The organism is Pseudodesulfovibrio profundus, from assembly GCF_900217235.1.
Taxonomy (GTDB): domain Bacteria; phylum Desulfobacterota; class Desulfovibrionia; order Desulfovibrionales; family Desulfovibrionaceae; genus Pseudodesulfovibrio; species Pseudodesulfovibrio profundus.
This window is the reverse complement of the sequence record NZ_LT907975.1, coordinates 1,022,672-1,080,342: the sequence shown is the minus strand read 5'-3', so window position 1 is coordinate 1,080,342 and position 57,671 is coordinate 1,022,672. Positions and strand designations below refer to the sequence as shown.

Annotated in this window: 48 protein-coding genes (1 of these 48 cut by a window edge); 23 read left to right on the top strand and 25 right to left on the bottom strand. The window is 50.1% G+C overall.

Annotation, left to right across the window (positions count from 1 at the left end; translation table 11 throughout):
* From DPRO_RS05255 to DPRO_RS05245, 3 genes are all read right to left on the bottom strand, one after another.
* On the bottom strand, positions 1 to 338 hold the beginning of the coding sequence (locus DPRO_RS05255; protein WP_097010253.1) for an IS5 family transposase. It extends 730 nt beyond the left edge of the window; 338 of the gene's 1,068 nt are visible here — the first part of the coding sequence; the start codon lies at positions 336 to 338; its stop codon lies beyond the left edge, outside the window.
* Entirely contained in the window at positions 271 to 957 is a 687-nt protein-coding gene (locus DPRO_RS05250; protein ID WP_097011115.1) for a hypothetical protein, read from the bottom strand. Before DPRO_RS05250 ends, DPRO_RS05255 begins: the two co-directional genes overlap by 68 nt.
* A 63-nt stretch (positions 958 to 1,020) precedes the next feature.
* The gene (locus DPRO_RS05245) at positions 1,021 to 1,860 is read right to left on the bottom strand and encodes a purine-nucleoside phosphorylase (RefSeq protein WP_097011114.1); all 840 of its coding nucleotides are present in this window, start codon (positions 1,858 to 1,860) and stop codon (positions 1,021 to 1,023) included.
* Between the two features lie 87 nt (positions 1,861 to 1,947).
* Between DPRO_RS05245 and DPRO_RS05240 the strand changes: the two genes are divergently transcribed.
* From DPRO_RS05240 to DPRO_RS05185, 12 genes are all read left to right on the top strand, one after another.
* Positions 1,948 to 2,700 carry a motility protein A gene (locus DPRO_RS05240; protein ID WP_097011113.1) on the top strand — a complete coding sequence of 251 codons (753 nt, stop codon included), beginning with the start codon at positions 1,948 to 1,950 and terminating at the stop codon, positions 2,698 to 2,700.
* Positions 2,701 to 3,447, top strand: coding sequence for an OmpA/MotB family protein (locus DPRO_RS05235; RefSeq protein WP_097011112.1), 747 nt, complete (start codon positions 2,701 to 2,703; stop codon positions 3,445 to 3,447).
* A gap of 38 nt (positions 3,448 to 3,485) precedes the next feature.
* Positions 3,486 to 3,869, top strand: coding sequence for a PilZ domain-containing protein (locus DPRO_RS05230; protein WP_097011111.1), 384 nt, complete (start codon positions 3,486 to 3,488; stop codon positions 3,867 to 3,869).
* Between the two features lie 11 nt (positions 3,870 to 3,880).
* Positions 3,881 to 5,296, top strand: a complete 1,416-nt coding sequence (locus tag DPRO_RS05225; protein ID WP_097011110.1) for an ATP-binding protein — start codon at positions 3,881 to 3,883, stop codon at positions 5,294 to 5,296.
* A gap of 2 nt (positions 5,297 to 5,298) precedes the next feature.
* Positions 5,299 to 7,566: an acetyl-CoA carboxylase carboxyl transferase subunit alpha/beta gene (locus DPRO_RS05220; protein WP_097011109.1), complete on the top strand. Its 2,268-nt coding sequence runs from the start codon at positions 5,299 to 5,301 to the stop codon at positions 7,564 to 7,566.
* Positions 7,567 to 7,718: 152 nt separating this feature from the next.
* Positions 7,719 to 8,369, top strand: coding sequence for a biotin/lipoyl-containing protein (locus tag DPRO_RS05215; RefSeq protein WP_097011108.1), 651 nt, complete (start codon positions 7,719 to 7,721; stop codon positions 8,367 to 8,369).
* Positions 8,370 to 8,376: 7 nt separating this feature from the next.
* Positions 8,377 to 8,718, top strand: a complete 342-nt coding sequence (locus DPRO_RS05210) for a hypothetical protein (RefSeq protein WP_097011107.1) — start codon at positions 8,377 to 8,379, stop codon at positions 8,716 to 8,718.
* Positions 8,719 to 8,763: 45 nt separating this feature from the next.
* Positions 8,764 to 9,327 carry a single-stranded DNA-binding protein gene (locus DPRO_RS05205; RefSeq protein WP_097011106.1) on the top strand — a complete coding sequence of 188 codons (564 nt, stop codon included), beginning with the start codon at positions 8,764 to 8,766 and terminating at the stop codon, positions 9,325 to 9,327.
* A 301-nt stretch (positions 9,328 to 9,628) separates the two neighbouring features.
* The gene (locus tag DPRO_RS05200) at positions 9,629 to 10,840 is read left to right on the top strand and encodes a tyrosine-type recombinase/integrase (RefSeq protein WP_097011105.1); all 1,212 of its coding nucleotides are present in this window, start codon (positions 9,629 to 9,631) and stop codon (positions 10,838 to 10,840) included.
* 8 nt (positions 10,841 to 10,848) lie between these two features.
* Complete coding sequence (locus DPRO_RS05195) at positions 10,849 to 12,366, top strand: tyrosine-type recombinase/integrase (protein WP_157917372.1); 1,518 nt, start codon at positions 10,849 to 10,851, stop codon at positions 12,364 to 12,366.
* A 4-nt stretch (positions 12,367 to 12,370) separates the two neighbouring features.
* A complete protein-coding gene (locus DPRO_RS05190; RefSeq protein WP_097011103.1) occupies positions 12,371 to 14,359 on the top strand; it encodes a hypothetical protein in 1,989 nt (662 codons plus the stop codon).
* Positions 14,349 to 14,768 carry a hypothetical protein gene (locus DPRO_RS05185; RefSeq protein ID WP_097011102.1) on the top strand — a complete coding sequence of 140 codons (420 nt, stop codon included), beginning with the start codon at positions 14,349 to 14,351 and terminating at the stop codon, positions 14,766 to 14,768. Before DPRO_RS05190 ends, DPRO_RS05185 begins: the two co-directional genes overlap by 11 nt.
* 226 nt (positions 14,769 to 14,994) lie before the next feature.
* Here DPRO_RS05185 and DPRO_RS05180 read toward each other — a convergent pair.
* Together DPRO_RS05180 and DPRO_RS05175 are read right to left on the bottom strand one after the other, a co-directional pair.
* Positions 14,995 to 15,748 (bottom strand): IS5 family transposase gene (locus DPRO_RS05180; protein WP_097011101.1). Its coding sequence is split into 2 segments (ribosomal slippage): positions 14,995 to 15,412 and positions 15,411 to 15,748, totalling 756 coding nucleotides; the frame shifts between segments, so codons are not numbered across the junction.
* Complete coding sequence (locus tag DPRO_RS05175) at positions 15,708 to 16,163, bottom strand: PDDEXK family nuclease (protein ID WP_097011100.1); 456 nt, start codon at positions 16,161 to 16,163, stop codon at positions 15,708 to 15,710. Before DPRO_RS05175 ends, DPRO_RS05180 begins: the two co-directional genes overlap by 41 nt.
* Before the next feature lie 121 nt (positions 16,164 to 16,284).
* Between DPRO_RS05175 and DPRO_RS05170 the strand changes: the two genes are divergently transcribed.
* Positions 16,285 to 16,530: a helix-turn-helix domain-containing protein gene (locus tag DPRO_RS05170; protein WP_232005710.1), complete on the top strand. Its 246-nt coding sequence runs from the start codon at positions 16,285 to 16,287 to the stop codon at positions 16,528 to 16,530.
* A 143-nt stretch (positions 16,531 to 16,673) separates the two neighbouring features.
* Here the strand turns inward: DPRO_RS05170 and DPRO_RS05165 are convergent, their stop codons facing one another.
* On the bottom strand, positions 16,674 to 17,858 hold the full coding sequence (locus DPRO_RS05165; protein WP_097011099.1) for a reverse transcriptase family protein: 1,185 nt from the start codon (positions 17,856 to 17,858) through the stop codon (positions 16,674 to 16,676).
* A gap of 128 nt (positions 17,859 to 17,986) precedes the next feature.
* Positions 17,987 to 18,802, bottom strand: a complete 816-nt coding sequence (locus DPRO_RS20800; protein ID WP_456154010.1) for a phosphoribosyltransferase-like protein — start codon at positions 18,800 to 18,802, stop codon at positions 17,987 to 17,989.
* A gap of 45 nt (positions 18,803 to 18,847) precedes the next feature.
* Here DPRO_RS20800 and DPRO_RS05155 point away from each other — a divergent pair.
* Positions 18,848 to 19,968 (top strand): IS3 family transposase gene (locus DPRO_RS05155; RefSeq protein ID WP_097010299.1). Its coding sequence is split into 2 segments (ribosomal slippage): positions 18,848 to 19,124 and positions 19,124 to 19,968, totalling 1,122 coding nucleotides; the frame shifts between segments, so codons are not numbered across the junction.
* 143 nt (positions 19,969 to 20,111) lie between these two features.
* Here DPRO_RS05155 and DPRO_RS05150 read toward each other — a convergent pair.
* Positions 20,112 to 20,588, bottom strand: coding sequence for a phosphoribosyltransferase-like protein (locus tag DPRO_RS05150; RefSeq protein ID WP_097011097.1), 477 nt, complete (start codon positions 20,586 to 20,588; stop codon positions 20,112 to 20,114).
* 211 nt (positions 20,589 to 20,799) lie between these two features.
* On the opposite strand from DPRO_RS05150, the gene hsdR reads away from it, so the two are divergent.
* The 7 genes from hsdR (at position 20,800) to DPRO_RS05115 (ending at position 30,209) form a co-directional block, all read left to right on the top strand.
* Positions 20,800 to 24,183 carry a type I restriction-modification system endonuclease gene (gene hsdR / locus DPRO_RS05145; RefSeq protein ID WP_097011096.1) on the top strand — a complete coding sequence of 1,128 codons (3,384 nt, stop codon included), beginning with the start codon at positions 20,800 to 20,802 and terminating at the stop codon, positions 24,181 to 24,183.
* A gap of 5 nt (positions 24,184 to 24,188) precedes the next feature.
* Complete coding sequence (locus DPRO_RS05140; protein WP_162291147.1) at positions 24,189 to 24,740, top strand: hypothetical protein; 552 nt, start codon at positions 24,189 to 24,191, stop codon at positions 24,738 to 24,740.
* Positions 24,737 to 26,164 (top strand): type I restriction-modification system subunit M, encoded by a 1,428-nt coding sequence (locus DPRO_RS05135; protein WP_097011094.1) that lies wholly within the window; start codon positions 24,737 to 24,739, stop codon positions 26,162 to 26,164. Before DPRO_RS05140 ends, DPRO_RS05135 begins: the two co-directional genes overlap by 4 nt.
* A complete protein-coding gene (locus DPRO_RS05130; RefSeq protein ID WP_097011093.1) occupies positions 26,164 to 27,639 on the top strand; it encodes a restriction endonuclease subunit S in 1,476 nt (491 codons plus the stop codon). Before DPRO_RS05135 ends, DPRO_RS05130 begins: the two co-directional genes overlap by 1 nt.
* Before the next feature lie 4 nt (positions 27,640 to 27,643).
* Positions 27,644 to 28,726 carry a HEPN domain-containing protein gene (locus DPRO_RS05125; protein WP_097011092.1) on the top strand — a complete coding sequence of 361 codons (1,083 nt, stop codon included), beginning with the start codon at positions 27,644 to 27,646 and terminating at the stop codon, positions 28,724 to 28,726.
* Between the two features lie 65 nt (positions 28,727 to 28,791).
* The gene (locus DPRO_RS05120) at positions 28,792 to 29,481 is read left to right on the top strand and encodes a hypothetical protein (protein WP_097011091.1); all 690 of its coding nucleotides are present in this window, start codon (positions 28,792 to 28,794) and stop codon (positions 29,479 to 29,481) included.
* Positions 29,482 to 29,498: 17 nt separating this feature from the next.
* The gene (locus tag DPRO_RS05115) at positions 29,499 to 30,209 is read left to right on the top strand and encodes a potassium channel family protein (protein WP_097011090.1); all 711 of its coding nucleotides are present in this window, start codon (positions 29,499 to 29,501) and stop codon (positions 30,207 to 30,209) included.
* A 1,121-nt stretch (positions 30,210 to 31,330) separates the two neighbouring features.
* On the opposite strand, the gene DPRO_RS05110 is transcribed toward DPRO_RS05115, so the two are convergent.
* From DPRO_RS05110 to DPRO_RS05040, 15 genes are all read right to left on the bottom strand, one after another.
* Positions 31,331 to 32,323 carry an XdhC family aldehyde oxidoreductase maturation factor gene (locus tag DPRO_RS05110; RefSeq protein ID WP_097011089.1) on the bottom strand — a complete coding sequence of 331 codons (993 nt, stop codon included), beginning with the start codon at positions 32,321 to 32,323 and terminating at the stop codon, positions 31,331 to 31,333.
* Between the two features lies 1 nt (position 32,324).
* Positions 32,325 to 33,350 (bottom strand): molybdopterin-binding protein, encoded by a 1,026-nt coding sequence (locus DPRO_RS05105; protein ID WP_097011088.1) that lies wholly within the window; start codon positions 33,348 to 33,350, stop codon positions 32,325 to 32,327.
* A 35-nt stretch (positions 33,351 to 33,385) separates the two neighbouring features.
* Entirely contained in the window at positions 33,386 to 34,969 is a 1,584-nt protein-coding gene (locus DPRO_RS05100) for a BCCT family transporter (RefSeq protein ID WP_157917371.1), read from the bottom strand.
* Between the two features lie 15 nt (positions 34,970 to 34,984).
* Entirely contained in the window at positions 34,985 to 35,818 is an 834-nt protein-coding gene (gene yqeC / locus DPRO_RS05095) for a selenium cofactor biosynthesis protein YqeC (RefSeq protein WP_097011086.1), read from the bottom strand.
* Positions 35,815 to 36,630, bottom strand: a complete 816-nt coding sequence (gene yqeB, locus DPRO_RS05090; RefSeq protein WP_097013649.1) for a selenium-dependent molybdenum cofactor biosynthesis protein YqeB — start codon at positions 36,628 to 36,630, stop codon at positions 35,815 to 35,817. The genes yqeC and yqeB overlap by 4 nt, the downstream gene beginning before the upstream one ends.
* Before the next feature lie 7 nt (positions 36,631 to 36,637).
* Positions 36,638 to 37,252 (bottom strand): nucleotidyltransferase family protein, encoded by a 615-nt coding sequence (locus tag DPRO_RS05085; protein ID WP_097011085.1) that lies wholly within the window; start codon positions 37,250 to 37,252, stop codon positions 36,638 to 36,640.
* Between the two features lie 24 nt (positions 37,253 to 37,276).
* Positions 37,277 to 38,260 (bottom strand): FAD binding domain-containing protein, encoded by a 984-nt coding sequence (locus tag DPRO_RS05080; RefSeq protein WP_097011084.1) that lies wholly within the window; start codon positions 38,258 to 38,260, stop codon positions 37,277 to 37,279.
* On the bottom strand, positions 38,260 to 40,629 hold the full coding sequence (locus DPRO_RS05075; protein ID WP_162291146.1) for a xanthine dehydrogenase family protein molybdopterin-binding subunit: 2,370 nt from the start codon (positions 40,627 to 40,629) through the stop codon (positions 38,260 to 38,262). Before DPRO_RS05075 ends, DPRO_RS05080 begins: the two co-directional genes overlap by 1 nt.
* A complete protein-coding gene (locus tag DPRO_RS05070) occupies positions 40,622 to 41,119 on the bottom strand; it encodes a (2Fe-2S)-binding protein (RefSeq protein WP_097011082.1) in 498 nt (165 codons plus the stop codon). The genes DPRO_RS05075 and DPRO_RS05070 overlap by 8 nt, the downstream gene beginning before the upstream one ends.
* Positions 41,120 to 41,286: 167 nt before the next feature.
* On the bottom strand, positions 41,287 to 42,219 hold the full coding sequence (locus DPRO_RS05065) for a DMT family transporter (protein ID WP_097011081.1): 933 nt from the start codon (positions 42,217 to 42,219) through the stop codon (positions 41,287 to 41,289).
* A gap of 233 nt (positions 42,220 to 42,452) precedes the next feature.
* Positions 42,453 to 43,573 (bottom strand): IS3 family transposase gene (locus DPRO_RS05060; RefSeq protein WP_407681385.1). Its coding sequence is split into 2 segments (ribosomal slippage): positions 42,453 to 43,295 and positions 43,298 to 43,573, totalling 1,119 coding nucleotides; the frame shifts between segments, so codons are not numbered across the junction.
* A 435-nt stretch (positions 43,574 to 44,008) separates the two neighbouring features.
* Positions 44,009 to 45,376 (bottom strand): sigma-54 interaction domain-containing protein, encoded by a 1,368-nt coding sequence (locus DPRO_RS05055; protein WP_097011080.1) that lies wholly within the window; start codon positions 45,374 to 45,376, stop codon positions 44,009 to 44,011.
* A gap of 116 nt (positions 45,377 to 45,492) precedes the next feature.
* Positions 45,493 to 46,641, bottom strand: coding sequence for an IS4 family transposase (locus DPRO_RS05050; RefSeq protein WP_097013648.1), 1,149 nt, complete (start codon positions 46,639 to 46,641; stop codon positions 45,493 to 45,495).
* Between the two features lie 197 nt (positions 46,642 to 46,838).
* Entirely contained in the window at positions 46,839 to 47,726 is an 888-nt protein-coding gene (locus DPRO_RS05045) for a hypothetical protein (protein WP_097011079.1), read from the bottom strand.
* Positions 47,727 to 47,830: 104 nt separating this feature from the next.
* Positions 47,831 to 51,040: a DEAD/DEAH box helicase gene (locus DPRO_RS05040; RefSeq protein ID WP_097011078.1), complete on the bottom strand. Its 3,210-nt coding sequence runs from the start codon at positions 51,038 to 51,040 to the stop codon at positions 47,831 to 47,833.
* A 192-nt stretch (positions 51,041 to 51,232) separates the two neighbouring features.
* Here DPRO_RS05040 and DPRO_RS05035 point away from each other — a divergent pair, with 192 nt between their 5' ends.
* Positions 51,233 to 52,861 (top strand): peptide-binding protein, encoded by a 1,629-nt coding sequence (locus DPRO_RS05035; RefSeq protein WP_097011077.1) that lies wholly within the window; start codon positions 51,233 to 51,235, stop codon positions 52,859 to 52,861.
* Positions 52,862 to 52,881: 20 nt separating this feature from the next.
* Positions 52,882 to 55,050: a RelA/SpoT family protein gene (locus DPRO_RS05030; protein ID WP_097011076.1), complete on the top strand. Its 2,169-nt coding sequence runs from the start codon at positions 52,882 to 52,884 to the stop codon at positions 55,048 to 55,050.
* A gap of 54 nt (positions 55,051 to 55,104) precedes the next feature.
* On the opposite strand, the gene DPRO_RS05025 is transcribed toward DPRO_RS05030, so the two are convergent.
* Positions 55,105 to 55,497 (bottom strand): cytochrome c3 family protein, encoded by a 393-nt coding sequence (locus DPRO_RS05025; RefSeq protein ID WP_097011075.1) that lies wholly within the window; start codon positions 55,495 to 55,497, stop codon positions 55,105 to 55,107.
* Positions 55,498 to 55,880: 383 nt separating this feature from the next.
* Positions 55,881 to 57,647 (bottom strand): amino acid ABC transporter permease, encoded by a 1,767-nt coding sequence (locus tag DPRO_RS05020; RefSeq protein ID WP_097011074.1) that lies wholly within the window; start codon positions 57,645 to 57,647, stop codon positions 55,881 to 55,883.
* Between the last annotated feature and the right edge of the window lie 24 nt (positions 57,648 to 57,671).

Sequence of the window (57,671 nt, the reverse complement as noted above, 5' to 3'; positions counted from 1 at the left end):
GGCACGTCGTCCTCGATGGAAAAACCGGTAAATCTGACAAAGGAGAGCCGGTCGAGCAGCGCCTGCTCCACGCCCGGATCACTCAGGTTGTACCAACGCTGCAAGAGCAGAATCTTGAACATCGCCAGAGGCGGATAGGCGGGATTGCCCACGGCGTTGGCCTTGCGCCTGATCTTCTTGCACAGAAAGGCGTTGATGGGCTGCCAGTCGATGAGTTCGTTGATCTCATCCAGAAATGTGGTCTTGGTTCTGCGGTGCCCCAGGAAGTAATCACCCAACCGAGGTCCTTTCTGCCGAATAGCCATGCCTTCCTCCTTTGGATGGAGAAATAATAGCATAATAAATCAAATAGTTAAAGAGTAAAAGTGTGGGATTTGCCGTGCAGAGGTCTCTAATAGGGATGAGCCAGTTGTGTGCCGATACGATAACCTTGTCGTCGAGGCGGATGATGGAAGCGCTCATGTAAATGAAGTCCTTTCCAATCACATATGTTCCTTCAAGCACGCCAGCGCGGGGAGGGAGTGTTGGTTTCTCCTGTTCATCCGTAGCGTTTTTCGGCTGTGTGGAAGGAGACTGGGGCTTGAAGTATTCCGTTGGCTTCGGTGCCCCAACAGTGACGTTAACGCCTCGCTGTACCAGTCTGTCTCGGACTTGCTGACTCATGATGTGTCCGAATATGGACTGGTCCCCGGCGTTGCCCCCGTTGATGAATGGCTTCACGTAAACAGGTGAGTTGGGTGATAACTCTTCTTCAGTCACGTACCTGAACAATGTGTCAGCGGCCTGGTTGTTCAATTCAATGACAGGCGTTTCATCCAGATCGTGATAGTTCTTGGAGGTAGGCACGGTGTCCAAAACGTAGTCAAAAGGAATGGTCTCGGTTCGTTGGGAACCGCTGCATCCTGCAACCAGCAGTGCCGTAGAGATCAAGGCTAATGTCATTCGAAATGTGGACATGTCTTCCGTCCTGTATCCTTTGGTTCGTGACTACATATACATAAGAAAGAATCGCTCTGGTGTTTAATCGGTTATTTGAGCGATTTCCTTTAGGATGCTTCGAATGAGTTTTGTCATTGCCGCCGAAGACTGCTGGGCTTGGGCAATGACCTGTTCCAGAGGGGCTTCCTTCATGCAGTCGGGAAGGTTCTTGTTGGTCAGGCAGGATATGCCCATAATTCGTATACCCATGTGATGTGCGGCAATGGCTTCCATGCATGTGGACATGCCGATGGCGTCGGCACCCATGGTCTTGTACATGCGCGTTTCCGCCGGGGTTTCCATGTTCGGTCCCATTACCTGCATGTACACGCCGCGTTCCAGTCGGATCCCTAGTTCAAGGGCTTCTTCAATGGCAAGCTTTCGCAGCTTTTCATCGTACACCATGCACATGTCAGGAAACCGTTCGCCCCACGAATCATTGTTGTCTCCGCGTAAAGGAGTGGTGCCTGTGAGGTTGATGTGGTCCTCGATGAGCATGGGCGCGCCGGTTGCAAAGGATGGGTTGAGAGCTCCGGCGGCGTTGGTCAGAATCAGTGTTTTGATGCCCAACTCGCCGAGCACACGGATGGAGTGGGTCGCTTCCTGGGCAGTAAATCCTTCATACAAGTGGAATCGGCCGTTCAATGCCAAAACCGGCGTTCCTTCGATGGTTCCGTGGATTAGCTCTCCTGCGTGGCTTTTTACCGTGGAGACAGGAAAGTGGGGGATGGTTGCATAGGGGATGGAGCAGGGCGATTGAATGGCTTCGGTCAGGCCTCCCAGCCCTGTGCCGGTAATCAAAGCAACTGTTCCGGCTTGAATTTTGTCTAGCTTTTCTTGTATATATGCGGCAGAGTATTGTATCTTCTCTCGGTATTGCATGCTGACTCCTTTTGGTGGTGCAGTGTGGAGGTATAGTTGACCACATGGAAATGTGGGCCGAATTGAACCGAAGGATAGGCTCGATTTATGGATATTGTGACTCTATTAGGCCTTGCCGTAGGCTTTTCCCTGATCATAGGGGCCATCATTATCGGTGGCGCCATGGATGTATTTATCAACATCCCCGGTATGATGATTGTTGTCGGTGGTACGCTGGCATCCATCATGGTGGCGTTCCCCTTTGAAGAGGTCATACAAGCCTTTACAGCTGCATTCAAGATTTTAGTCCAGCGGAAGACAAAAGTCCGTGACGTTGTCAATATCATGGTGAAAGTTGCTGAAATCAGCCGCCGTGAAGGACTGGTTGCGCTGGAAAATGTACAGACCGAGAACATGGTTCTCAAAAAATCCTGCCAGCTCATTGCCGATAACGCTGATCCGGAAATCATCCGCACCACACTGGCGATCGAGATCAACTCCATGCGACGACGACACCAGGTCGGTCAGGATGTTTTCAAGCGTCTGGCTGCTTTGGCCCCGTCGTTTGGTATGATGGGTACTCTCATCGGTCTTGTGCAGATGCTGTCTCAGCTCAGCGATCCCAAAGCCATCGGACCGGCAATGGCGGTTGCATTGTTGACGACGTTTTATGGCAGCGCCATGTCCACACTCTTTTTTATTCCCATTGCCGCAAAGCTCAGGGCGAGAACGCTCCAGGAACAATTGCATTTGGAGATCATCTTCGAAGGCGCCAAGTCGATTCTGGAAAATAATAACCCGAGATTGGTGTACGAGAAGCTTTCATCGTTTCTGGCACCCAAGGAACGCGAGAATAGGTAGATGGCCAACAAACACGAAGAGCACAGTTTTTTCGTTTCTGATGAAGAGGAACCGGATGGGCAGGAGTGGTTGACCACGTTTGCCGATCTTTCCATGCTGCTTCTTGTTTTTTTTGTTCTGCTGTATTCCATGTCCACTTTGGATACCGAGAAGTTTTCCGAGACTTTTACCTCAGTGACCAAAGCGCTCCAAGGCCAGTTGCAGGAAATTTCCACAAGTAAAATTACCCGTGACGAAGCAGGAGTACTCCTTGATCAGGCGTTGATGCGCAGACAGATTATCGAGTCCCAGCGAAAAGTCTTTGCAGAAGTCAAAACGCTACAGACGAAAAAAGGCGTTGAGGGGCTGGTCTCTGCCAATTTTGAAGATGGCGTCATCACACTACGCGTTCCCGGGGATGTCCTGTTCAAGTCCGGCCAGATCGAGCTGTCTCCGCAGGGTAAAGTGCTTGTGTCACAGCTGAAGGATTTCTTTATACAACACCGTGACCAGACCATTAAGATTGTTGGTTATACTGATAATGTTCGGCCTTCTTCCCGGTCCCGCTTCAAGGACAACTGGGAAGTGTCTGCCTTGCGGGCCGTATCGGTATTGCGACATCTTCTTAAGATGGGTATTGAATCGACCCGTCTGACGGCCACGGGACTTGCTTATCTCGATCCGCTCTATCCCAACACGTCCGCAGAATACCGTGCCAAGAACCGCAGGGTGGAATTCGTGCTTGAAAAGCGCGTTATGGGTAAGTAATACTCTTAGATGATGTTTTAGGCCTTTACGAGGGAATCATGGGATTTGATATTAAACTACCAGCCGGGAAAGAAGAACAGCTCAGGAAGGCTTTTCGAACAAAAGTACCTGGATTGACTGTTCGATTTGAAGATCAGGATAGAGTTCTTGATGTCAAAGATCTGAGTGCAACCGGCTTCGCAGTCCTTGATCCTGAAAAGCGTTTTGAGGAGGGGGCGCACATAGAGTGCGACCTGTTAATCAACAACAAGCTGTTTTTGAGCGGCGCTACGGCCAAGGTCATACGCGTTTTGGACAATGGTATTGTGGGAATCAACTTCGTTGAGTTGAATCTCAAGCAGCAGGCCAAGTTGGATAAACTTGTTTTGGAGGTCCAGAAGCGGCTCATCGCCTTGCGTAAAAAGCAGCGCGAACAGGAATAAACGGTATCTCAATGACAATTGACCGACACAAGGTCCTTATTGCCAACCGCGGTGAAATTGCCATGCGCGTCATGCGGGCATGTCAACGGATCGGAGTGGACTTCGTTTGTGTTTATACTGCCGAAGACGAGGAATGTGGTCATGTTCGCCTTGCTCGTGAATTGGCCGGGGATGAAGCGGTTTACAAGATCGTGTCATACCTCGATGCTAATGAGCTCTTTGCCGTAGCCGATGCTGCTGGTGCCACCGCGGTCCATCCAGGTTACGGCTTTTTTGCGGAAGATTTTCGTTTTGCCAGAAGAGTTATTCGCAGAGACAGGCCAATGGAGTTCATCGGTCCGTCCTGGTGGGTCATTCGTGATCTCGGTGATAAAATCAATACCAAACGCATAGCCCGCAGTCTCGGAGTTCCCACAGTACCCGGGTCAGACCGACCTGTTTACAGTGAAGTCGAAGCCGAGGAAATTGCGGAAAGTCTTTTCAAGTTCCAGTCCTCTCAGGGGATTATCGATGGCGTGGTCATGGTCAAGGCGTCAGCCGGCGGTGGCGGCATGGGCATCGAAGAAGTATACAACTTCGATGAATTCCGCTCCGTTTTCCGGCGTATTCGCAACTATGCAAAGCGTAATTTCGGCGACGAAGGTGTCCTGATCGAACAGCGAATCTTCGACTTCAACCATCTCGAAGTCCAGGTGGTATGCGACCGTACCGGCACATCACAGGTACACTTCGGCACACGCAATTGTTCCATACAATCCACCGGCAAGCAGAAGCGGGTAGAGGTCGCCCCCGGATTTGTGCCAGGCGTGCTTCCCTATACCTTTGATGCTGAAAAGGTCCTCAGTGACATCACGGAATATTCGCTCTCAATGGCCCGTGAATCCGGGTACGACAATGTCGGCACCTGGGAATGGATCGTCACGCCACGAGGAGAGCCGTTCCTCATGGAAGTGAACACTCGAATTCAGGTCGAGAATGGGGTTTCATCCATCATTTCGAGAGTAAAGGGTGAGCCTGTCGATATTATTACCGAGCAGTTGCGTTTGGCACTGGGCGAGCCCATGGGCTACACTCAGGATGATGTCGAGTTCGTCGGTGTCGGGATCGAGTATCGCATAGTCGCGGAAAACACGGTCAACCGTTTCACGCCCTGCTCAGGAAAAATTGTGAACTTCAAGTGGCAGGAACACGACTGGCTGCAAATCTTTACCCAGGTTCCCGTTGACAGGGAATATGAAATTCCCATGGAGTACGATCCCAACCTTGCCCTGGCAATTGTCTGGGGAAAAGACCTGGATGAGGTCAAGGAGCGCGGCTTGCGCTTTCTGGAAGAGGTCGAACTCTCAGGCGTGGGCGGTGGAACCAGTGAATTCTTTACCAATATTGAATACTTGAAAGAAAAGACGAATAATATCCTGGAGTTCTGATCATGGATAGCGAAAGAAAAATTCAGGCTCTCAAGGACCGGCTGACGTACATAAAGGACATCTTTGGAGCCAAGGAAGATGACAATATCAGACTCCTGAGTGCCAAGCTCAACGAGTTGCTTGAAAAAGAACACAAGCTTCCTGGGCGAGTGCTGACTGACGAGCTGGCTCGTATTGAAGAGCTTTTCGATTTCACAGAGCGCAAGCTGGATCTTTCCCTTTCGCCCATGGATCGTGTGCGTATCGTTCGTCATCCCCAACGCATTTGTCTCAAGGACATTCTTGAAAACGTATATGACAATTACACGGAGCTTGGCGGTAAGGGCGAATTCAACATCGATCCTTCCATGCTCATTGCCCGGGCCTATTTTACCCGTAGGGTAGGCGACAAGGTCATCAACCAGATGGTGATGGTTATTGGGCAGGAGAAGGGACACGGCGAAGAGTACCGTAACGGCGGTTCTGTCAAGCCATGGGGAAATGCCAAGGCCCTGCACTACATGAAGGTTGCGGAAACCGAGAATATTCCGGTTCACACCTTTGTCTTTACTCCCGGGGCGTATCCCGTTGAAGATTGGCCTGGAGCGGCACAACAGATTGCTCGCAACCTCTATGAAATGGCTGCGCTACGTGCGCCGGTGGTTTCCGTTTTTTCCGAAGGTGGTTCCGGTGGAGCAGAGGCCGTTGGCATGGGAGATCGTCGAATCATGCTCTCCCATGGCTATTATTCCGTCATCTCACCCGAAGGGGCTGCCGCCATTGAAGGGGGGCTTCGAGGCGGGGACAGGGCGACTCCTGAACTGATCGAGAAATGCGCCCGCCAACTCGGCATTACTGCCGAAGATAATCTGCAAAACGGGTATATTGATAAGGTCTTGTATGAGCCGCCCCTTGGAGCTCGACCGAATCACTATGAATTTTTCAGAGAGCTTCGCCGTGAGCTGATTCAGGCGACAAATGAAGCCGTCAGTGAAGTCAAGTCCATGAAGCTGTACCGAGCCATGGTTGTTCGGGCCAGCAAGACGGATGATGCAGAGTCCATCTTCATGCTTTGGTCGCTTTCCAAGTCAGCCTTGAACAGGCTGGTTGAAAAACGCCAACGGAAGTTCCTCGCCATGAGTCGTCATGCTCGACTGGACAACACCGGACTTTTCAAGCAGGCCATGGCCGCGACCAAGTCTGCCATCGACTCCACCCACGCCTATTTCAAGTATGACCTGATCGGACGGCAGCGGAAGCGCTTCAATTCCATGGTCGAAGAACTGGGTGCCGAGGCCCATCTGGTCCGTCATAAACTATTGCTTCCCATTAAACGTACACTCGACAGACAATTCCCCATTGGGGACGGTGCAGAGGCCAAAAAAGATGAAAACGTTCGTGAAAAGCTGACCTCTCTGTCTTGCCCGGAAGAAGGGGCTTGCCTCATCGGGAGCGAATGGTCCTGGTCGAGCCCTCGGAGTCAGGAGGACCGGACTATATCTTGTCCTAACGTCAGGACCCACCACTGCCCGGATCTTTGGGTGCCAGACCTTTTCGGGGATTTCGCCGGAGTCTGTCCTTCCTGTGGACACCATTTCCCCATGGAGTACCGCTGGTATCTGGAAAATGTTTTCGACTATAGTGTTTCAAAGGAATTCAACCGGGAAATCGAGTCCATCAATCCGCTTTCTTACGAACAGTTTGAATTGAAATTGGATAAGGCCAAAGAGAAGACCGGATTGAAATCCGCCTGCATCACTTTTGATACGGTTATCGAAGAAGTGGAAACAGTGGTGGCCGTGCTGTGTGCTCCGTTCAGGGGCGGCAGTGTCGGCGCTGCTGAAGGTGAAAAATTTGTTCGGGCAGCGGAAAGAGCCGGGCGCAAACGCCAGCCTTTCATTGCCTATGTGCATGGAACAGCGGGAATCCGCATTCAGGAAGGCGTTAACGGTGTCATTCAGATGCCTCGCTGCACGATTGCCGTTCGGCGGTATATCGATGCCGGTGGCCTGTATCTTGTATTGTACGATACAAACTCCTATGCCGGACCGGTAGCCAGTTTCCTGGGGTGTTCGCCGTATCAGTTTGCCGTGCATTCATCGAATATTGGTTTCGCCGGACCGGGGGTCATCACGGAAACAACCGGAATGACTATCGCCCCGGATTACCATCGTTGCTACCATGCTCTTTCGAGGGGGCATATTCATGGAATTTGGGATAGGCGAGAGGTGAAAAAAAACCTCCATCAGTCCCTCTTGACCATGGGTGGGCGCAACCTATACTATCGCTGACCTTGATTGTTTGAAACAGCGCAAATGCGCACCAGTAAAGGGTTTTCCGTAAACACCCGTTTGAAAATTATCAAAGCTCGATCCATATGATAATGAGGTTTGAGCCGACCGCTTCGATTGCATGAGTGGTCGATAAAGCAAGGAAAAAAATAGTGCTGAATATCAAAGAATTACTCGATAAAGTAAAAGCATCTCCCTACCGCGAAATCGTCGTCCACGCTCCCCATACGGGAGTTGTTGAGTTTGCCGGACTCAAAAAGGGTGACAAAGTGTATGGCCGGGAAGGTGATTACAAGGAAAAGCCGGGCACGCTTCTGGCCAACCTGACAAGAGAGAAGAACAAAAAGCCCATCAGCGCACCGGAAAAAGGTGTTGTCGAGTCTGTACGGACCGAACTTGAAGGGAAATTTGTCGAGGCTGGAGAGCCGCTCGTCACCATCAAGCACTATTTGACTCGTCAGGAAGTGATTGAACTCATCCTTCAGGAAGCACTGTACCTTTTCCGCGCCCCTGAGCGTGCAAAGTATTACTTTGTTCCCGAGGTTGATCAAAAGTTGAAAGTGTCTGGCAAGCGTTCCGTCAAAGTGACCGAAGGTATGGACCTGATGATCGTTTCCCGCATGAAACGTGAAACTCCGCTTGCTTATTCCGGCCCGGAAGGCATTATCTATTCCGTGTACTTCAGCCGTGGTGAGAACGTCGACGAAGGCGCTCCGCTGATTGGCATATGTCCCGAGGATCAACTGACTGTGATTCAGGATGTCGTCGCCCGCATTCAGAGTGAGTGGGAAGAAGAATCCTAGGAGCACCATGGGTAAACTGCTGCAAATTCGAGTGTCTGCATGGACATTCAGTGAAGATGAAGTCGAAAAGACGTGGCCCCGACTTTGGAAGCTCATATGGGAGGATGGTGACGCCATCCCCAAAAAAGGTGTGATGGAGCTGGCTCAGGCCGCATTTGACGCGGTCAGGGCTGGTTTGCTACCCGAGGAGCAGGCAAAGAAGATGCGGGAAAAGGCTGATCAGGCTGAGGATTTGCGGTTAAAGCTGGAAACGGCTTTGGCAGATCGCAACCCGAAAGAGGCGGATACTCTCTCGTACCGGCTTGAAGATTGCCTTGATGAGTTGGAAGACATTGCCTCAAATTTTTGATACTCGTCTTTCTTCATTAGTTAATAATTCCCTTAAGGAGTAGATATGGCTGGCAGTTTAAATAAAGTCATTTTGATCGGCAGACTGGGACGTGATCCCGAGTTGTCATATACGCCCAACGGACAGGCCCGTGCGAAATTTTCCGTTGCCACAGACGAAGGTTACCGCGACAGGCAGACTGGCCAGCGTGTAGAAAAGACCGAGTGGCACAACGTTGTCGCATGGCGTCAGACTGCGGAATTCTGCGGCAACTATCTTGGCAAGGGCCGTCTTGTCATGGTTGAAGGAAAACTGCAGACACGCAAGTGGCAGGATCAGAGCACCGGACAGGATCGCTATATGACTGAGATCGTCGCTGACAATGTTCAGGGTCTTGATCGTGCTCCTGATGGTCAGTTCAATCAGGCTGGTCAGCAGCCCCAGGGCGGATACCAGCAGAATAACCAGCAGCAGGGCCAGCAAAACGGTGGCTACCAGCAGAATTATCAGCAGCCCCAGGGCCAGCAAGGTCAGCCGCAGCAGGGGCAGCAGCCTCAGCAGGGCCAGCAGGAAGATCTTGGTCCCGCATTCCCCTCAGAAGCCAGCGGAATGGACGACGTGCCGTTCTGACATAGACAATTTAATGGGTGTCCAGTTATGGTGGGTAGAGAATACTGTTAACCAAGAGCTGGCAAGAGACATGAGAGATTTTGAGGGTGGTGTAACCACCCTCTTTTTTTTGGTCTAGTCACCGACAACTGTACCGTGTAATTTGTCGTCTAGTTGTTCCCTTTTGGGTTGGAGTTATAGAGGGAGTTGGGAGCGAGAGCCATGGTGTGGGCCTTTCCCGGTGGAAGGAGCCCGTAGGGCGACTGGAGCCGGGAAAGGCCCACACCATGGCTCTACGAAGGTCGGAATGGGAAGGTGAGTTATGATTATTCCAAAAGGCAGAAAATTCTTTGTCTACAAGGCTGTGTTTTCAACGGGTGAAAGGTTCCCTGTTGTTTTGCACACAGACTCTCTGCAGCCTGCTGTATTAGCTACTCGCTACATCATCGATGAAAGGCGTGAGACAAGACAGGCTTCGACATTAGAGCGAGAAGTGCGGGTGCTGTGTTGGCTGTATGAATGGTGTTCATTTGTTGGGGTTCATCTAGAAACACGCCTACGCTCTGGTGAATCACTTTCGTCAAAGCAGATACAAGGATTCTCAAGGTGGGTCCGATCTGGGCGGCAGGATAAACTGGTTGGGACTATCGGTAAGGTAAATGCTGCTTCTGGCAGTATGGCTGTGGTGCTGCAACCTAGGACCTTTAACTCCTATCTTTCGACGATCGAGTCATTCCTTGTTTGGGCAGCTGATGAATTCATTCCAAAGACGGATTCTTCAGATGACATCAGAAGAAGCTTGCGAGGTGTTAAGAGGAAAATTCGACGTTCTTTCAAAGCTTTCAAGGCGGTTGAGTCCGTAGAAAGAGCTAGACGTTACGGATTAACAGATGGGGAGTTAGATGAACTCCGCAAGTTGACCATGCCCAGAGGGAAACTGAATCCATTTCGAAAGCAAATTCAAAACAGAAATCACTTGATATTTGAAACAATGCTCGCAACCGGTGTGCGGGCAGGGGAGTTGCTGAAAATTCGACTGCAAGACCTTCCCAGAGGTCCCAAGCAGACAGTGTCCATAGTACGTCAGCCAGACGATGCTAAAGACCCCCGTAAGGACGAACCTCGGGTCAAAACACGCTCTCGTGAAATTCCTATTCCTAGAAAGCTTGCTACGGAGCTAGTGAAATATGTGCAACAAGATAGAGGACAATGCGATCATCCGTACTTGTTTGTTTCATCTAGAGGTAAAGTTCCTCTTTCTAGAGCTGGTTTAAGCAAGTTTTTTTTAGCTCTTCAAAGGCATTTTCAAGTCAGTGAGAGGCGAATTCACCCTCATCTTTTAAGACATACTTTTAATGATTTACTGATGGATCGGGCAAAACAAGTTGGTATGTCCGATGATGTCAGAGTTAAAGTCCAGAATTTCCTATGCGGTTGGGTAGAGGGTAGCTCGCAGAGCGAGGTTTACACTCGTCGTTTTGTTGAGGCTGAAGCTTGGCAACTGATTGGAAAGTACCAGGAAGCATTATGGTAGGGGGGGGAATGAGTAATCTATACTTGTCGTTGTTTGATGCAGAGTCCTCTCTTGAATACCACTGGGATAATCCTGGAGTTGTATATGATCGATTTGGACATTCTGTGGATACAAGTGGTGAGGTATGGGAACTGACCGATCCAACTCGAACAAATTATTGCAATTGGAAGAGGGCATACTGTGCCAAAGATAATCTTGAGACGGTCAAGGCTTATGTGGCTCATTGTATAGAAACAAAAGCTCCTCACACGGTCGGTAATATCTTTTACTATTTGATTGAGGATGAGAAGAATGACATCTTAGACAATTATCCGTTGTCTATGTGCAATTTGTTATCTCTTTTGGATTGTTACCGAGAAAGTGGTGAAGAGTGGAAGTTTCATTGGGTTCGCAAATGGTATGTTTGGTGTACGGATGTCGCGTTTCCTGGATTTTCTAGAAGCATATGTGAAGAGTTGTTAAATTATTCAATAGAGGGGAACGAGAAAGGGGTGGCTGTCCTTACTGAAGATCCGGACGATGGCCCGTTAGATAACGTTGAGTATGATCTACTACGTTCAGTTGTGAAGAGCGGAGTGGGTAGTGAATTTGAGCGCATTTGTATAATGCTTTGCATGGAGCTTGGGGCGAATCCGAAAAATATTGTTCTTTTGGAGGAGCGTGATTTTATTAAAAATAAAACTAGTTCTGGTAGCTGGCTATATTCTTTGAATGTCCCGAGAATAAAAAAGAGATCATCTAGTCGATCCGTACGAGCGCGAAAAATATCACCACATCTAGGCCAGTTTATTGATCGTCTCATTGAGATTAATAATGACAATTTCGGCCGTCCTTATGCTGAAAAGACTCCAATCCTTAGAAGTAATAGAAAACGCTATTTTCTTTCAAGGTCTTTGAAGAGATTTGAGTTTCATATGACGACTCGTGATTTTTGTAAGGCAGTTCAAAAGTATCCAATAGTCGCTAAGCTTGTTTCTCGTAGGAGTGGTGATATTCTTCATCTGACTCCGAGAAGGCTCCGATACACATTTGCTACGCGCCTCGTTGAGCAAGGCGCTTCTCCTGCCGTTGTGGCCGATGCATTAGATCATACAGATCTTCAGCACGTTGCAGTGTATTTCAAGGCAAGAGGCAAAACTGTCGAGGCTTTGGATAAAGCTTTGGAGTGCAATCCCCATTATTTGGATGTCATCAGCCGTTTTAGCGGCATTGTGGTGGAGCGGGAGGAAACTAATGGTATTCCAACCGTGCCGGGCGAGACTCCGACATATAGGAATTTGGGTGGAATCGGCGGGTGCGGTGCGAAGTCTCTCTGCAAGCTTTATCCTCCTCTTTCCTGCTATCTCTGTCCGAGTTTTCAGGCTTGGAAAGATGGTCCTCATCAGGACATGCTCGATGAGTTAAAGACGTACGCTCGAGAAATGGCAGCGACTTCTGGTTACCCTGTTGCTCGAATAACTAATCAAGTCGATGATGTTATTTTGGCGATATCTCAATTGCTACAGAGAATCAAAGAGATGGAGTAACTCTATGACTCATGACTCTGAACGCGAGCGTCTGTTGGGTTTGATTGATCGAGCCAAGGAATTGCCTGTTTATCCGAGGGTGAATTGGGATGACTCAGTTTGGGATATTACCGAGTACCAAAAACGAAAAGGGCATAAGGGGCGAGCATGGCGTCTCAAGTTTTTACAAAAGGCTCAAAAACGAGTCGCTCTTGATCGCAGGGTTTCATTTGCTTCTGACTTTTCAAATTTTTGTAAGTGTTTAGTCAAGATTAAGCAGCAACAAAAGAACATCTCATTTGATCCGCACCAGAGGATGTTGGATTCTTTGGCAGTACTTTATGAAATACTTCGTGCGTCTAATACTGATTGTGATCCGACCTATTTGAATAAAAAGCACTTCAAGCTTGCTGAAGATGTGTTGCTCAGAGAGTACAAGCAAACTACGGCATACAGGATGGCTAATTCCCTTCAGGAGGTTGCAAAGTTTATTGATGAGCACCGCCTCACCCCTCTGAGGATCGGTTATCACTCTACAATAAAAAAAGAGAGAGTTGGGGATCTGCGAGATCAGATTGGGCAAGCAAAAGGGATGGAAAAGATGCCCTCTGAAGAGGTTTTTGAGGCCCTTGCTGAGATATCAAATACTCCACTTGATGATGAGGAACTTATTAGGATCAGGATAATTGATCTTTTGGTAGTCGGAGGTTTTCGAATAGGCGAAGTGTTGTCTCTTCCAGTTAACTGTTGGATAAGTAAACCTCAGTTTTCAAAAGATGGAAATCCGTTGATCAATCAAGAGACAGGTGAACAGGAAGTTAGCTATGGAATTCGCTATTGGCCCGAAAAAGGTGGTGAACCTTCAATCAAATGGATTCCTTCCCATGCGGTTAGTCTTGCCAAAAGAGCGATTGATGGACTTACTGAGCACTGCGCGAAAGCTCGTGCTAGAGCTTATGTTTTGGAGCAGACTCCTGAAAGAGTACCCTTGTCGTCGGATTGCAACTCAGAAGATATCGTTTCAGCAAAAAAGATTGGTGAATTGGTCGAAGCCAATAGAGGCGGGGATTTTGTCCGACAACTAGGGGTGTCCCCGGTGATCACCTCAAAGCGGCGCAAAGATCCCGTTGCATGTTTTCGGATTGGGGATGTCGAGAAGGCCCTTCTTAACCGCAGAAAACCTCTGATTATTTTGGAAAGACCTGGAGGCAAATCTCAGAAACTCTCTGAGAGTCTGTGTGTCTGTTTTTATTATCAGTTCAAGACATCCGCCAAGACCTTTAAGCTGCTTGCTGAACCAATTAATGAGCAGCATATATCAGATTTACTTGGAGGCAGAAAAACAAAGAAATCTGCATTTAGCCGACGTAATATGAAAGCGGCAGATGGCTCTCCTCTCAGAATCAACACGCACGCATTCCGACATTGGCTAACTACGTTAGCTGACCATGGCGGGCTTAATGAATTGCAGATTGCGCGTTGGATGGGACGTAAAGATATTAGGCACAATGAGGCCTACAAGCATGGGACTGTGGCTCAACGAGTTGCTTATGCGAAAGAGCTGATAAAGGGGGGAGGCTTGGCCGGTCCTATTACTGAAGTGTACGAAGGGTTAGATCCTATTGATCGCGAGCATTTTTTGGAAGCTCATGTGAGTACGGTTCATTTTACCCCTTTAGGGCTATGTCTTCATGATTACTCTATCGAACCTTGTGAGTATCATCTTAAGTGTCTTGAAGGCTGCCTTGAGTATCTGCGGACCAAGGGAAATGAAAGAGAGCGGCTCAATCTACAGAAGCTCGAAGATGTGCTTGTCTTACAAATTGATCGTTATAAAGATTCTTCAGGTAGCTTTGAGAACCCAGACGATCCCTTTTTGCGGCATTCCTTGCGTCAACTCGATGGCGTGAAAGCCGCATTGGCGGTTGATGATATCCTTAGTGGAGAATGTGTGGACGAGGGCGAACAGATAAGAGTGTTTTCTGGTGATGAAGGAGGCGGAAGTGAGGCGTAAAACGAAACAACTAAGAGGGGAGAAGCTTGTTTTAGTTATTAAGGCAGAGCTAGGCAGGATGGTTGGACTATCTCCAAAGGAATGTCCCATAACGATTTCATCTGTGGCCAAACGTCTTAAGGTATCGAGGCAAACGCTTTATTCGCATGATTTGAAAAAGGTTGTAGAGGAGTTCGCAAGTATTCAGCGAGAGAATTTTGATGAGGTCGATGAAGCGTCTATAAGACGTCGCCCACTTGAAGAGAGGCTAAAAGATTTGGAGCATGAAAATCATGTTTTAAGTGAGAAGTTGGATAGCTATATCGAGCGATGGGTCGCTATAGAGTATAATTCGAGAATGCTTGGCATTGACCCAGATGAACTTTTTGCTTCAGCTCCCAAGCCCATGAGGAGTGTCGGGCGTAAGTAGCTATATTGGGAAATATGGATTCCGTTCGTTTATACCACTTGGTTCTTTAGCTGTCTTGTTGAACGCATCAAGTATCGTTTGGGGAGAAAGCCAATTGTGGTTAAATGGTTCATTTGGAATTCCACGGACCCAACCAGGCCATCTACGCATGTTGAAGCCTTTCTCTAGAGAAATATTGTATTTATAAATATGCACATTTTGCATTTGGGCTAGGGTGTGTCGACAATCACTTCAGCCACAGCCACATTGCTCCTACGTACACGAAAGCAAGATAGGACGTCGCCAGCTTGTCGTATCGTGTTGCAATCCTTCGAAACTGTTTTAAATTTCCAAACATACACTCTATAGCACTTCGCTCCTTATAGAGATGTTTGTCATATGTTCGCCTTGTCTTTCTGTGAGAGCGAGGAGGGACAACCGGATTGGCATTCATGGCTTCAATTGCCATTACAATTTCATCTGAATCATAGCCCTTATCAGCAAGGACATGCTCGGCAGCCTGTCCTTCAATAAGCGGAATCGCCATACTGCAATCCGCTGTATTTCCAGGTGTTAATATGAATTTAGTTGGACATCCGAGAGCATCTGTGGCAGCATGGACTTTCGTTGAAAACCCTCCTCTAGATTTCCCCACCGACTGCTGGAGGTGCCCCCTTTCCGCCAGCCGAATGCTGATGAGCTCGCACTATTGTGCTGTCAATCATGAGCCATTCAGTATCAGCGTCTACCGCAAGCGTGTTGAAGATCATTTGCCATACACCTTTCTTGGCCCAGCGGATAAATCTCTTATGGACCGAAGACCACTTGCCATAGCTTTCTGGCAAATCTCGCCAAGGCGCCCCTGTCTTGCCAATCCACATGACTGCATCAATGAATAGCCTGTTATCTTTTGCAGTTACACCGCAGTCACTTTGTTTTCCTGGAAGATCTTCTTTGATTTTATCCCACTGATCGTCGCGTAGAGCGTGTCTTTTTTGCACTGCCAACCTCCTGCCAAGAAGTATAGCAAATCTCAGAATGATTGTCGACACGCCCTAGTAAAAAACCAGTATTTTTGATGTCAGTGATTCTTTCACACACTAGCAGCCCAAAGACTTCTGTCCATCTGATCGTATTTGAGATCATCCTTTGAGTAGATGTCAGATTGATTTCAAGCCCTTTCATGTATCTACACAATTGGGCTAATGCTTTAAAGTCTGCATTTGCGGCTTTCGTCTCTATGACATAAGCCAGCAGCGATTGGTGATTTTCAGTTTTGTTTATCGTCCAGGTAACGATGTCTGCAATACCATACTTCCCCATCCTTACTTGTTGGGTCGTCGTGAAGCCTGGAATTGCTCTGAGTTGGTTTGCTAAATGGTCTTCAAGTTCTTTTTCTGAATCAATCTTTACCATATTACCACCCCATCTGCTGGCTATTGGGAATAGTCGTAGATCTATGAGTGTACAGTATACTCTGTAGAAATATACTCATCACGTCAAGCACTGTGTGAGGCACGAAGAAAAGGAGTTTTTCGTGCCTACAAAAAGCTTGGAAAAGTACTCTGAATCAGAGCGTAAGATTATGTCGGATTTTGGGCAGAGGATCCGGAGGTTACGAGAGGAAGCCGGCTTATCACAGGAGAAGCTTGCTGAAGAGACTGACGTACATAGGACATATATAAGTGGTGTTGAGCGCGGACGTCAGAATATTTCGCTTTTAACCATGAACAAATTGGCTCAGGCTTTGGATGTTGATTTGCAGGCTTTGGTTGCAGATTAAGGTTAGTGAGTCGGCAAGCTGGTAGAAGCGGGGAGAAGTGGGTCCACTTTGTTGGCCCCACTTCAGGTTTCACCTTTATAGTATGAAGCGAGCAGTAAATCTTTTGCTCGTTGGGGCTTTGACGAGGGGGCAATCATTAGTCTTTATGTGCTTGAGAGCATAAATTGTGCAGTGTTGCTTACATCGAATTCGGATTCAAACTGTTCCTTGATCGGTTGGAATTGCTTAGAAAATTCTTCCCAACGACTGTAGTCTACATCTTTGACATAATTAATTAATCCATGAAGATGATTATATAGTCCAAATGATGAATCAAACCCATCGTGTTCTGCGACACCTGCAAGTTTGTATTGCGAGATAGAGTACAGTAGTCTGTCAATTCGCTTGTATGTGTGGCGAGAAATGCGAGGGGAAGATTGATCAACCAAAAGGCCAAGCACAGTCTTGCGAGAACCAGGACCTGCAACTCTAATCTTTTTAGGATTTTCGATAAAACCTGCCCTGCGTATTATCTTGATCACCGCTCTCTTTATTCCCCCTACGGACACCTTGCTAGGCAGGGCCAGGGTGGACAAAGTGATGTCATCGGCATAACGTGTGTAAGTCAGACCATTTTCATCAGCATAAGCCGATAATGTCTCATCTAAACGTAACGCGACAAGATTGCTTAGCATCGGGCTTGATGGAGCTCCTTGCGGCAATACTCCATGGTGGTACGTCTCTCGATACGGTTTGTTGTTGTAATACGAGGGAAGGGATTTTGAGAATCTAGCCGTGTACCGTATTTTATTTGCTGGGAGATGACGGGTTGTACAGATTCTAGCTAGTTCAAATGCTAGTAATTTTTTATAACCAAGATTTTTTAACGCAGTAAAAACCATCGCTTCGGATATTGAATAAAAAAAATCTTTCAAATCGAACTGGAATATCCATCTTGATTCACAGTGTTGTTTAGCGCACTTAAAAATACCACCAGATCTATGGAAAGCATATGATGAGGGGTGTGGAGAACAGCTTTGAAGGATATCATTGTTTATATAGTCATGTACTTTGTATAGTTTTCCGGCAACAGCATGGATATGCCTAATTCCGCCGCTTCTCTTTTTGATTGGGAAAAGCCTGTAGTTTTGTGAATCTACTTTTCGATTCACTATGTTGTGCAAAAACTTGTAGTTGGAACGAGTGATTTTACAGAGGTGCCCAAGGGAGAATATCACAGGTAGCCCATTGTTTTTTAATAACCGAGCATACCTCACTAGATCATCGACACAGGGTGCTGATGCCGCAATCGCGCCTTGCTGAAATTGGTGTACTGACCACTCTTCCATCTACGTGCTCCTTCAGGGCTTGTCCCATACAGGTGAGCATCCTTGCTGCTAGCCTTCGGTAGCTTCTATGGATGGTTACCTGCATGGCGACTTAGTCGCCATTTCGTCAGTTCTTTCCAGAGACTTCCTCAGAAATCCCCATCTTCAGATAGTTCTGAAGATTCGTCACATGGACGGCTAGGTGGATTGTGGCCAGTACACCAAGACTTTGGAATATACATTGAATAGTTCGGCGTAAAGTCTTTATAAAGGTGTGATTTTTGGTTTTTTAAAAATATGGCACCTTCATGCGTAAGCCTCATTTGTTTCGTGATCAGACCATGGCTTATGCAAGCTGAAACTGTCTGATTAATAATCTTGATGTCTAACTCCAGACGTCGGGCTATGGCTGATCGTGTTTTAAGCCCTTTTTTTAACAACGACAGTACGTCGTATGCCTCCTGCGGCAAGTTAATCTTCTTAAGGTGAGTTGAGGGAGGAGGCGATTTCAATAGATCATTTAGCCATGTAGGCATCAGTCTGTCGGGGAATAAGGGCTTCCATCCTTTGTTCTTAGAGTATAACATGCCAGGTACGTTGTTGGGGACGCTATGGTAAAATATCAGGTTGCCCATCACATTGCCGTACCCCATTCGTCTGTCTTGAGCGATGACTTTAGTTTGCCTACATAGGTTGATGATTAGCTCATGCCTAGGCCCCCAGCGCCTTTGTGTTGCCCCAGCCTCATACACATTGTCACAGTCGAAGGTTATTTTAGAATATGCTGGAAATTTCTTGGTACTGTGATTTGAGCCAGGTAGGTTTTTTAAAATGGTTTGTTTGGCCTGTTCTGTTCGAGCGAAGCTAACCACTACAATCCGAATCCATCCAAAGCTCCACCAACTTCTTAAGCTCGGGTGTGACAAAAAGAGACGAATTGCGCTTTCCCCCGAAATTCGGACCACCGGTTAAAGTGGAATCTGCGTCCTTAAACCGATAAGGAAGGACGTATGACAAAGAGCAACAAAAGACGGAAGCATTCGGATAAGTTCAAGGCCAAGGTCGCGCTGGAAGCTATCCGTGGCGTGAAAACGTTGGCGCAGTTGGCTGCGGAGTACAAAGTGCATCCCAACCAGATATCCACCTGGAAAAGGCAGCTCCTTGAAAATGCCGAAGGAATCTTTTCCGGTGGCAAGAAAGCCAAGAGCCAGGAGGAGGTCACCGCACCTTTGTTCGAGGAGATCGGTCGGCTCAAGATGGATATCAAGTGGCTTGAAAAAAAGTTGTAAGCCTGCCGCTTGAGGTACGCCGCCAGTGGATCAAACCGGATCGGGAGTATTCCATCCGGCGGCAATGCAAGTTGGCAGGCATTTCCCGCTCGGGGTTTTACTACAAACCTGCAGCCGAGTCCGATGAGAACTTGGCCTTGATGCGTCTCATCGACGAGCAGTATCTGCGTCAGCCGGATTACGGCTCGCCGCGCATGACGGATTGGCTGAAGACACAAGGCCATCAGATCAACCACAAGCGAGTTGAGCGACTGATGCAGCTGATGGGCTTGCAAGCGATTACTCCAGGGCCGCATACGAGTGTCCCCAACCCGGAGCATCCCGTGTTTCCTTATCTGCTGAAAGGAGTTGCCATTGAGCGAAAGAATCAAGTCTGGAGTGCTGACATCACCTACATCCCCATGCAGCGCGGCTTTCTGTATCTGGTGGCAGTGATTGACTGGTGGAGCCGATTCGTATTGGCTTGGGAACTGTCAAATTCCATGGACAGTTCGTTTTGCGTGGACGCACTGAGCAAGGCATTGCGCATCTCCACGCCAGAGATGTTCAATACGGACCAGGGAGCGCAATTCACGAGCCGTGAATTTACCGGCGTTTTGCAGAGCAAGGGCATTGCAATCAGCATGGACGGCAAAGGCCGTGCAATCGACAACGTATTTATCGAGCGGTTGTGGTGGACGGTGAAATACGAGGATGTTTACCCCAAGGCGTATTCTGATGGAATCGAGCTATACCATGGGCTTACGCGCTATTTTCGGTATTACAACGAAGAGCGCGGACATTCGTCGTTGGACAAAAGAACTCCCGCTGCCGTATACAGAGGCAACCTGAATGTTCATTGACTTGGCTCGCAGCCGTTGCTCCGCTCCGCCCTCGGCCCTTCGGGCCGCCCCTGCGGGGACGGGCTACGCTCCACAACGGCTGCGGCGAACCGCCTCCACGGAGGCACAAACTCGGACGCAGGACTCCACCTTAAAATGGCCGATCAGTGGTCCAAAGGATGGGGGGAGGCGCAAATATATGTTGCGACGCGGTCTCCACTCCCAATGGAGTCATCGATCAGTATGATGTTTTTAATTTTATTTTTTTTAAGAGCGTAAATTGAAGGATGGTCAAAGAGCGCACCTTCGTGTTTCCGGACACAGTGCCCAATGATCGAGCGAACAAGGTCTTCACTCCCAAGCGTAGTTGCTGTTGTTTTATTTATGGTGCCACCTTTGCTCCATGCGCTTTTAACGGTGCTGCGAAATTTCCTGACAGCATAAAGCGCACACTCGTTTTCTGCATAATAATCAAGCTTGCGTTGAAGCCACTTTGCATATGTATCGCGAGAGACAAAATTGAGCTGTAGAAGAAGTTCCCTGGCGGTGTCATGGTATTTACTTGGGAATTGGTCGATCCACGACTGTATTTCTGAGCAGCTACCTATAGTGTGCGGTGCTATTTTGTCAGTGTTTTTCATTGTGCTGCCTTTTGAAATTGCTAACCATTGGTGACTATGTACAAAAAACTCAGGCTGAGTTCAAACGAGAATACGAACTTGGGCTTTATCTCAGCTTCGATGTTAACGACCAGAGTGATTTGGTTATCTGTATCGATTTAATTACTTCTTTTTTTGTTTGCCGGATTGATGTAGCTTGCGTGAGCAAAGAAGTTATCAATGCGGGGAGCTTATGCCTGACGAATCGACAGCCTTCCAATCTCCTAATTTCTGGTTCTTAGCTGATCACGACCAGCTTCTGTTGAAGTGTGCCGCGCAAGCCGAGCGCCTTGTCTTTTTTGACCCGAATGCGGCCCTTTCCAAAATTCGTCTTTTTAGTGAATTGCTGGCTAAGCAGGTGGCAGTCCGTTCTGCCATTCCTTTGTATGAAGGCGACACGGCTATCCGAGTCTTGCAGCGTCTTGACGACGAGGGAGTCTTCACCGCCAAGGTAAATCAGATTTTTCACATGCTCCGCAAGGCGGGCAATATCGCCGTACATGATCTGGGTGGGGAGTCCAAGCATGCTCTAGATGCGCTCCGGTTCGCCAGAATACTTGCCATTTGGTTTCATCAGGCGTTCGGCAAAGATACGGCCTTTGACCCTGGTGCATTCCTACCACCACCAAAACCCAAAGTGGTGGACGACTCCCTTTCCGACGAATTGGATGAGCTTCGAAAGAAGCTCGCCAAAACAGAGAAGGCTCAGCTTGAAGCGCAACGCAAGGCCGATGCCGCATATGATAAACTGGCGAAGACCAAAGAGCTGCTCAAAGACACCGAGGAGCAACAGAGGCAGGAACAGGCTCTATTTGTTGAACGGCTTGCTGACTTGCAGGCCAGTGTTGCCACCCAGAGCAGCGAAGAGATTAACACAACCAAAGCCACCCTCAAGAAGGTAGCAGAGTCTTCTGTCGATCTTGACGAAAAAGATACCCGTAAACTCATTGACGATCAGCTCAGGGATGCCGGCTGGGAGGCTGACAGCGAACGCCTTTCATATAAGGCTGGCGTCCGCCCTCAAAAAGGAAAGAATCTCGCCATTGCCGAGTGGCCCACAAAGCACCCTGAAACCGGTAAACGCAATTGGGCTGATTATGTCCTATTCATAGGCTTAACTCCTGTGGCTACCGTCGAGGCAAAGCGCAGGCGCAAGAATGTTTCCGCAGCTTTGAAGCAGGCGCAACGCTACAGCAAGGGGTACATCATCCAGTGTGATGAGAAGCTTCCTGAAGAGTCGCCTTGGGGTGAGCATGTCATCCCGTTCTTGCTCTCTTCAAATGGTCGCCCGTTCCTCAAGCAACTTCGCACCAAAAGCGGCGTCTGGTTCCGTGATGTCCGTGTGCCAACTGAAATCGCTCGTCCGTTGACCACTTGGCCTACGCCTGAAGGGCTTGTCGGCCTGTTGAGACAGGATATTCCCGAGGCAAACGACGCACTGAAAAAAGCCCCTTCTGACTATTTGGACCTGCGCTACTATCAGTATGATGCAATCCATGCGATTGAGAATGAGATTGCCAAAGGTAAGCGTGAAATCATGACGGCCATGGCTACCGGAACCGGCAAGACGCGTACCTGCATTGGGTTGGCCTACCGCCTATGTAAGGCCAAGCGGTTCCGTCGCATCCTTTTCCTGGTCGACAGAACGTCTTTAGGGGAGCAGACATCTGGTGCCTTCAAAGATGTTCGAGTTGAGGGTCACGACACCTTTGCCAGCGTGTACGACATCAAAGAGCTTGGAGACATCAAGCCAGAGAAAGATACTCGACTCCAGATTGCTACCATCCAGGGCATGATTAAGCGGCTCCTCTTCCCGTCTGAAGGCGAATTGCCTATGCCCGTTGATCAATACGATTGCGTCATCGTCGACGAGTGCCACCGTGGTTACAATCTCGATAAAGAGATGAGCGATACTGAGCTGAAATTCAGGAATCAGAATGATTATGTATCGAAATACGCTCGCGTGCTGGATCACTTCGACGCTGTAAAAATCGGGCTTACGGCCACTCCTGCCCTTCACACAACAGAGCTGTTCGGTGAGCCGGTTTACAATTATTCCTATAGGCAGGCAGTCATTGATGGATTCCTCGTCGACCATGAGCCTCCTGTGCGGATACGGACCAAACTGAGCGAGGAAGGTATCAAGTGGAACAAGGGCGAAGAGGCTGAAACAATCGACTCCATTACCGGAGAAGTCGGGAAATGGCACTTCAAGGATGAAGTTGAATTCGATGTCGAAGAGTTCAATAAACAGGTCCTGACAGAATCTTTCAACAGAGTAGTCTGCGAACAGGTGGCTCAACATATAGACCCATCTTTCGAGGGGAAAACCCTTGTCTATTGCGTGACCGACAATCATGCCGACATGGTCGTAGATCTCCTCAAGCAAGCCTTCGTCAATCAGTACGGCTCAATTGAAGACGATGCTGTTGTAAAGATCACCGGACAAGCGGACAAGCCTTTGGAGCTTATTCGGCATTTCAAGAATGAACAGCTTCCTAATGTCGTTGTCACCGTTGACCTACTGACCACCGGCATTGACGTTCCCAAGATAACAAACCTCGTTTTCATCCGACGCGTAAAGAGCCGTATTCTCTATGAGCAGATGCTTGGTCGAGCCACCCGGTTGTGTGAGGAGATCGGCAAGGATTGGTTCCGTATCTTTGACGCTGTTGACCTGTACTCCGCATTGCAAAAATATTCGGACATGAAGCCGGTTGTTACCACTGTGACTGTTTCATTTGGTGAACTCTTGCGTGAGTTGGAAAAGGCGCAGGATGACGAGGTGCGGCAGGTCATAGTTAATCAATACAGAGCCAAGTTTCAGCGAAAGAAGCGGCTCTTAAAAGATGACGCGCTCGATAAATTTGTCACCATGACCGGCAAAGAGCCTCAGGCTTTTGCCGATGACTTAGGCGAGCGCCCGCTTGGTGATGTTGTAAACGATCTGTTGGCACTCCAAAAGCTTGCTCCTTTCCTGGACAATTTGAAGCCTCCGAACAAGGTACATCTTATCTCTGACCATGAGGACGAATTACGGGGCGTCGAGCGGGGTTATGGCGATGCCGAGAAGCCGGAAGATTATCTGGAGTCCTTCAAACAGTTCATCCAGGCCAATAAGAATCAAGTGGCAGCGTTGAAAATTGTCCTCCAGCGCCCACGCGAGTTGACCCGACAGCAGCTCAAGGAATTACGCTTATTCCTTGACGAGCATGAGTATACTGAGGTCAACCTACGGACGGCGTGGCGGGAGGCTACCAACCACGATATTGCGGCCTCTATTATCGGCTTTATCCGACGCCTTGCACTGGGTTCCCCGCTGGTGCCTTATGAGCAGCGTGTCGAGCAGGCCATGAAGCGTATTCTTGCCAGCCGCCAGTGGACTGATCCACAGCGGAAATGGTTGGAACGGATCGGTAAACAGATGCGGGCTGAAACCATCGTAGACCGTGAGTCTCTGGATGGTGGCGAGTTCCAGGCACATGGCGGCTTTAATCGCTTGAACCGTGTTTTTGGCGGCAAATTGGAAGATGTTTTAGGAGAAATCAACGAAAGCCTTTGGGACGAGGCTGGTTAAGAGATATGAGCAGTATGACTATCGGAGATTGGGTGACCGCAGTTGCCGCAATGGTAGCTGCCATTGCAAGTGTTTATTCAGCAGCCTCACACTGGAGATTAAGAAATAGAGAGTTGTATGTATCTAGACTATCAGAGCACCTTGAATCATTGTCAGCCGCTACGCATGAAGTGATGTGCATCGCATATACGACAAGTCGCAAAATTCAATCTGGTCGATTTAAAGAAGCAAAAGAGTTAGTACGGGAGAATGAAAAGGCTCAGGGAGCAATACGATCCTTAGAAGAATTGAAGGCAAGGACCAGATATATATTACCGGAGTTCGACATAGCTTTTCAGCAGCTCATTAGAATCAATAGTTACCTAACACACTGTGCGAAAGATGGTGATAGAGCTAAGCAACTTGTTGAATATGGGAACGATCTTCGAGCAAGCTTGGACGCTGTCGTCATTGCCTCAATGAAATCAGGCGAACCCCCTCGTCAGGAGCTTGTGCGAAATTTAACCGCTAATGCACAAAAGTTAAAAGACTACTTTGAAAATTCAGGAAACAAATGACCACTACACACGATATCGTTCAGAAACTGTGGAAGCTCTGTAAAATCCTTTGGGGTGACGGGGTTTCCTACCATCAATATGTCAACGAACTCACTTACCTCCTCTTTCTCAAGATGGCAGAGGAGACCGGCAAAGAGTCTCAGCTTCCGGAAGAGTACCGATGGAACAAGCTGGTTGCCTTGGATGGCACAGAGCAGCTGACTTTTTACAAGAAGATGTTGATCGACCTTGGCGCGAGTGGCTCGAAGTTGGTGCAGGACATTTTTGCCAATGCCTCCAGCTTCATCAAAGAACCTCGGAATCTGCAAAAGCTGGTCAGCGACATTGATGATCTGGACTGGTACAGCGCACGGGAAGAAGGGCTTGGCGACCTCTATGAAGGGTTACTTGAGAAGAATGCCACGGAGTCGAAGAAAGGGGCGGGGCAGTACTTCACGCCTCGTCGACTTATCGAGTGTATGGTGGACTTGATCCAGCCCCAGGCCGGGGAGATTATTCAGGACCCTGCCACTGGAACTGGTGGTTTCTTGATTCGGGCCGATGCCTACATCAAGGAGCGCACCGATGAATTGTTTTCTCTTTCCACCCGGGAGCAGGAATTCCAGCGCCGCACAGCGTTTCAGGGACTTGAACTGGTGCAGGATGTCCACCGTCTGTGTCTCATGAATATGATGCTTCACGGCATTGAGGGCCCAGTGGAGACAAATGACACCCTTGGTCCTGCCGGGGCTTCGCTAGCAAAAGCTGATGTCATCATCACCAACCCGCCGTTTGGCAGCTCAGCCGGGAGTGGAGCTTCACGACGTGACGACTTCACGTATCCCACCAACAACAAACAGTTTGGCTTTTTACAGCACATCTATCGAGGCCTGAAACCGGGGGGGCGAGCTGCTGTGGTCGTGCCTGACGACATCCTGTTCGCAGACAATACGGGGAGGAAGATTCGGGTAGACCTCATGAACAAGTGCAACCTTCATACGGTTTTGCGTCTGCCCACTGGTATCTTTTACGCCCAAGGCGTCAAGACCAATGTCCTGTTTTTCCAGCGTGGCGAAACCGATAAGGGCAACACCAAGGAAGTCTGGTTCTATGATCTGCGAACAAACATGCCGAGCTTTGGTAAACGTACGCCGTTGACCCGCGCCCACTTCGCTGAGTTTGAAAAATGCTTTGGTGACGACCCAAATGGCGGCTCCAAACGCAAGGACCAAGGCGAAGAAGGCCGCTTTCGCTGTTTCTCCCACAAAGAGATAATCAAGCGCGAAGATAATCTCAATATCACTTGGCTTCGAGCTGAAGACGCCGATCACGCCGAGGACTTGCCGGAACCTGATGTTCTGTCCGCTCAGATTATTGAAAATCTGGGGATTGCGATGCAGGAAATGGAAGAATTGTCGATTCTGCTGGACATGGAGCAGAAATAATGTCGAGCGAAAATATTCCAGTCGGATGGCTTACGACTTATGTCGGTGAGTTAGTTGCTCCAAAAGTTGAAAAAGGTGCTCCCAATGGGGACGATGACTTTTGTTATATAGATATTTCAAGCGTTGATAACCAAACAAAAAAAATCACTGCGCCCAAGCTGATTGAGGTGAAAAAAGCTCCCAGTAGAGCAAGGCAGCATATTCAAAGAAATGATGTTCTTGTATCGATGACTCGACCAAATTTGAATGCCGTAGCGCTTGTTGCGAATAAGTATGATGGGGCTATTGCGTCCACTGGTTTTGATGTACTTAGGCCCATAGAAATCGATCCACGCTGGCTTTTCTCACATGTAAGGTCAAGGCGATTCGTTGAAGAAATGTCTTTGTTGGTGCAGGGAGCGTTGTATCCTGCTGTAAAATCAAAAGAAGTCCGTTCGAACTCTATCCCTCTTCCTCCTCTTGGTGAACAACGCCGCATCGCTGACAAGATTGACGTTTTGCAAACCAAGAGCCGCATTGCTCGTGAAGCTCTGGAGGCCACCAAGCCGTTGCTGGATAAGTTCCGGCAGTCCGTCCTCGCCGCCGCTTTCCGTGGCGACTTGACTGCAGAGTGGCGCAAACAGAATCCCGATGTCACGCCTGCAGATAAGGTTGTTTCTGTCCAAGAGGAAAAGCGAACTGGCAAGTTTAAAATAAGAGGTAAGAATAAATGGGAGTCAGTGCTGGAGCTTCCTCAGTTACCTAACGGGTGGGCATGGATTCATAATTTTCGTCTTGCTCAAGACAAATTAAATGCCATTTGTGCAGGCCCATTCGGTACAATATTCAAGGCAAAAGATTTTCGTGATGAAGGAGTGCCGATCATTTTTCTTCGGCATGTTAAGATGGAGGGCTTCAATCAAAACAAGCCTAACTTTATGGACCCAGATGTTTGGGAGGAGTTTCACCAGCCATACAGCATTAATGGCGGCGAGTTGCTTGTAACGAAGCTTGGAGACCCTCCAGGTGAAAGCTGTATTTATCCTAACGATTGTGGTGTTTCCATGGTCACGCCGGATGTTATTAAGATGGATGTTGATGAGGGCTGCTGCTTCACCGAATATTTGATGCACTTTTTCAATTCCCCTACAAGCAAGGGACTGATTAAGGAGCTCGCTTTTGGTGCAACAAGATTACGCATCAATATTCCGATGTTCAGATACTTCCCGATTCCTTTAGCTCCGGTAGAGGAGCAGGCCGAGATCGTGCGCTTGCTTCGACAGCAATTCAAGCTTTTGGATTCAATTGAGAATAAAATTCTAGAAGGGAGTAGCTCGCTCGATTCTCTCGACCAATCCATCCTCGCCAAAGCCTTCCGAGGCGAACTCGTCCCCCAAGATCCAAACGACGAACCCGCATCGGTGCTGCTGGAGCGGATCAAGACTGAGCGGGAAGCGGCCAAGGGTAAGAAGAAAAGAAGACGAAAGAAAGGATAGGAAGTTGGCAGGGGAATTAGTAGAGCTAAAACCGGATGAGACTGTTCACAAGGTCCTGATTTCGTCACCAGCTAGATTTGTTGGTGAATTTAGAGACGAGGACTGCTTATTGACGCATTCATTTCCAAGAAGAGATAATCAAAATCCTCGTCATTTTTTTGTCTTCACGTTCTCTACCGAACCAATCGAGAAAGCTCCAGGCATAGTCATTCCTGACTATAGCTATATTGGTGATATAATTTGCTCTTATTTGTCCGTCCTGTTTGGCAAGCGGTTCGACAACCATGGCTTGCTGGAGGGAAGCGGCTTCCATTGGCTTCCGAACATAGATACTCATGACCGCATTTACCAAAAGAGTCTTCCGCACAACTCTGATGACATTCGTCCTGACTTTGAAATCCCCTTAAATCTGACAGAACTGTCCCGTATTAAAGATCTCATACATGGGCAAACTGAAGACAAGTTTGGCACCACATTCATTGCATGCTCTCGGTTCTACTCACTGGCTTTGATCAATAGCGAAAGAAATCCTGAAGTGGCTTATCTTAATCTAATAACAGCATGTGAAAGGCTATCTAACCACTTTGATTATGAGGCTGAAGCGCTGTTAGATCCCCAAATATTAGGGCTATTCACATGTATCGAACAGAATTGTGGTGGCGGAAACGGCATATTAAAGCAACTTAAAGCCCAACTTAGATCAATAAAAAAGAAGTATATAAAAACACTGCTGGATTTAGTGGATGCTTCTTTTTTTGAAAAGTCCGAAGCTGCACATCAATATGCACGATTGAAAGAAGATTCTTTTGAGAAGGCCATTAAGTCTGCCTATGACCTAAGAAGCCGTTACGTTCATACAGGCAGCGCATTTGGAAACTGGGTGGCCCTCAATCATGGCGGAGGCAACAATGAAGTACAATTCGGATCACCAGTCCTTCAGGATAAAGAGCTGGCCAAAATTATAAAGAAAGCTCCAACCCTTGTCGGGCTCGAGCGAATAGTGCGATATGCCTTGCTTCAATTTGCATCAAGGAATGATGCATTCTCCCCACCTTGGACTTTCTACAATATGTTTTCGCATCAATAGCTTGGGCAACTCTACGAGAACGAAGTTAGGTCATCCATTAAGGGAAAGAACGCAGGAGGAATTAAATGGCTGACGCACTCAGGAATAATGATGACCTTGCTGTTGCTGTCAAAGGCATTCTCGGGGCTATCCCAGTGGTCGGTCCGCTTGCCGCAGAAATCATCGGCGCGACCATTCCGAACCAGCGCATTCATCGCGTGGAAGACACTCTGAGGCGGCTCGAATCACAGCTAGGCGAGCAGGCAGAGCAAACCCTGCGCAGCGCCATGGCTTCCCCCGAAGGCCTCGACCTGATCGAAGAGGCGATGATCCAGGCCGGACGGGCGATAACAGAAGACCGACGGCAGTACATAGCATCTCTTCTCAAGAATGGTTTTTCAGACACAGAAAGAAAGCATGAGATCAAAAAACGTCTGATCGAAACGTTTGATAAGATCAACGATGTAGAAGTGTTGTTGCTGTATGCTAGAGCATTAGGTCCTGGGGAGAGTCGTCGATTCTGGGAAGAGAACCGTGAGACTCTATCAAGGCCCCAAACGAGCCTTGGGTCTTCATCGGAAGATTTTGAAGATGCTGCGGTTTACGATTCTTACTATCTCAATCTGTCAACCTTGGGGCTGATTGCGCGCAATAAAAACGATAAGAGTCGAATTGGTGGAAATGAACTAGCCGCACAGAATTTTAAAATAACGCCATTCGGCCGCATGATGCTGGCATATCTGGATATGTCTGTTGATGTTGGCAGGATATATTAACGGCAGGGTGAGGCTTTATGAGGGATCATCTTAAAAGAATCATACCTGGTTGGATCGAACTTTCCAGGGTAGTCGCTTCACCAACTCTTCTTTTGGCTAAGTTGGGAAAGTACTATTTTAACAAAGAAAAATTTCTTAAGGCCTGGTCTCTGGGGTTTTGGTTACTGGCTTTTGTGCTCCTATCTAAGCAGGTCTTTGCTCCTACTCGCCTTCCTTTTGATGATGAAGCTCTGCTTTATTGGTGCTGGCAACACCTTATCAATGGTCTTCCTATGCCAGCTTTGATGCTTTTTCTTCCTCTTTGCCGATGCAACGAAATCGTCTCGGCATTCATTAGAGATGCATTTGAAAAACTGCCTGACCGTGAAGGTAATTACAGCAAAGCCAACAGAGACGAGATTGGTATGAAGCAGAGGCTTGACCAAGCTCTTCTCAGTTTTCTTGAACTGATTATGAACTTTGCGATTCTCTATACGCTACTCCCAAAAGAATCGTGGCATAGCAGTCATATCGAGAGGCCCCTTAGCGTCGTCGATGGAGTCTACTACAGCGTGGTTACTATCACGACATTAGGCTATGGGGACTTGGCTCCGAAAAGTACTTTTGCAAAATTTTTATCTGTCTACGAGGTTTTGTCTGGGATTGTTTTACTTGTCGTATGCCTTGGCGTGTATCTCGCTTACGCTGGGCAGGTGAAGAAAGAAATCGCCACAGATATCAAAAAGTAGGAGCGAAGACGCAGCGGCGGTTCACGCCCTATTCAGGGGTAGACCGGTAGTGCTCGCGCACCACCTGCTTCTTCCCGTCCTTACCCTTGCGGGTATGCTTGGGAACGTGGACCTTCTTCTTTCCAGATTTGGTCTTGGCCATGCCTATCACCTCCTTACCGAAATGAGCGCACTTTCGGCCTCTACTCGTGCATTTCGGTACGGCTTTGGAAAGGAGCCGCCGCGCCTTCGGTACAAACAATATTCATTCACTTGTAATTGTCAATGAGATCATCCTAACATTTCCCTCGGTAGTTTGACGCCACTGGAATTTACCAGCCATATTGATAAACTGTCCTGTATATCAGCTTCGAAAAGCGCCTAGGACTGACATAATATTGGACTTAAAAGTGACTATTCCCAACTGATCAAAAGTATCTATTTGTGGCTGGTCCTAAGATAGGTACTTTACGGGGTGACATTATTTTGAAGTTGATATAATGAAAAATTAAATTAACTCAGCTTCGGCTGTTTTAGTCTATAGCATAGCCTTCAAGGTCCGCGGCTATTGCCCGCTAAGTATGCAAGTAGTGTAAGGTCTTGTCTCGCCAGCCTCTGTATAGCATGCAAAGAAGACACGTTCATACACGATGAGCCACCTGACTCGTATGATTGAAATTTGATCAGGTCATGACGTGTGCCCTCTGAAGACTGTTCTTCTGAGGGTTTTCTTATGTCCGTATTTGGACAACTCTTCCAAGTTAGGAAGGGGAAAATATCCGATCCGATTTTGTCTATGGAGGTTAAGCCAAGGTCTGATTCATATGATTAGCCTGCTTATTTTGTGTATAAGTGGACAGATTCTAACTGGACGTTTGAGAGTCTGTCATTGAACAGTTAGCACTTGATTATAGGAGGTTAAGATGTAACAGACATATTAACACGCCACAGAACCGTTCTAGGTTCTGAAATAGAGTGTCCAGCTGTGGTGATATGGAAATATATCAGTCAGCTAGCGGCAATCGCTACGAAAGTTTTTGAGGGTGGTTTTTACCACCCTCTTTTTTTGTCCTTGGTGAGTGATATTGAGCTGCCTGCCTTGAAGTATGACATGATTTTGGGGAGTATCAGATATCTTTTATCTACTGGAGGTTGTGCCGGTCTTTCTTTCTCATCATAATGAGTTCCGCCATAATGCTGATAGCTATTTCTTCCGGTGTATCTGCACCAATGGACAGGCCGATGGGGCAGTGCACCTGATTGAGTGCTGCCTGTGTGAACCCGTCTTTGAGCAGCGATTCATAGGTTGCGCTTCTCTTCTTTTTGCTACCGATCATCCCCACGTAACCGGCATTGGTGTTTAATGCCTGGGCCAGAACATCCCTATCGTGGAGATGGCCGCGTGTCATGATCACCACGTAATCCTTGGGTCCAAGTTGTGTTGGAAGGCAATCTTTGAGACTCGCTGCAACCCGAATTTCCGTTGCATCCGGGAAGCGTTCGGAGTTGGCAAACTCTTCGCGGTCATCCACGACAATGACCCGAAAGCCGGTGAACGCTGCCAGTTTGGCCGTAGCCTGGGTCACATGGCCTCCACCAATGAAGTGAACTGTTTCCGGGGCGAGCAGTGGCTCGAAATACGTAGTCTTTTGCTCGTTACAACGAACAAAAGGCTCTGTTATGGCATTATTTGTGTCGTCATTGACGGGGAGCACCTCTCGTTGGGTGACTGTCCCGTTTGTGGCGAGGGTTGTGACCAGCAATCGTGTTTCTGGCGATGAAAACTGGTCAACGATCTTTTGAACGAACTGTACGTTTTCTTCGGTGGGAAGCAGTGAGTCGAGCAGAACAGTCATGGAACCGCCGCAGACCATGCCGATGGATGCAGCATCATTGGGAGTGAGGTCGAACTCGCGGATTGTCGTTTGCCCGGGAGCCAGCTTCTTCGCTGCCATGTAACTGGCGTGCTCCACAGAGCCGCCGCCGATGGTGCCGGTGATGGAACCGTCTTCAAAGACAGCCATGGACGCCCCGGCAGCACGTGGTGTGGAGCCGGAACTTTTAACAACAGCAATGCGGGTGACTGCTTGCCCTCGCTCAAGAGCAGTAAGAATCTCTTCAAACACGGTACGCATGTTATGCTCCCTTTCCGAAGCTACACACCGGATAGCGGCATTCGTCACACCCCTCACAGAATCCGCCGTGACCGAGGTTGATGATATCCTCGCGGGTCACTTCCTTGCCCGCCAGAATGCGCGGAATGATCAGATCGAAAATGCTGGCGCGATAGTACATGACACATCCCGGCAGGCCGACAACGGGGATGTCGCCGATCTTGGCGAGCATGAACATGGCGCCGGGAAAAGTCGGTGCTCCGTAGGTAATTACATCTGCCCCAGCCATGCGGATGGAGGCGGGCGTCTGGTCGTCGGGGTCCACGGACATGCCGCCGGTCACCACGATGAAATCTGCGCCCTCGGCGATGAAGTCCTGAATAGCCTTAACCGTCATGTTCGGATCATCCGACACCAGGCGTTGGCCTACGGTGGAGGAACCGTATGCGCTGAACTTTTTGCGGACCACAGGGCCGAACTTGTCTTTGATCCTGCCGCTGTACACTTCACTGCCAGTTGTGACTATTCCTACCTTGCATGGCTTGAGTGGGCGAATCTGAATGAGGGGAGGAGAATTGCGCAGCACAGCCTCTGCTTCGGCTACAATTTCTTCGGGGACCACGAGCGGGATGACACGGGTTCCGGCCATGGGGCGGCCTTTCTCAACCAGTTGGTTTGTATGAATCGTACCGAAAATGACGTCTTTGACCGAGTTGAGTTTGAACAACGTGTCGGTGTCGATATCCAGAAGGCCGTCATGGGTGGCTCGAAGGGTGATTTTCCCTTCCACCGGCGTGGAGAGTTCAATGCCTGGTCCGGCTGCTGCCGTGGCGATACGGTAGGCGGCGTCATCTTCATGGACGTACCCGTCTTCCGGATCGTAAACGTAGAGATGCTCCTTGCCGATATCCAGCAACATGGGGATGTCTTCCGGTGTGACAACGTGGCCTCTGCGGAAGGCCGGTCCCTTTGCCTGACCGGGGACGATGCGGGTTATATCCTGGCACAAGACAGTACCGATGGCATTTTCAACATGCATGGTTTTCATAATAACCTCTCTGTGTTTCCTATGAGGTGGCTTGGTTACAGATCTCGAGGAGTACAGGCTGCGGAGTCGTATTCGACCCAACCAGTTTGCCGGTATTCCTTGAGAAATGAGGTGACACCGATGACGATGACACCAAGTACTGGCAGGCCGACCACAATGGATGCGGTTTGCAGTACCGAAAGTGGTCCATCGATGAGCATGATGCCGGTGGGCAGCATGCCGAGTGATATTGCCCAGAACAAACGGTTCCAGCGGGCAGGTTCTTCATCGGGTGTCAATTTGAGGGTGGTGGTGGCTGCCAATGCGAAAGAGACTGCATCAAAGGTAGTGGCCATGGATATGGCGGTCACCGCACCGAAAATAACTTTGTAAAGTGAGGCCATGGGCATGAAATCGGCAATAGCCATGATGGCGGTAGCGCCTTTTACGGATTTGACCATTGATATGACATCAAGTTGACCTGTTAACTGGAGGTGCAAGCCGAAGTTGCCGAAAACAAGATAGAAGCAGCCGCAGCCAAGGGATGCGATAATGACGGGGCCGAGGACCACCTCGCGCACGGTGCGCCCACGAGAAATTTTTGCGATGAACAGGGACATGAACGGGGCATAGGCCACAAACCATGCATAGTAGAATATCGTCCAGTCCTTGGTGAATCCGGACGTTTCCATGGGGTCCATCCATGTGGCCAGGGTGACAAGCTCGGAAATCATCAGACCGAGCGATGAAATAGCCATGTCTGTCAGGAACAGGGTAGGGCCGAAAATGAACACAAATAGCATCAGTGCCAAGGCGGCCAGTACGTTGAAGTCCGAGAGCTTGCTCAGGCCCTTTTTCAGTCCCAGGCTGGAGGAGACACAGAAGATGGTAGTTACAAATAAGAGTGTGCCAAACTCCATCCAGAAAGAGTGTTCCATGCCGGTAACGGATGAAATGGCTGCGGCAACAATGGGGATACCAAGCCCCAGGGCAGTGGCGGAACCCGCCACTAAACCGGTCATGAACATGATATCGATGAGCTTGCCTTGCCAGCCATTGACCCGGTTGCCCAATAGTCCGGTGCAAGCCTGGGAAATATTCAGAATGGGGACACGCTTGACGTAGTAACTGTAGCCGATGGGTACGGCCATGACTGCGTAGATGGACCAGCAGATGGGGCCCCAGTGGAACATGCCATAGGCGGTGCCCCATTCCAGAGCTTTCATGGTACCGGCAGGCTCACCATGCATGGGATAGGCCGCATAATAGGCCCAGTCGATGGAGCCGCCGAACATGATGCCAGCGCCCACGCCTGCGCAAAAAAGCATGCCGATCCAGGAAAAAGTGGAGTACTCAACCTTGTCTCCAAGGCGCTTGCTACCAAAGGGGCCGAACGCGAACCACATCAGCAGAAGAAATATCGCGGCTCCTGCCAGCATATAGAGCCAGCCCATTTCCACGGTTACAAACTCAAACATTGTGTTGATTATTCGTTCCCCTTCTTCGGGGTACATGAACAATGGGATACAGGCGGTCAGGATGATGAACAGAGCACCGAAGAAGCAGACGAGACAGACGCCGCCTTTCTCAGGAGGGCAGGTGGAGAGCGTGGTAAGTGAGATTTTCTGTTCTTTGGACATGGTCATCTCCTGCTTTTAAATTCGATGGAAACACTCAGGTCTATTATTGATTGGTTCAGTCATAATGGGCGGACCGGCATCGATGCGATGTAATTGCCCGTTCAGGATCGAGCCCGTAAACCATGCGTAGTTTCTTGTCCTTTGCTCTTGCGGCAGAATACGCTCAATCTCTTGGACACGATATCCACCGCCGGGGATGTCAGTTTTATTGAGCACCACTGCCAGTTTGCTTGTGGCCGGGCTTCCCTTGAATAGACCGTTGGGGGCAACAGCTATGTCCAGCATCTGCTTCGGGGTGATGGGTTCACCGGGCAGAAGTTTGGTAATGTGCGAAAAAATTTCATGACGATGCACATTGGCCTCAGTCAAAGGGAGATACATGGCATCCAGTCCCATGACGCCGATGCAAAGATCGGATTCCAGCGGGATTACGGGTTCGTGCTCAGCCGGGGCCTTGAGCGGCTTGTGGGCTGCACCGTCGGCTTCTACCAGAATGGTATCGGCGATGTTGCGATTTCGTAGATGAGTAACAAAGGCCGGCGACAGGCCGATGAGCTTGCCGCTCCGGGTGTCCAGTTGTTGAGCCACGACTACTTTGCGATGCCGGTCAAGAGCCTGTTCGATCCTGTCTATGAAGTCTGGCTGGCCGTCATTGAGGATGGTGCATACGTTATGGCGCGGGAATATCTTTGTTGTCGAAGTGATAATGACTCGTTTCTCAGGTGGCAGTATCTGCATACCGAGCCAGTTTATAAGGGAGGTCTTTCCACCCGCTCCAACGACGGTGATGAGTCGATGGCTTGGCGAAATGAGCTGAGCGATGGCACACGAACTTGCGGCTAAGGTCATAATAACCTCTTCGTGAAAATATGGTTGCAGATGGCTTCGAGTACGCCACCGCCGATGGCCATGGCCTTGTCGGATGCCAGATTGCAGTAGGAACCCGTTCCTCGTGGGTCTACATCCCCCAGCTTTGTATGATTTTTTACAGGAGTTCCGTTTCGCAATAAGCCGCGTATAACTCCGTCGACCTTGGCGAGTACGGGGGTGTTATCCACGCGACCCAGTTCTTCGCCTTTGCCGATGGTGTCGCCAATATTGAAAGCAGTAGTGAAAATTCCTGACGTTTCGGCCCAGCAGACACGTTCTATACTGTAGCCGGCGATGGTTCCGGGAATGCCGGTGTTAGGTTTGGCGGGGCCGTCTGTGATGACACGACCGAGATGGTGTCCGCGCATGGTTTCGATAACGACATGAACATCCTTGCCAGCCACGAAACCGGGGCCGAGTCCGATGACCAGCGGGGCCATGGATATGTCAGTACCAAAGTTGCGTTTGGCAATGATGGCGTCCACTACAATTTCAGGTTGTAAATCGGGCAGTGTTGTTGCTTCGGGGTCCACCAGAACAGGGATGTCGCCTGCCGCCCATGCTCTTGCAGTGTCGTTAGCAGAGTCTATGCATACAGCAGTTACCTCTTCCACGGTCATGGTGTCATGCTTGATGCATTCGGAAAACGCGACCGTGCGGCGAACAGCCAGAGGAGCGGGTGTTTCCAGCATGACGATATTGCGCAGTCCGGCTCTGTAGAGTCGCAGAGCTACACCGGTGGCGAGGTCGCCTGCACCGCGAATGACGATAGTGGGGAGTGTCGTGTTCATGATCATCTTACGCGGTCCTGGTTTCGTATTTCTCAAGAAGTCGCTGATATTCAGGCTCTGTATCCACATCAATGAACGGGCCGACCTCGTTGATGCGCACGAGGCGCAGGGCCAGGCCTGGCTCAGCCAGCAGAGGGCGAGCTCCGGTATCGCCTTCGAGTTCAAACACCCTGGGAAACCATGTGGATGGGATGGTAATAGGATTTCCACGCATGCCTTCCTGCACTGGTGCTACCCAGCACTCGTGTTGCTGAGCGAATGCCCCTGCCAGCATGTCAATGGTGTCTGTAGTGATTAGCGGCTGATCTCCGAGGAGAACCATGCACCCGTCCACTCCATCCATTGCAGCCCGTAGCCCGGCTTTTAACGATTCAGCCTGGCCGAAATCTTGCCGTACTACGTTGACAATCTTGCATCCCCTCATGTCGAGGGCCTGCTCCAGCCCGGATGCCTCGGGTATGACGACGGTCACACTTTTGAGACAGGACTGGCGGGCAGCATTGATGACGTGCTGGAGCAGTGGCTTTCCGCGGAAGGGGAGGGACAGTTTGTCCCTCCCCATGCGGGAGGCTTTACCTGCAGCGAGAATGACGCCGGAAACGTTGATCTCTAACTTGTTCATGGCAGGTTTATCCTTAGTTCCTTGTTAGTTGTTACATTCCAGAAGCGTGTCGGTTACGATGGTTTTGGCCATCTGGACCTTGTAGATGTTCTGGAAAAGCGGTTTTGCTTCAGCCACGGCCAGCTCTCCTGCTTCCTGTGCGACTGCATCAGTCAACTTCTTGCCGATGAGCAACTCCTCGGAGGTCTCGCAACGGCGCGGGTTGTTGTGCACACCGTTGAGGCAGATGCGGGCAGCCGTGACCTTGTCGTCCTTGATGGTGATCGAGACAGCGCAGTTCACGATGGCGAAGTCAATGGACTTGCGGTAGGCGATCTTTTCAAAGGCACTGAAGGAACCGGCTTTCGGAGTCGGAATGATGATTTCGGTGACGATTTCATCACGATCCAGAACAGTGGATTGTGCGCCCATCTCTGCGGAGAAAAATTCATCCACGGGAATGTCGCGCTTGGTAGTCTTGATAGTGGCCTCAAGGGCAACAAGAGCTGGGGCCGTATCACTGGGATTGACGGCAATGCATTTGTTGACCTGGCCGAATATGGAGTGGAAACGGTGGTCTCCGGGAACAGCAAGGCAACGCTTGCCGCCCTTGCGTACACAGTCGATGCGACCACCGATCTTATCGGGATAGCGGTAGTACCAGCAGCGGTTCTCCTGACAGATGTTTCCGGCAATAGTGCCCATGTTGCGCAGCAGCGGCGATCCGGTGCGGCGGGCAGCCTCGGCCAGTCCGGGCCACTGTTCCTTGACTGTATCGGACTCGGCGATCTCGGTCAGGGTGACCATGGCTCCGATGTGGAGGCCATCATCATCCACATGAAGCTCTTTGAGGCCCGGGATAGTCTTGAGGTTGACTATTCGCTCGGGGCTTTCCATCCACAGGTTGTCCTTAAGACACCCCATGAGGTCACTGCCTCCGGCGATGACATAGCTCGGTCCTTCGCTCTCATTAAGGAGCGTAACTGCTTCTTCCACTGTAGTGGCATTGAAGTGATCGAAACGTTTCATTATTTTTTCCTCCTTTTGTCCTGGATCTTGCCCAGTGCGGTGAGGATTTTTTCAGGTGTGAACGGTGTCTCCAGAATGCGGACGCCAATAGCGTTGTACAGGGCGTTGGAGAATGAGGCCAAGGTGGGGCAGGCTGCGCCTTCGCCACAGGCCGTGGCTCCGAGCGGGTGACTCGGATCACCGGGCTTCTCGACTATCAAGGGAGTTACATCGCAATCCATGGCAGTGGAGTGCCGGTAATCGACCCAGTTGGGTGTCATGAGCCAGCCGTTGCGCTTGTCCACGATGCAGTCGTTTGCCAGTGTTGCGTTCTCAATGCCGTGCCGTGAGCCAAGCATTTGTCCTGCAACGATCTTTGGGTTCAGCGCTTTACCCACGTTTTGGGCCATCACGACCTGAACGTTGGAGATGATGCCGGTCTCTGTATCCACATCAAGGGTGATGAACTGAGCACCTTTTTCCTTGGGAAGGTAGATTCCATCCTTCTTCTCCCCCTTGTCATTGATGCTAGTGGGAGAATTGTGGACATAGTAGCCGACCACTTCATGAACGCCGCCATAGTGGCCACGGGTGCCGAATGCGTCTGAGAAGGATATGTTCTTGCTTCTGTCGCCCACGACATGGATTCCGTTTTCATCCATGGTCAGTTTCTCAGCCGGTACTCCCAGCTTTTCTGCTGCCAATCCGAGCACCTTGTTTTTGGCATCCAGTGCCGCACCGTATGTGGCCCAGCCCTGAATCCACGTTCCGCAACTACTGGCGACCAGTGTGGCGAATGGAGTGGAGTCTGTATCGTGGCAGACCAGCCCGATCTTTTCGTAAGGGAGGCCCAGGACGTCAGCAACGATCTGGGTCTGCACGGTGTGCTGGCCCTGTCCTATGTCCGCGACGGCGCAGACGAAGGCCGCAGTGCCGTCTGGGAAAACCTTGACCATGGCTTCACTGGAGTTGCCCGGCCCGGGGCGACCTGCGGCCATGGCAAAGATGGCCACGCCCATACCGCTGCGGATGCGCCCTGTCTTTTCTCTGGGGTGCTGCCATTTGTTTTTCCAATCCACATACTCTGCGCCTTTATCGAGGCAGTCGCGGATGCCGGAGGAAGAGATATAGGCGGATTTGTAAGTCAGCGGGTCCCAGCCGGAGTCGATATCGCCTGCGCGCATGCAGTTCTTCTTGCGAATTTCGACCGGATCGATACCCATCTGGTACGCAGCGATATCCATGGTGGTTTCCACCGCGTAGGTCCCTTCGGGAACGCCATATCCCTGCCAGCCGTTGCAGCAGAAACGGTTGGTGTGAACGTAGCGAATCCGGCTGCGTTGGTGCTCGACATTTCGAGAGTAAAGGACTGCTCCGGTAGCGAGGATTGCATTTTTGGTCGGGTATTTGTCTCCGCCTGCGCCACACTCCTGCCAGTGGAAGAAGTCCATGGTCGTTAATGTGCCGTCTTTCTTGAAGCCGACTTTGACATCACCAATACTGCCACGGGACCAACCGCAAAGCATCTCTTCTTCTCTTGAGTAGCTGCAGTGTACGGGTTTGTGCAGTTCCAGAGTGGCAAGCCCGGCCACCATCAGGTAGTGGGATGCGATGTTGCGATCCAGAGGGAATGCGTTCTTTCCGCCAAAGCTGGAGCCAGTGTAGGGCGAAATGTAATTGAGCATACTGGAGTTGATGCCGAGGGCCTGAGCCAGACAGAGTTTCTCATCGTGCAGTCCCTGGGAGTGGGTGTATACATTGAGCTTGTTGCCGTCGTAGTGGGCGGTGCAACCGCGAGGCTCCATTGCGGGGCTTTTGCAGTAAGCGTATTTGAGACCCTTTTGTTCGACAACGACATCTGCTTCGGCAAACCCCTTATCGATATCTCCAAAACCGTTGTACTCTGCCTGAGTCTTGGTTTTGAAAAGTCGTGTTTCGGGATCGCGGTCACTCATGTAGTAGTGGAATTCCCAATCATGGCAATTGTCCACTCCCTCGAAAACCTGGGGAGAGTCCGGGTTGATGGCGTCTTCGAGGTTCAGAACGAATTTCTTTTTTTCGTATTCGACCTTGATGAGTTCCATGGCTTCTTCGGCAATGGTGGCATCGGTAGCTATGACTGCTGCCACGAGGTCGCCGACATAATACAGGCTTTTGCGGAACGCCTTGGGGAAGTTCTCATGGGTCATGACGAGCCTTACGCCCGGAACGGCTTCTGCTTCGGAGGTGTCTATGCTGATGATGTCGGCTGCCGGATAAGGACTGCGCAGGATGCGGGTCTGCAGCATGTCGGGAAGTAAGACATCTGCATAGTATTTTGCATCGCCTGTAACGCGGGGGGCGCCATCCTTCTGGCGGACGGACTGGCCTACGGATTTGGTCTTAAACATGTGTCTGCTCCTTGGATATTTTTTTGGCGGCACTACGCACGGCATTGATAATGTGTTCGTAGTTGCTACAGATGCAGAGGTTGCCTCCAAGGGCTTCCTTGATTTCGTCGTCCGTAGGATTGGGGTTCTTGCTCAACAGATACTTGGTGGTCATGATCATGCCGGGAGAGCAGAAACCGCACTGGGCGCCGTATTCTTCGAGCCAAGCCTCCTGAATGGGGTGCAGCTTGCCGTTTACGGACAACCCTTCGATGGTCTCAATGTCCTTTCCTTCCTGCTCCACGGCCAACACCATGCAAGCGGGCACAGCCACGCCATTAATAAGTACAGTACACGCGCCACAGGCGCCCTCGTCACACGCTTCCTTTGTGCCGGTTTGGCCGCAACCGTTTCGCAGCACGGAGGAAAGCGTCCAATGCGATTCAACCGGCAGAGTCTGAACTTCTCCGTTCACCGTAAGCTGGATGAGTCTTTTCTGTTGTCCATTCATTGCTTTGGTTCCTTGATCTGTGGTCTATCCGCGGTCTGAAGTGGGCCGCGACTTCATTGTGATGTGCCTGATGAGGCGCGAACCTCTGTGGCGTTTTGTATCCCCTGTCGAGTGGAAGACCGGGGAAAGCAATGGGCCTGCCCCGGTATATTTCAAGGCGCGAAGTCTTAGGTCTCGTTGGGCGTCGCTTCAATTTCGACCGGTGCTTTTTTTGCGCCACGGCTGGCCCAGACGATACCGCCGATGATCAGCGCCCCGGAGATGTAGTGAACAGAGGTCATCTGCTCGCCCAGGAAGATGTATGCAAAGACGCCGCCCCACAGAGGCAGGGAGTAGTAAATCATGCCGCACAACTCCGGTCCTGCCTTCTTGAGGCCGATGTTCCACGTCCACCATGCGATGATGGAAGAACAGATGGCGGAGAAAGTAATGGAGAGGAGAACGATGCCGTTCATGTTGAAGACCATGGAGGGCTGGGTGGATTCCCAGATAACGCAAGGAATGAGCATCAGCACGGCGAAGAAGGACATCAGGTACATGATGGTACCGCCGGACAGTCCTTCGGGAGTCTTTTTGAGGATGAGGCTGTATATGGCGAAACCGACAGCGGCTGCGAGCATCAGGATATCACCCGCTGCGAACTGCATGCCCAGGATCTTGTCGATGTTACCACCGGATACGAGATAGAAGGAGCCCAGCAGAGCCACGATACAGCCAGCCCAGGTATTGATGGACTGTTTTTGTCCCATACCGGCTGCAATTATGACGATGAAGATCGGGGTGGTCACGGAAATGAGGGAGAGGTTGATTGCAGAGGTGGTCTGTGCCGCGAAATAACTGAGCGGGGAGTATGCGGCTACACCGAAGAGAGCGGCTGCGATAATCTGCGGCAGGAAGGTTTTGGCTATGGGCCATTCCTTTTTGACTGTGGGCAACATGAATGTGCTGAGAATAAGCAGTGCCATGCCCCAACGGGTGGCCCCCAGGGTCATGGGCGAAATTTCACCGACAGCCAGGCGAGCAATAATGAATGCACCAGCCCAAAGGACTGTGGCACAGAGTGCGTAGAGTGAACCAACAACAACTTGATTTTTAAACATTGTTTTTCTCCTCATGGTAAATTGTGAGTCATTCATTATTCCTGTTTGGCTTCTGCACATTGCGCCTCCCCCCATCCTTTGGACCACTGATCGGTCTTTTTAAGGTGGAGCCCGGCGTCCGAGTTTGTGCCTCCGAGGAGGCGGGTCGCCATAGCCGTTGTGGAGCGTAGCCCGTCCCCGTAGGGGCGGCCCGAAGGGCCGAGGGCGGAGCGGAGCAACGGCTACGAGCCAAGTCAATGAACATTCAAGTTGCCCCTGTATACGTCAGCGGGAGTTCTTTTGTCCAACGACGAATGACCGCGCTCCTCGTTGTAGTACCGAAAATAGCGCGTAAGCCCATGGTATAGCTCGATCCCATCACAGTACGCCCTGGGGTAAATATCCTCATATTTCACCGTCCACCACAGCCGCTCAATGAAGACGTTGTCGATTGCGCGACCTTTGCCGTCCATGCTGATTGCAATTCCCTTGCTCTGCAGAACTCCGGTAAATTCACGACTCGTGAACTGCGCTCCCTGGTCCGTGTTGAACACCTCCGGCGTAGAGATGCGCAAAGCCTTGTTGAGCGCATCCACGCAGAAAGAACTATCCATCGAGTTCGATAGCTCCCAAGCCAGCACGAAGCGGCTCCACCAGTCTATCACTGCCACCAGGTACAGAAAGCCGCGCTGCATGGGGATGTAGGTGATATCAGCGCTCCAGACTTGATTTTTTCGTTCAATGGCAACTCCTTTCAGCAGATAAGGAAACACGGGATGCTCCGGGTTGGGGACACTCGTATGCGGCCCTGGAGTAATGGCCTGCAAGCCCATCATCTGCATCAGTCGCTCAACCCGCTTGTGGTTGACCTGATGCCCTTGTGTCCTCAGCCAATCTGTCATGCGCGGCGAGCCGTAATCAGGCTGACGCAGGTACTGCTCGTCGATCAGACGCATCAGGGCCAAATTTTCATCGGATTCGGCTACAGGCTTGTAGTAAAATCCCGAACGGGAAATGCCTGCCAACTTGCATTGCCGCCGGATGGAATACTCCCGATCTGGTTTGATCCACTGGCGGCGCACCTCAAGCGGCAGGCTTACAACTTTTTTTCAAGCCACTTGATGTCCATCTTGAGCCGACCGATCTCCTCAAATAACGGTGCGGTTATCTCCTCCTGGCTTTTGGCTTTCTTGCCACTGGAAAAGATGTCATCGACATTCTCAAGGAGCTGCCGCTTCCACGTGGAAATCTGATTGGGGTGCACTTTGTACTCCGCAGCCAGTTGCGCAAGCGTCTTCACGCCACGAATCGCCTCAAGTGCGACCTTGGCCTTAAACTTGTCCGAATGTTTCCGTCTTTTGCTGCTCTTTGTCATGCGTCCTTCCTTATCGGTTTAAGGACGCTGACTCCACCTTAACCGGTGGTCCGAATTTCGGGGGAAAGCGCACATCTTCCATAGGAGACATTCCTCATGACTTTTTCTCGATGCTGGAAGCGGATGCTGGAATTATGAGATCGGAATCTATCCCCTTGGTGTGACCGTGATCGAAATCCTCCTTTGGCGAAATACCGTGCAGTTCGTACTCGGTTTCGTAGTCTCTTGCTTCCTTAAGAGAGCAAGGCACATGCCAAGGGGAGAGGAGAAAAATGTGGGGTTTTACTGCTGTTAAAACAGTAAGTTGTTGATATTTATTGATTGATTGTGCAATCGATAAAAAGGGAGAAGTCGAGTCGTTTTCGACTCATTGTTGAGGCGAAAGCTTGGAGGGGTATACTAATTGAGCGGGTGAGTCGTTTTGGACTCGTGAGTCTATTCTGACTCGGATGTGGACGTGTACTTACGAATGAGGCGACTGGCTCTGGTTTGGCTGATTCCAAGTGCTTTGGCTACCTGGCGAGAGCTGCCATGAAGCGCTTTGGCCTCAAGTATCAGCTTGCGTTCGACTTCAGCAAGAGTGTCATCAAGCGAACCATGATTTACCGCAGTCGGGGTGGAGGGGGTGTTTTTGTATAAGGTGGTCGGCAGGTGGTCGACGGTGATGGTCTCACTCTCAGCGGTCACGACCAGGCGTTCTACCAAATGTGCTAGTTCACGGACGTTGCCCGGCCATGCATGTTGCATGAGAATGGATTGGGCTTCGGGCGAGATGTGTTTACCTTTGCCATGTTTTTTCCCGTAGTGATTAAGGAAGTAGTACAGGAGCGGCATGAGGTCGTCGGGACGGTCTCTCAGTGGCGGGATAGTAATATCAAAGACATTAAGACGAAAGAACAGGTCCTGTCTAAAGGCTCCATCTTCGGCCATACGACTGAGATTGCGGTTGGATGCTGCCAGAATACGCACATCCGCCTTGACGGTCTGTGAGCTACCCACAGGCCGGTACTCCATTTCCTGTACTGCATGTAGCAGTTTGGCCTGTAGGGGCAATGGCAATTCAGATATTTCATCGAGGAACAAGGTGCCGCCCTTTGCTTTGGCAAAGAGCCCGCCACGGGCGTGAGTTGCTCCTGAGAACGCACCTTTCACATGACCGAATAGTTCAGACTCGAAAAGTTGATCGGGTATGGCCGCGCAGTTAACCATCACGAACGGCTTGTCACTCCGTTTGCTGTTGGAGTGGATGAACTTGGCGAGCAGGCTTTTGCCACAACCTGATTCTCCCAGTAACAGGCATGGGGCGCAGAGATCTCCTACCTTTCGAGCAGCTTTCACAACATCTTCCATCGCCTTACTGTGGTATATCATGTCTTCAGGACGAGTTTCCTGTCTGGTGGGGCGAACTTCTTTCAGTTCGCTAAGGCTCGGAATTTGACCCTTATGAAAGTCGTCACGGATGGATAATACGACATACTCGATCTCGCCTTGATCATCGAGTATGGGGACGGCGATGGTCAGGACGTTCAAACCAAGATATGTTTGCTGCTCCTGTTTGATCGGATGCTTATGTTCGTAGACTGCGGGTAGGGCAGGGTTATTCCAGGCAGCATACTTTTCGACGATTTCCCAGAACGGAACGCCGACCATTTCTTCCTGGGTGAAACCGTAATGGCGTTCGCACGCTTTGTTGACGTAGAGCAAACGATAGTTGTTGTCATAGATGATGACCTCATCGTGCATGTTGTCGATGAGTCGCGCGAAGGTTTCGAAATCCAATCCGAAGTGTTCTGTTTTGCTCATAAGGTTGCCCTATAGCCGTCAAACTGGATGGAAAGCAAGGAAGAGTATTTTCCGAATGATAGAAAATATAGCAGGTGTCAGCTTGAAAGAATACTCTGCGGGGCATTGCTGTCCGGCTAATCGACATAGCTTAATAGCCTGTAATCGTTGTTGATGTCGTCGTGGCTATCACCCGGCGTTTTGAAAATACCCTCCAGTTCCCGTCGATCGAAGAGGTTGACCTGAAGCAGTTGGAACATCTGCTGGAGGCTAAAATCGATGCCGGACTTGAATTTGAGCCAGGCCATAATGAGATAGGCGATCATGGCAACATAGACTTGGCTCAACACGGCGTTTTCCGAAGTGCCGACAAAGGCTTTGAGGCGGAGGTTCTGCTTGATGAGCCGGAAGAACGTCTCGATCTGCCAGCGCTCCTTGTAGATGTCGGCAATGGTCTTGGGTGAGAGGTCGAAATGGTTGGTCAGGAACTCGTAGAATTTTCCGGTTTCAGGATCTCGGTAGCCGATGCGGCGGAGCCGCAGCTCCTCGCCCCTGATGGTGACGCTGATCACGTGGTCCGAGGTTACGCCCGTGCCTTTCCTTACGGAACATCGCTTGAGCACCTTGTAGACGGCGTTGGTCTTGAGCCTGGTCACGAAGAACAAGCTGGAAGCTCCGAGCATCCGGAACCAGGAGTAGTTGATGTAAGCCTTGTCGAATACGGCGATGGAACCCTTGGGAAGCTTGAGCATCTTGGCCATCTTGGAATCGTGCAGCCGGGCCTTGGTGACTCGTACGAAGGCAGGCAAATAGCCATCATGGTCGAGAACAACATGAAGTTTCATCCCGCCCCGCTTGGCGCGGAAGTCGGCCCAGGGAAAGGCGGACAGGCAGAGTTTGACGACCGAGGAGTCGAAGCTGAAGAGTTTGGTCTTGAACCGGAACTTGTGGCCCGGGGCCACGGTCGCGCATCGCTGATACATTTTGCCGAAAAGTGCCTGGAAGAATTCGGCCGGGCGCTTGGAATTGGCATCGGCAAAGGTGGAGCGGGCCACAGTGCGCAGGCCCAAATGATACAATCGACTGATGTTTGCGCTCAGACTCCTGATACCGTCGCGCATACTTCGGCGACCAGCCAGATGGATGAAGAGCAGACAAGCGAACTGATTCCACCGAGAAAATGTCCGAGGACTCCTGCCAGTACTGTGTTCCCGGGCCAGGACCTCGAATTCATACCGGGGAATCAGGGATAGCACTTGATGAAGGATCGTGTTAAGATGCGCCATGTCCGAAATCTCCTTTGGTTGCAGTTGTTTGAGCACTATCTGCATATCATAACCAGAAGAGATTTTGGACATTTTCTTTTCCGATGGGCTGTCAAACATGTCCATTAAAAATTCATTACCAGGAAAACCAACGCTTATGCGGAAATCCACGGATACCAACGGTTCCTAACCGGACAGCCATGTCTGCGGGGCTTTTGTTATTTAACGCCCCTATAGCGTCGATATTTCGAATTTCGTGAGTAAAACGTATTGTATACGAGCGTCAGAGCGCATGCGAAGAGAGCAGCACCTGTTCCAATGGCAACATTGTAGAACGGGGGCGCTGTCAGGGCCAGTCGAATGAGAAGAGTTGCCAGGGCAAAGCCTGAGTTCCTGAAGACAGCTCGGAATGATGGCAGGTACCGCTGGGCTGTCAGGACAAGCATGATGTCGCTGAATATCAGAACGGTATAGAAGCTCTGGAAAAAGTTGAACGGCTCATTGCCAGAGAAAAACAGAGAGATATTCTTGGCACCCATGAAAAGGAAAATGACCAGCATGGCTAGCGCGATGATTTTCTTGGCCGCAACAAACCGGAACAAGGTTGGCCCTCGGGTAATTGTCTCATCCAGACTTCGTCGCAAGACCTTGTAAACCCCTAGAAGGGCAAAGATAACAATCGCTCCACCACCGTCGGTGAGGATTATCCACAACTCCTGTTCATGACCTGTGATGGTTATTGGCTCAGGGAACTCTGACAACGCCTTGAATGCGCTTCGGAGCAGTATGAGTGCAAGTATCTCGAATTGTTTACCAACTGCCTTTGAAATGGAACAAGGCAAGGTGAAGATGAGGCTGACGACCTCAAGGATGAGAACAAGCGTGAACGCGAGGTTGATTGCCATATAGTGGTTGGTTGGGACCAATTCGGCAAAATGGCCGCTCAGTAATCCTTGCCGTTTCAGCTCAATGGCGACCAAGGCGAAAAGAAAGACAAACACAAGCACACCCGCGACAAAGCGCTGGGTGCGATCGTGTTCCCAAAAGTGGTGCAACGGGTCGAATACATACGTTGCACCATGGTATATTTTGATCATGGGTTGCATAGACACCTTGGATATATAGCAGATAATTGGACTGTAGGGCAAAGTAACAGTACAACTAACTTGTGTAAACAGGAATTATTCCTGAGAGGTGTCTGCCCAGTCGACTAAATCTCGAACAGCATCTCCAGGTCATCCCGTGTAAGGCTCTTGAGTGCAGACTGACCAGGAATAATGGCCTCGGCCACATCCTTTTTCTGCTCCTGCAGCTTGAGAATGCGTTCCTCAACGGTATTCTGACAAATCATCTTGTACGCGAAGACCTGACGTTTCTGACCGATACGGTGTGTACGGTCGGTCGCCTGGTTTTCCACGGCAGGGTTCCACCATGGATCGTAGTGGATGACATAGTCGGCACTGGTGAGGTTCAGGCCGGTTCCACCCGCCTTGAGCGAGATGAGGAAGATCGGAATGTCTTCATTCTCATTGAACTTGTCGACCTGCTCGAAGCGGTCCTTGGAAGAACCGTCGAGATAGGTGAACGGGATTTCCCTGATCTGCAGCCAGTTGCGGATGACGTGCAGCATCTTAACGAACTGCGAGAACACCAGTACCTTGTGCCCACCATCGATGATGTCGACAACAAGGTCTTTGAATGCATCGAATTTACCAGAAGGCAGATTGGTGGAAACACCCGGCATGTCCAGCTTGAGCAGGCGAGGGTGGCAACAGATTTGACGCAGTTTCAACAGGGCATCCAGAATGGACATCTGCGATTTTGCCATGCCCTTTTCCTCGACATCCCTCAAAACCTGGTCTTTCAGTTTCATGGCCAGAGCGTTGTACAGCTCTCGCTGTTCTTCCACCAGTTCGCAGTAATGTGTGGTTTCGATCTTCGGCGGAAGATCTTTTGCCACTTCCGACTTTGTCCTTCGCAGAATAAACGGCTTTACGCGTGTGCGCAGGTAGTCGAGCGTTTCTTCGTCGCCATCCTTGATGGGTTTGACGATACCACGCTGGAACGAGTGCTGCGAACCGAGGAAGCCCGGCATGAGAAATTCGAAAAGTGACCACAGCTCAAAGAGGTTGTTCTCAATGGGCGTACCCGAGAGACACACGCGCAGTCCGGCCTCAAGCTTTCTTACGGAACGTGCGGTGATGGTGTTCGGGTTCTTGATGTTCTGTGCTTCATCAAGAATAACGCTAGCGTAATCGTACTTGAGCAATTCGTCCAGATCACGACGTAAAAGCGCATAGGTGGTGATGACCAGATGCGAATCCTTGATGTGCTGGAACAGCTCTTCACGCTTGGCACCATAAATGGTGAGGCGCTTGAGTCCGGGGACGAACTTTTCTGCTTCGCGCTCCCAGTTGGGCAGTACGGAGGTCGGGACGATGATCAGGTTCGGACCGTCAATGCCTTTGTCGACCAACGACTGGATGTAGGAAAGGGTCTGAATGGTCTTACCCAGTCCCATTTCATCGGCAAGGATGCCTCCGAAACCATACTCGCGTAAGAAGTTCAGATAGCTTAGACCCTGCACCTGATATGGGCGCAGAGTAGCCTGCAACTCCTTGGGTTGCGCAACGATTTTGATTTCTTCGAAATTATTGATCTTCTCTTTCAGGTTGACGAAGAACTCATCGGTCTGGGCCTGCGGGAGGTCTTCGAGAATCTTTTCGAGAACAGGCGCTTCATACTGGTTGAACTGCTGCTTGGGTGCCTTTTCCGGGTCAAAGCCGAGGGCCTTGAGCTTGTTGCCAAGTCTGTTCAACCAGGATTCGGGGAGGCTGGTGTACGAGCCGTCTTTGAGCTGTACATAGCGCTTTCCTTTGGTCCAGGCTTCCCAAATGATCTCGATGGGCACGCGCTGGTCGTCGTATTCGACTGCCAGTTCGAGGTTGAACCACTTTTCCTCTTCATCGGTTTCGACTTCCGCCACAACATTGGGTTGCGTGGTGCGGACCTTGTAGCGGGTGAGGTTTTGCTCACCGTAAACGCGGTAAGCCTCAACGAGTTGCGGATAGTGGTCGAGAAGGAAATTGATAGCTTCTTCCTGCTCCATGAACCAGATATGATTGTTCCTCGGCTGGAACCCCATATCCTGCAGTTCGGTCATGAGCTGGGCTTCTTCGTCCTGCGCACGACGAATCAGGTACGACTTGCCACCTTCGTGGTAGCTGCCGGTCTGCAAGTCCGGGTTGGGACCGGGCATCAGGAATTCGCCGTGTTCGTTGTCGTAAATATTCTGCACCTTGAGTACGAGCAGAGACCCCTCTTCATCCAGATACAGCTTGGGATTGTAATCCGCTTTCTGGAAGATCGGACCAACGCGCTCCAGGAAGTCCTCCTGTCCCCACAGGTCGGAGACAGGTATCTTGGTCCATACGCGATCAAGGAATTCGGAAACATCGGCGTGGGGTACGATGGGCTTTTGCTCGACCATGCCCTGAACCAGCTTCGGATCAAGGCCGGTCTGTACCGGATAGAAGGAGTTCTTGTAGTATACCCACAGCGGCAGACGACCGTAGAAATATATTTCCTCCTCATCGGTGATGGAGAAGGGCATCTTGTCTTCACGCGACAGGAGAATCTCGAAAGACAAACCATCTTCGCTCAATGCCGGTGAAAGCTTGAGCTGCATGGTCTTTGATTCAATAGTCACGGGTTGGTCTGTTTCCCGGAGATACAAGTAGTACTCGCCCTTGACTGCCCGGAAAAACCACGAGTGAAGACCAGCGGGAATCTCGACCTTGTGTCCCCAGTAATCAAGATAGTGACCGATCTGTTCGGCAACGCCCGGTAGTGCAGGTGAAGAATCACACCAATCAGGGTTCTCGACAATTTGGGCAAGGGAAACTTCGTTCTGTACCTGTGAGATGCCCGACTTGTTTTGTCGTGCTCGGAAAAAGGCTACTTGCAGCCGTCCATGTTCCGGGTAGATGCGGTAAATGAGATAGTGTCGACCTGCTTCCGGTTCCAGCTCAGTTGCGAAAAAGGGGCGAAAGGTCTGTTTCCAGTCAGTGCGGGCCATGGGGGCTTCTTCGTCAGACTCGGAATCCAGGGAATTCATGAGTTTGACGGCCGTTGCTGCAACGTGACGACAGACGCCGGAAAAGGAATCCGGACAATTGCAATAATAGTTGATGGACTGTTCGCTGAGGTTTAATCCTATTTCAGAAGTATAGTTCTGAAAATCATCACCTTGAACCGAACCATCAATATCCCAGTATTGATCGCGCTTTTTCAGGTCGAGCTTGGATACTCCGTTGGACGCAACGACGTCCTTGGCGCTTTCCAGAATATATTCCGGAACCGAATCGCCAATGAAATCCTGCAGAATCGATTTGACTATTTGTTCTTCACCGCTACTCATGGACTCTGTACTTCCTATATTATTTCCTAAAGGGCAGTCCTGTTTACCCTGAACCCGTCTATTCGGCAAGGAGCAGAAAATAGTTTGTATGGACATGCCCTTGGCTTTTGAGACTCATTGGTTCATAGTGTCCCCAAATGGTCGTTGCTCTCGAAAGTATATGGTTCAACCCCCGTAAATTTGCAAGGAAAAATGAGTCTACGCACTATACTTATAACAGTCCTCAGCTTGATGGTTCTTGTCGGTTGCGGTGAGTCCGGGCCGTCTACCCCTGTAAAAGCTGTGAATGAGGCTGATCTTCCTTCTTCTCCTGAATCAGGAGGAACGATTGTGGAAGCGATGCTGGGGGAACCGAGCAATCTCATCTCCATGCTTGCGACCGATTCCGCATCTCATGAAGTGGCCTCGCAAATCTATGTGGGCCTCGTTAAATATAATAAAGATATTGAACTGGTCCCTTACGCTGCCGAGTCATTTTCCATAGAGGATGGGGGGAGGCTGTTAAAATTCAAGCTGCGTGAGGATATCAAGTGGTTTGATGGTAAGCCGCTGACCGCAGATGATGTTGAATTCACCTACCGGTTGATGATTGATCCGAAGACCCCGACTGCGTATGGCGGTAATTTCAAGGTTGTGAAGGAGTTTCGGAAAACAGGCACGTATACATTTGAAATTGAATATGAAGAGCCATTTGCCAAGGCGTTGGTCACGTGGGCTACCGATATTCTCCCGAAGCATGCCCTGGAAGGTGAAGACCTTCTGGATACGAAGTACAGTCGCCAACCGCTTGGAGCCGGTCCATACAAACTCAAGGAGTGGGTGCCGGGAACACAGGTTGTTCTGGAAGCCAACCCGGATTTCTTTGATGGCAAGCCGTACATCGAGCGGGTTGTCTACAGAGTGATCCCGGACTTATCGACCCAGTTTCTTGAACTCAAGGCCGGGAACCTCGATATGATGGGGCTTGGCCCATTACAATATCTTTATCAGACCTCCGGGCCTGGATGGGATGGCAGTTTCAACAAGTTTGAGTATCTTTCCTCTGGCTATTCATTCCTTGGTTATAACATGAAGCATCGATTCTTTCAGGATGTGCGTGTTCGACGTGCCATTGATTATGCCATTGACAGGGACGAAATAGTCAAAGGCGTGTTGTACGGTCTTGGCGAGCCTGCCAACGGTCCATATAAGCCGGGTACCTGGCAGTACAATGAAGCAGTTAAACCACGTCCGTACAATCCCGAAAAAGCCAAGGAACTCCTGAAGCAGGCCGGGTGGACCGACACCGATAATGATGGGGTGCTCGATAAAGACGGTATCCCTTTTGCCTTCTCCATAATCACCAACCAGGGCAATACCCAGAGAATAAAGTCCGGCGTCATCATACAACAGCGATTGTCGGATATTGGAATCAAAGTCGATCTTCGTACAGTTGAGTGGGCCGCATTTATCAAGGAATTTGTGGACAAAGGGCGCTTTGATGCGATCATCCTTGGGTGGAACATCTTGCAGGACCCCGATATCTACAATGTCTGGCATTCATCCATGGCTGTTGCCGGAGGGTTGAATTTCACCCGCTACACCAATGATCGTCTGGATGCATTGTTGGAACAGGGGCGGGCGATTGTCGATGTTGAGCGGCGCAAGGTCATTTATGATGAGGTTCAGCAGATATTGCATGAGGAGGTACCTTATTCATTTCTGTATGTGCCGAAATCCTTGCCAATAGTACAGGCTAGGGTGCAGAATATAGAAGCGGCACCAGCAGGTATTGCCTATAACTTCACCAAGTGGTGGATTCCTCTCTCCTTGCAGCAGTAACAGTAACAAGAACAGTATACATGATACGAATCAACGAGATAACCGATAAGGTTTCGACATATATAGATAATCCTGACCTGGATTTGATCCAGCGGGCATATGTTTTTTCTGCACAGGCCCATGATGGAGTGGTCCGTCGTTCTGGTGAGCCGTACATTTCGCATCCCATGAATGTTGCCTATCTGTTGGCAGACATGCAGCTGGATGAAGCAACTGTTGCGGCTGGACTCCTGCATGACACGGTTGAAGATACGGACACCACGGTCGATGAGATCGAAGAGATGTTCGGGTCCGATGTCGCGGATATCGTGGATGGCGTGACCAAGATTTCCCAGATGGATTTCGAGTCCAAAGCCGTCCAGCAGGCCGAAAATATTCGTAAACTCATTCTGGCTATGGCCGAGGATATTCGCGTGCTCATGGTGAAGCTCGCGGACAGGCTGCATAATATGCGCACCCTTGAGTTCATGAAGCCGGTGAAACAGCGCCTCATTGCTCAGGAAACGCAGGATATATATGCACCGCTCGCCAACCGACTTGGTTTGCACCGTGTCAAAACCGAGTTGGAAGATCTCTGCCTTCGGTATCTGAAGCCGGATGTCTTTGGGCAGCTTCGTGAGGCTGTTGCCGAGCATCGCGCAGCCGGCGAGCAGTACATCGACCGAGTCATCGATATCATGCAGGACATGCTTCAGAAGAATAGGCTGAAGGGCGTTGTCTACGGGCGGACCAAGCACTTGCACTCCATTCATGTCAAAATGGAGCAGCAGGGGCTGACATTTGATGAGATATACGATCTGATTGCTTTTCGAATCATCTTGAAATCTCTGAAAGACTGTTATGCTGTCCTTGGTTTGATCCACGCGACCTGGCGACCGGTCCCGGGGCGCTTCAAAGACTATATTTCCATCCCCAAGGCCAACATGTACCAGTCGTTGCATACGACGGTCATCGGCCCCGACGGTGAGCGGATCGAATTTCAGATTCGTACCGAAGAGATGCACCAGATCGCTGAATACGGTGTGGCTGCACACTGGCAGTACAAAGAAGTCGGCAAGGGAGCCAAGAGGGGGAGGACCGCCGGAACTCGGGATGCCGAGCGCTACACATGGCTCAAGCAGATTATGGACTGGCAGCGAGAATTGTCTGATCCTCGCGAATTCATGTCCTCCTTGCGTCTGGAGATGTTCCAGGAAGAGGTTTATGTCTTTACCCCCAATGGGGATATCAAGGAACTACCGGACGGCGCCACGACGGTCGATTTTGCCTACGCAATTCACTCCGAGGTCGGAGACAAGTGTGCCGGTGCAAAGATCAACGGCCGCATCGTGCCACTCCACACTACGCTCAAGAATGGTGATTCTGTTGAGATCATCACTGACAAGAATCGTGTTCCCAGTCGAGACTGGCTCAAGTTTGTAAAAACAGCCAAAGCCAGAACGCGCATCAAACATTACGTCCGTACAGTGGAGCGTTCCCGCGCCATCTCTCTTGCCAAGGAGTTGTTGGAGAAAGAAGGGCGTCGCGTCGGTATCAACGTTCAGAAAGCCATCAAGGATGGTGAGTTCCTGAAGTTGGTCAGCGAATTCAATTGCGGAAGCGTTGACGATCTGTTGGCTCAGGTCGGCTTTTCCCGATTTACCCCTCGTAAGGTCCTTAAGCGCCTGTATGCTGTTATGCATGGTGAAGCCCTTGATCTGCGCAAGCATCGCAGCAAGGAGCCTGAACCGGAGCAGAAGGCGAAGCCCAAGGCTGACGGGCTGAATATATCGGGTGTTGATAATGTGCTCGTGCGATTCGCGAGCTGCTGCAACCCACTGCCGGGTGAGCCTATCGTTGGCTATATCACTCGTGGACGTGGTGTTACCATTCACCGGGCAGATTGCCATAACGTCAATAATTTCGAGGATGAGCGTTTACTGCAGGTCAGTTGGGAAGGCGCTGAGGAAAAACCCTATCCCGCCAAGATCAAGGTCAAATGTCTGAACAAGCCGGGAATGCTTGGCAAGATTTGTAATATGCTGGCCGAGATGGAAGTCAATATTGATTCCGGTGACTTCGAGTCCAAAGTGGATGGTACATCGATCCTGAACTTTACCGTCGAGGTCCGTGACTTGAATCAGCTCTATTCGGCTCTGGCCAAAGTAAAGGCACTTAAAGCGGTTAAAGAAGCGCTTCGTTTATCCTGATTCAATTGATTCAAGAGAATGAAAGGCCCGCTTAATGCGGGCCTTTTTTGTGTCCTATTTGGGGTGGCATGACTTGCATGAAACCGGGACGTTCTTGTTTCCGTTCTTCTTTTCTGTCTTGTGGCAGCCAACACAACTGATTTCAGACTTCTTCTCATGGAATGCCATGTAAAACGAGTTGTCTCCTTTCTTTCCGGGCTGGTCATGACAACCGGCAACTGAACAACTGGTGATTTCACTCTTCTGGTCCCAGGTGTGGTGGCAGGTAACACAGTCGATCTTGGCTGCACCGTGAATGGAGTGCGAGAAATCAACGAACGATTTCTTGGCTTCCATTCCTTCCGGGGGCCTGAGTACCATGTCGCCGGGAGCTTCTACCGCAGCCATAGCCATACTTGCGGATAAAAGAAGTGTGAGTGTCATTGCACCAAAAACGAACCGTTTCATAGGGAGTCCTCCTGTTAATTCATGAATGACAGAAGGGCTAAGGCAAGCATGGTGCCAATATTTTTATGTTAAAAAACAGATGGTTATTGTTGAGGCTGAACTCGTTGTGTGCATGATTTGCGCATGGTGTGATGGATTCGTGCGCTTGAGTCGGGAAGGAAATGGAAGTCGGATTGGTGTTGTATGTCTTCTTTGATGCGGACTTCAAAACCGGGGACATCGGACGAGGGCAAAAAGCCCATCTGCGTACGGCGAACTTTCAAATAGGCCCGGATATCCTCTGTCTTCTGCAGAATCAGACATTGCTAGGCACTGCATCCGACATACTTTGAAAAGAGGTACAAAAGACAAAGGGAAAACCGTTTGGTTTTCCCTTTGTTTGTTTACATTTCGATCCGTACGTTTTCCGGACTGAGTTTGCGCTCCAGGCGTTTCGCATAAAGCGACATGATGTAACTGAACAGGAAGTACAGAACCGCGATCGTCGTATAGATTTCAAACGGATAGACCATCAAACGGTTGTTGATGGCATATGCTGCGCGGGTCAATTCCATTACACCGATGATGTATGCCAGCGAAGTATCCTTGAATGCGGCGATAAACATGCCGACCAGTGCCGGAAGCATCTGCTTCAGAGCCTGTGGCAATACGATTTTGCGCATTGTCTGGAAGTAGCTGAGGCCGGAAGCCTTGGCAGCTTCCACCTGACCGGGCGGAATATTCTCAATGCCGCCACGAACCGTTTCAGCGATATACGCAGCAAAGAAGAAGGTCATTGCGATGGTGGCGGCCCAGAATGCATGCAACTCAACCTTGAATACGATATCGAGGACCACGGTGTAGAACCAGAAGATGACCAGAATCAGAGGGATTGCACGTACCAACTCAATGTACAGGGTACATGGAATGCGGATCACGCGATTTCGGGACGTACGGCCCATGCCCACAAACAGTCCCACAATGAAGCTTCCGCCAATGGAAAGGACTGCCATGAGCAGTGCTCCTGCCAGACCGCCGAGTCCCATGAAGAACTCTGTCTCGTCCCCACCGGGGAAACGCCAGAACAACAATGCCGGAAGATTTGCCCAGATGATCTGGAAGTTGAATGCAGCCACAGCCATGACAACCTTGTAAAGAACATAGAACATGGCGGCGACGAACAACCATTTGGAAGCGAGCACGGTATACTTGGAGGCCATCTTCATGAATCGGCTGAAAGGGGAAACTGTTCTGGATGCATCCGGAGCTTTGCGGAAGTACCAGAAAACATACTCCAGCCCATTTTCGATCCATCCCAGAGGACGGAAAAGAGCGTCAGCCACTTTGCGGTTCAACGGCTCGTGACCTCGGGGCATGATTTTCAGCTTCACATTTACCAGATTCAGTATCGTTGCAATAACGAGGGACAGGAATAGGTAAATGAGCGTTGCTGCGATGAGTGACTCAAAGGTGTGATACGTGAGGGAGAGTACTTCCTGCATTGACCAGACCACTTCGGCTACACCGATGGTCATGGCCAGGGAGGTGTTCTTCATGTTGTTCAGAAATTCACTTCCCAAGGGCGGAATAATCTCACGGAAAGAAAGGGGCAGGATGATTTTACGCAGCGTCTGGGGGAAGTTCAGTCCCGAAGAGTAGGAGGCCTCCAGAAGGCCTTTGGGAATGGACTGAATACCTGCACGGATGATTTCAGCCATGAAGGAGCCGGTGAAAATACCGCAACCGATGGTGGCGACCCAGAACTCGAAATCCATCTCATAGAGTTGGAAGCGAATCTCCTCGGGGAATGCGTAAGGGAAAGCGAAGTTCCAGAAGAACAGCTGAACCAGCAGTGGAGTGTTTCGGAACAATTCCACGTAACATGTGGCGAACCAGTATATCGGCTTGAAGCTGGACAGGCGGGCCAATCCGAAAACGATACCGAGAATGAGTGCGAGTGCGGCAGAGTAAAGGGTGATGCTGATGGTCGTGTTGAGACCGTCGAGCATCAGATGCCCCATGTGTCCATACTGCCCTTCAGTGGTGAAGACAGCCCAATTGAAATCGTACTTGAATTCAAAGATGAAGGCGAAATAATAGAAGAGCAATCCTGCCAGGGCCAGGAGAGTCGTATTCTGGACCCAGACTTTTTCGAAATATCTTTTTAGCATGTGTTTTTCCGAAGCAAAGGTCCC

Coding starts and splice junctions, on each gene's coding strand:
- DPRO_RS05250 (WP_097011115.1), bottom strand. CDS start 957: ATGTCCACATTTCGAATGACATTAGCCTTGATCTCTACGGCACTGCTG.
- DPRO_RS05245 (WP_097011114.1), bottom strand. CDS start 1,860: ATGCAATACCGAGAGAAGATACAATACTCTGCCGCATATATACAAGAA.
- DPRO_RS05240 (WP_097011113.1), top strand. CDS start 1,948: ATGGATATTGTGACTCTATTAGGCCTTGCCGTAGGCTTTTCCCTGATC.
- DPRO_RS05235 (WP_097011112.1), top strand. CDS start 2,701: ATGGCCAACAAACACGAAGAGCACAGTTTTTTCGTTTCTGATGAAGAG.
- DPRO_RS05230 (WP_097011111.1), top strand. CDS start 3,486: ATGGGATTTGATATTAAACTACCAGCCGGGAAAGAAGAACAGCTCAGG.
- DPRO_RS05225 (WP_097011110.1), top strand. CDS start 3,881: ATGACAATTGACCGACACAAGGTCCTTATTGCCAACCGCGGTGAAATT.
- DPRO_RS05220 (WP_097011109.1), top strand. CDS start 5,299: ATGGATAGCGAAAGAAAAATTCAGGCTCTCAAGGACCGGCTGACGTAC.
- DPRO_RS05210 (WP_097011107.1), top strand. CDS start 8,377: ATGGGTAAACTGCTGCAAATTCGAGTGTCTGCATGGACATTCAGTGAA.
- DPRO_RS05205 (WP_097011106.1), top strand. CDS start 8,764: ATGGCTGGCAGTTTAAATAAAGTCATTTTGATCGGCAGACTGGGACGT.
- DPRO_RS05200 (WP_097011105.1), top strand. CDS start 9,629: ATGATTATTCCAAAAGGCAGAAAATTCTTTGTCTACAAGGCTGTGTTT.
- DPRO_RS05195 (WP_157917372.1), top strand. CDS start 10,849: ATGAGTAATCTATACTTGTCGTTGTTTGATGCAGAGTCCTCTCTTGAA.
- DPRO_RS05190 (WP_097011103.1), top strand. CDS start 12,371: ATGACTCATGACTCTGAACGCGAGCGTCTGTTGGGTTTGATTGATCGA.
- DPRO_RS05175 (WP_097011100.1), bottom strand. CDS start 16,163: ATGGTAAAGATTGATTCAGAAAAAGAACTTGAAGACCATTTAGCAAAC.
- DPRO_RS05165 (WP_097011099.1), bottom strand. CDS start 17,858: ATGGAAGAGTGGTCAGTACACCAATTTCAGCAAGGCGCGATTGCGGCA.
- DPRO_RS05150 (WP_097011097.1), bottom strand. CDS start 20,588: ATGAAAAACACTGACAAAATAGCACCGCACACTATAGGTAGCTGCTCA.
- hsdR (WP_097011096.1), top strand. CDS start 20,800: ATGCCTGACGAATCGACAGCCTTCCAATCTCCTAATTTCTGGTTCTTA.
- DPRO_RS05140 (WP_162291147.1), top strand. CDS start 24,189: ATGAGCAGTATGACTATCGGAGATTGGGTGACCGCAGTTGCCGCAATG.
- DPRO_RS05135 (WP_097011094.1), top strand. CDS start 24,737: ATGACCACTACACACGATATCGTTCAGAAACTGTGGAAGCTCTGTAAA.
- DPRO_RS05130 (WP_097011093.1), top strand. CDS start 26,164: ATGTCGAGCGAAAATATTCCAGTCGGATGGCTTACGACTTATGTCGGT.
- DPRO_RS05120 (WP_097011091.1), top strand. CDS start 28,792: ATGGCTGACGCACTCAGGAATAATGATGACCTTGCTGTTGCTGTCAAA.
- DPRO_RS05115 (WP_097011090.1), top strand. CDS start 29,499: ATGAGGGATCATCTTAAAAGAATCATACCTGGTTGGATCGAACTTTCC.
- DPRO_RS05110 (WP_097011089.1), bottom strand. CDS start 32,323: ATGCGTACCGTGTTTGAAGAGATTCTTACTGCTCTTGAGCGAGGGCAA.
- DPRO_RS05105 (WP_097011088.1), bottom strand. CDS start 33,350: ATGAAAACCATGCATGTTGAAAATGCCATCGGTACTGTCTTGTGCCAG.
- DPRO_RS05100 (WP_157917371.1), bottom strand. CDS start 34,969: ATGTCCAAAGAACAGAAAATCTCACTTACCACGCTCTCCACCTGCCCT.
- yqeC (WP_097011086.1), bottom strand. CDS start 35,818: ATGACCTTAGCCGCAAGTTCGTGTGCCATCGCTCAGCTCATTTCGCCA.
- yqeB (WP_097013649.1), bottom strand. CDS start 36,630: ATGAACACGACACTCCCCACTATCGTCATTCGCGGTGCAGGCGACCTC.
- DPRO_RS05085 (WP_097011085.1), bottom strand. CDS start 37,252: ATGAACAAGTTAGAGATCAACGTTTCCGGCGTCATTCTCGCTGCAGGT.
- DPRO_RS05080 (WP_097011084.1), bottom strand. CDS start 38,260: ATGAAACGTTTCGATCACTTCAATGCCACTACAGTGGAAGAAGCAGTT.
- DPRO_RS05075 (WP_162291146.1), bottom strand. CDS start 40,629: ATGTTTAAGACCAAATCCGTAGGCCAGTCCGTCCGCCAGAAGGATGGC.
- DPRO_RS05070 (WP_097011082.1), bottom strand. CDS start 41,119: ATGAATGGACAACAGAAAAGACTCATCCAGCTTACGGTGAACGGAGAA.
- DPRO_RS05065 (WP_097011081.1), bottom strand. CDS start 42,219: ATGTTTAAAAATCAAGTTGTTGTTGGTTCACTCTACGCACTCTGTGCC.
- DPRO_RS05055 (WP_097011080.1), bottom strand. CDS start 45,376: ATGAGCAAAACAGAACACTTCGGATTGGATTTCGAAACCTTCGCGCGA.
- DPRO_RS05050 (WP_097013648.1), bottom strand. CDS start 46,641: ATGGCGCATCTTAACACGATCCTTCATCAAGTGCTATCCCTGATTCCC.
- DPRO_RS05045 (WP_097011079.1), bottom strand. CDS start 47,726: ATGCAACCCATGATCAAAATATACCATGGTGCAACGTATGTATTCGAC.
- DPRO_RS05040 (WP_097011078.1), bottom strand. CDS start 51,040: ATGAGTAGCGGTGAAGAACAAATAGTCAAATCGATTCTGCAGGATTTC.
- DPRO_RS05035 (WP_097011077.1), top strand. CDS start 51,233: ATGAGTCTACGCACTATACTTATAACAGTCCTCAGCTTGATGGTTCTT.
- DPRO_RS05030 (WP_097011076.1), top strand. CDS start 52,882: ATGATACGAATCAACGAGATAACCGATAAGGTTTCGACATATATAGAT.
- DPRO_RS05025 (WP_097011075.1), bottom strand. CDS start 55,497: ATGAAACGGTTCGTTTTTGGTGCAATGACACTCACACTTCTTTTATCC.
- DPRO_RS05020 (WP_097011074.1), bottom strand. CDS start 57,647: ATGCTAAAAAGATATTTCGAAAAAGTCTGGGTCCAGAATACGACTCTC.